Raw genomic sequence first — 57,671 nt, 5'->3', positions numbered from 1 at the left:
GGTGGGCATGGTACTGGCCGACAACGCGCTCGGTTTCTTGCTCTGCTACGAGCTGGTGACCCTCACCACCTACTGGCTGGTCAAGACCAACCCCGAGGCCACCAAACAGAGCCGACTTTACTTGGTGATGAACCATATCGGCATGGCGCTGGTGCTGATCGCCTTCTGGCTGCTCTGCCGCGAATCTGGCTCGCTGGAGTTCGCTGCGCTGCGCGAGCACCATCTGGCGGGCGCATTGGCTTCTCTGGTGTTCCTGCTCAGCTTCTGCGGTTTTGGCCTGCGCGCCGGTTTCGTGCCGCTGCACGGTTGGCTGCCGGTGGCCGAGCCCGTTGCGCCGTCCCATATCTCGGCGCTGATGTCCGGTGTGATGGTGAAGCTGGGTCTCTTTGGCATCTTGCGGGTCAGTATCGATTTTCTCGGCGCCAGCCAGCTCTGGTGGGGCTATGTGGTGCTGATCTTCGGTGCCTGTTCGGCAGTGCTCGGGGTGCTGTTTGCGCTGGCCGAGCATGACCTCAAGCGGCTGCTCGCCTACCACACGGTGGAGAACATCGGCATCATCCTGATGGGGATGGGCATCGGCATGATCGGCATCGCCAACCAGCAGCCGGCGCTGGTGGTGCTGGGGCTGCTCGGCGCCCTCTATCACCTGCTCAACCACGCCATCTTCAAGAGCCTGCTCTTTATGGGCACCGGCTCCGTGATGTTCCGCCTGCACACCCGCGACATGGACAAGATGGGGGGGCTGGCCAAGCTGATGCCCTGGACTGCGCTGACGTTCCTGATCGGTTCCATGGCCATCTCGGCGCTGCCGCCGCTCAACGGCTTTGTCAGCGAGTGGTTTATCTATCAATCCCTGCTCTCCATGACCAAACTCGGCACCTCTGTCGTTGCGCCGCTCGCGGTAGTGATGCTGGCGGTGACCGGCGCCATGGCGGTGATGTGTTTCGTCAAGGTGTACGGCATCTGCTTCTGCGGCGCCCCGCGCAGCGAGAAAGCGAGCCACGCCCGCGAAGTGCCGGGCGCCATGGTGGCAGGCACCCTGCTGCTGGCCGCCGTCTGTCTGGTGCTGGGTCTGGGCGCCCCCTGGATTGCCCCCCATATCGCCAGCTATGGCCAAGCATTGGTAAACGGCCAACTGAACGTGGCCACTGGCGCCACCCTGCTGCCACTCGATAGCAGCCAGGCGATCCTCTCCCCACCCGTTATCGCCATCACCTTGCTGGGGCTGTTCCTCATTCCGCTGCTGGTACTGGCCATCTTCAAGGGGCCCAAGCTGGGTCGTCGTCACGCTGGCACCCCGTGGGCCTGTGGTTACGCCTATGAGGAGCGCATGAGCCTCACCTCTGGCGGTGTCACCCACACCTTGCGCCAACTCTGCACGCCGCTCTATCGCAAGCAGCCGCAGCTCGATCTGGCCAGCGCCCTGCACGGGGTGAGCGATACCAGCGGGACAACCGGCTGGCTGCTGCACGGCGTTGTGCTGGCGCTCTTTATCCTGATGGCTGTAGGAGTCTGATATGCCTGTTCTTGAAATGCCGAGCTGGGGCATGGTTGCCCTCGCCCTGACCCAGGCCATCGCCATGCTGGCGCTGGCGCCGCTCGCCACCGGTTTCAACCGGGTGCTGCGGGCCAAGATGCACTCCCGTCAGGGGCCGGGCCTGCTGCAGGATTACCGGGATATCGCCAAGCTCCTGCGCCGTCAGGAGGTGACCCCCGAGCCTGCCGGCATCATCTTCAACCTGATGCCTGCGCTGCTCATCGCCGCCCTCTTGCTGGTGGGGATGGCGCTGCCGACCCTGACTCATGAGTCCCCCTTCCCCATCGCCGGGGATCTCATCACCGACATCTATCTGTTCGCCATCTTCCGCTTCTTCTTCTCCCTCTCCGGGCTCGACAGCGGCAGCATGTTTGCCGGGATCGGCGCCCGCCGCGAACTGACCCTCGGCATTCTGGTGGAGCCCATTCTGGTGCTCGCCTGCTTCATCATGGCGATGATGGTGGGCAGCTCGGATCTGGGCAATATCAGCAACTATGTGGCGACCCAGCCACTGGCCGCGCCGGTTGCCACCCTGCTGGCCGGTGCCGCCTGCGCCTTCGCGGTGTTTGTCGAGATGGGCAAGCTGCCCTTTGACTGCGCCGAAGCCGAGCAGGAGCTGCAGGAGGGGCCGCTCACCGAGTATTCCGGTGCGGGCCTGGCCCTGCTCAAGCTCTCCATCGGCCTCAAGCAGTTGGTGGTGGTGCAGCTCTTCTTGGTGATTTTCCTCCCCTTCGGCAAGGCGGCCAACTGGAGTCTGCCGGCGCTCATCGGCGCGGCGCTGATCCTCGCCTGCAAGCTGCTGGTGGCCTTTTTGCTGGCCGGCATCATCGAAAACGCCATGGCCCGCACCCAGTTCGTGCGCACCCACAAGCTCACCCGCTACGGGTTGGGGCTAGCCCTGCTGGCGCTGCTCGCCTATCTGGTCGGGATCTGAATCATGCCCGCCAGCACAGCAACTTTTTCCGATTTCATCATTTGTGAATGCTCATTCCCGAACATTAAAGTGAGAACTGCATGACCATCGCCATTTCGGATCGCATCGGCTGCGACTACATCCAGCAGGTGCGAGCACAACTGCCCCACGCCATCGTCGACGAGGAGTGGCAAACCGCCGATCAGGCCACCATTACCGTCAAGCCCACCAGTCTGGTCGAGACCGCCAGCCTGATCTTCCATCAGCTGGGGGGCTGGCTTCCGCTCTCCTTTGCCAATGACGAGCGCAGCCTCAACGGCCACTTCGCCGTCTACCACGTCTTCTCCATGGAGGGCGACACCAAGTGCTGGATCACCGTCAAGGTGCTGGTAGATGCCGATACCCAGGAGTACCCCTCCATCACCCCGACCATTCCGGCGGCGGTGTGGGGCGAGCGGGAGATCCGCGACATGTACGGCCTGCGCGCCATCGGTCTGCCAGACGAACGTCGTCTGGTGCTGCCTGACGACTGGCCGGAGGATATCCATCCCCTGCGCAAGGACGCCATGGATTATCGCCAGCGCCCGATGCCCACCACCGACACCGAGACCTACCCCTTCGTCAACGAGCTCGGCAGTGATGCCAACCGCATCGTGCCGGTCGGTCCGCTGCACATCACCTCCGACGAACCGGGCCACTTTCGTCTGTTCGTCGATGGGGAAGACATCATCGATGCCGACTACCGCCTCTTCTATGTCCATCGCGGCATGGAGAAGCTGGCGGAGACCCGCATGGGCTACAACGAAGTGGCGTTTCTGACCGACCGGGTCTGCGGCATCTGCGGCTTTACCCACAGTGTCGCCTACACCACCTCGGTGGAGAACGCCATGGGTATTCCGGTGCCGGAGCGGGCCAAGATGATCCGCGCCGTGCTGCTGGAGGTGGAGCGTCTGCACAGCCATATCCTCAACATCGGCCTGTCGAGCCACTTCACCGGTTTCGACACCGGTTTCATGCAGTTCTTCCGGGTGCGGGAGAAATCCATGACCCTGGCCGAGCTGCTCACCGGCGCCCGCAAGACCTACGGCCTCAACCTGATTGGCGGGGTACGCCGCGACATCTTCAAGGAAGATCGCATCAAGGGTGCCCAGCTGGTACGGGAGCTCCGTGATGAGCTCAAACCCCTGGTGGCCATGCTGCTGGATACCGCCAACATCTCCTCCCGCCTCATCGGTATCGGCAAGCTCGACCCGCAGATTGCCCGCGATTTCAGCTGCGTCGGCCCCATGGTGCGGGCGAGCGGCTTCAAGCGTGACGTGCGCCGGGTCCACGACTTTGCCGGTTACCGCGAGCTGCCGATGGAGATCCAGACCAAGGCGGGTTGCGATGTGCAATCCCGGGTGCTGGTACGGATCCACGAGCTCTACGACTCCCTCGACATGATTGAGTTCGGCCTTGAGCACCTGCCGGAAGGGCCGCTTTTGACCGAAGGCTTCACCTACCAGCCGGGCAAGTTTGCGCTGGGCTTTACCGAGGCGCCCCGCGGCGAGAACGTCCACTGGAGCATGACCGGAGACAACCAGAAGCTGTTCCGCTGGCGCTGCCGCGCCGCCACCTACGCCAACTGGCCCGCCCTGCGCTACATGCTGCGCGGCAATACCGTGGCGGATGCGCCGCTCATCATCGGCAGTCTGGATCCCTGCTACTCCTGTACCGACCGGGTCACCCTGGTCGACCCCAGGAAGGGCAAATCCACCGTGGTCTCCTACAAGGAGATCGAGCGCTACGGCATCGATCGCAAAAACTCTCCGCTGAAATAAGGGGTCATCATGATCAAGCTGTTCAAGACCATCCTCAAGGCTGGCACCCCGACCGCCAAGTACCCCTTCGCCCCTTACGAGGTGAACCGGGATTTTCGCGGCAAACCGAAATATCAGGCGGATCAGTGCATCGCCTGCGCCGCCTGCACCAAGGCCTGCCCGGCCAATGCGCTGGTGATGGAAGTGGACATGGAGACCGGCGAACGGCGCTGGGAGATCTCCATGGCGCGCTGCATCTTCTGCGGCCGCTGCGAGGAGGTCTGCCCGACCCGCGCCATCGCCCTCTCCCCCGAGTTCGAGCTGGCGGTGACCAACAAGGCGGATCTCTATGAGGAGGCCCGCTTCGCGCTGGCCCCCTGCACCCTGTGCGGCACCTACTTTGCCCCGAGCAAGCTGGTGGCACTGGTGGAGGACACCCTCAAGCAGGCGGGCACACCACTCGCGACCCCGGAGCGGCTGCATCACTGCCCCGACTGCAAACGAAAACAGAGCATGCTGAGCCAGCCTGACTCGGCCCTGATCACACCGATAGCCACACCGATGGCCGCACAAAAGGAGTGGATGTGATGAGCAAGATCAAAGGCATAGAACCGGTTGTCGGCCATGCCCATACCCGCGCCGTGCCGCTGGCACAGGATCCCGAGATCACCAAACTCAAGAAGACCCTGCTCAAGGACATTCGCCGCTCGGCCTATGTCTACCGGGTCGATTGCGGCGGCTGCAACGCCTGCGAGATCGAGATCTTCGCCACCATCACCCCGCTGTTCGATGCCGAGCGTTTCGGCATCAAGGTGGTTGCCTCTCCCCGTCACGCCGACATCTTGCTCTTTACCGGCGCGGTGACCCGGGCGATGCGGGTACCGGCACTGCGCGCCTACGAGGCGGCGCCCGATCCCAAGATCTGCATCGCCTACGGCGCCTGCGGCTGTGACGGCGGCATCTTCCACGACCTCTACTGCGTCTGGGGCGGCACCGACAAAATCGTGCCGGTGGATGTCTATATCCCGGGCTGCCCTCCGACACCGGCGGCTACCATTTATGGCTTTGCCGTGGCGCTCGGTCTGCTGGAACAGAAACTCAAAGCCACCAGCCACGAGGTGCAACCGGGTGAGCGGGTCGAGCTGCGCCACACCGGCATCCCCAATGAAATCCGGGTGATGATCGAGCGCGAAGCGCGCCGCATGGCCGGTTATCGGCAGGGGCGGATCATCGCCGACGAGTTTATGGCCCTGCTCGAAGGGGCGACCCAGCAGGATGTGGATCTGCGCATCCAGAGCTACCTCGATCAGCACGACGATCCGCGCCTCTCGGAGATCATCAACAACCTCGCAAACGCCTGCCTCAACCGGGCGGCCGGCAAGGGAGAGGCGGTGCATGGCTAACGAGGTTTTCTTCTATCGCCTCTCGCGCAAGTTCGTCGACGAGCAGTTCGACGTGCCGGAAGAGGCCAGGGAGGTGATGTACTACAGCCTCGCCATCGGCCACCACCTCGGCATCGTCGATTGCCTGCGAGCAGACCTGGTCTGCTCGCTGACCGGTTATCGCGACTGGGTGGCCAAGCTGCCAGAGGGGAGTGAAGCGCGCCGCAAGATGGAGGGATTTCTCACCTTTGGCGAAATCACCATCTATCGCGAGCACTGCCATATGCTGGCCTGCGCCTTCGACCGACTGCGCAAAGCCGACAATCTACTCGATGAACAGGAGCTGGGCTGGACCAACACCTTTATGGATCAGCTGACCGCCCTCTTTAACGACCCCCATATGTACCTGATGGTAAGGAGCCGCTGATGGGCTGCAATCTCGTGTTGACCGTGGGCAATGCCATGATGGGGGACGACGGTGCCGGCCCCTATCTCGCCGACAAGCTGCAAGCTGCCCCCCTGCCCGGCTGGATCCATATCGACGGCGGCATCGCGCCGGAAAATGTGGTCTACAAGGTGCGGGAGCTGCAACCGGAGCGGGTGGTGCTGGTGGATGCCGCCGAGATCGGCGAGAAGGCGGGAACCCTGCAGGTGATCCCCCCCGAGACCATCGCCGAGATGTTTATCTTCTCGACCCACAATATGCCGCTCAATTTCCTGATCGACGAGCTCAAGACCTTTGTCCCCGAGGTGATCTTTGTCGGGGTACAACCGGCCATCGTGGCGTTCTCCTTCCCGATGACCGAGATGGTGAGCGAGGCGATGGATTATCTTTATCAGCATCTTGATGCCGCTAAGGATACCGACTTGTTAATAGAGAAACTGGACAGCTGGAATATTGCCAACGCCAAGCGGTGATTATTTATCGAGTTGTTAACGACCGTTATTGATCAACGATTTCGGCAATGTGATCGAGGCCCGATGTTAAATTAAAAACATCGGGCTAATTGTGCTGAACTTGATATAAAACAAGGTTCTTTTATTTTTTCAAAAAATCGCTAACCCTCGCTTTTTTATGACAAAAAAAGCGTTGCCAGTCACAGAAATTTGCCACAAAATGACGACCGTTACGGAAGTTGATGGGGTCTGGTGGCCTCCTCGGTCTTCAAAACCGATGTGAGCCGAGAAGGCTTTGGCAGGTTCGATTCCTGCCTCTTCCGCCAAATTTATCTATTGAACAAATACTCTCTCGCTGAGTTTGTCGGCCTGAACGTTATTTCCATCACTTGTTCAATATGTTTGAAGTAATACCTTAGCAAAAGGTGCTTGCCGCTTGCCAATATAATCCGAAGTCAGGTTATCTCGCTGGCCAAAAATTAATTTATCAGCATCGATGCAGCATTAATTTATACCCGCATCATTGATGCCCCCAGTTTGCACTCATCCGCAAATCGCCAGCAGTGCCATAACCCGTCAGCTCGGCCTCTCTATCGGCAAACCGGTGCGCATCCCGAACCCACGCACTGCACTGGTAATCCCATGCCGAACTCGTCTCACGCGCCAGCCATCTCCCACCGCCAGCCCGCATCAGGTACGGCTGCCGACGATTCACCGCCAGATTCACAGCCACAGCCCAGCCAGCAACCAACGCGCCGTTTGCCACAAGTGGAACAGCTGCTGCAGCAACCCTTTCTCGCCGGTTTTATCGAGGCGCTGAGCCGCCCGCTGGTGACCCAGGCGGTGCGCGACACCCTTAGCGAGCTGCGCCAGAGCGAATATTTTCGCCAGCATGGCATCGCCCCCGAGCAGATCGAGGCGCTGATTGCCAAACGCTGCCGACAGCAGTTGCGCCAGCGTCAGACCCGGGTGATCAACGCCACCGGCACCCTGGTGCACACCAATCTGGGGCGCTCGCCGTTAAGTGCCGATCTGTGGGACGAGGTGCGTGACCTCAACACCGGCTACAACAATCTGGAGCTGGATCTCGCCACCGGCAAACGCGGCGGGCGCAAGGGGCTGATCGCCCCCCTGCTCCGTTGCCTCACTCAGGCTGAGGATTCGCTGGTGGTGAACAACAACGCCGCCTCGCTCTTCTTGCTGCTGCAGGAGGTGGCCAAGGGGCGCGAGGTGATCGTCTCGCGCGGCGAGCAGATCCAGATTGGTGGCGGCTTTCGCATTCCCGATATTCTGGCGCTCTCCGGTGCCAAACTGGTGGAGGTGGGCACTACCAATATCACTACCGCCAAAGATTACCTCGATGCCATCACCGATCAGACCGCGCTGGTGCTGATGGTGCACAGATCCAATTTCGCCATTCGCGGCTTTACTGAATCCCCCGATATCGGCGAGGTGGCCCGCGCCCTGCCCGAGCATGTGGTGCTGGCGGTGGATCAGGGGTCGGGCTTGACCACCGAAGAGTTTGCACCGGATGAAACCTCGGTGCGCCAGTACATCAAGGCGGGGGCGGATCTGGTCTGCTATTCCGGCGACAAGCTGCTTGGTGGCCCGCAATCGGGCATCATCAGCGGCCGCAGCGACCTTATCAAGCGGCTGGAAAAACACCCCATGATGCGCACCTTCCGCCCGAGCCGCATCGTCTACTCCCTGCTCGAACGTCTGCTCATCCACAAGCTCAACAAATCTCCCGTCGGCGAGGGTATCGCCCAGCGTACCTTGAGCAACCCGGCTGCCATGGAGGCGAGAGCCTCCCAGCTGATGGCCGCCCTGCCTGGCTCCTTTGTGCCGGTTCCCGCCCAGCTGGTGGTGGGCGGCGGCACCTTGCCGGACGAGTTCTACCCGGCCCCTGCGCTCGAATGCACCGACCCACGTCCGGCCCAGCAGTTGCTCGACGCCCTGCGCGAACTGCCGGTGCCGGTCATCGCCACGGTGCGCCAGCAGAAGGTGCTGCTCAATATGGCGACCCTGCTGCCGACCGAGATGGAACTGCTGATCGCCCAACTCAGGGAGTTGCTGCTCCCCGCCCCGTTCAATGCAACAAATGCGACCGAGGAGCCCTGATCCCATGACCCCCTATCGCGCCGTTATCGGTCTTGCCGGCCACGTGGATCACGGCAAGACCCTGCTGATCAAGGCCCTCACCGGCATCACCACCGCCCGCGCCCACGAGCAGGCCATCGGCATGACCCAGGATCTCGGCTTTGCCCACTTCGACGACGGTCAGGGCAACACCATAGGCGTCATCGACGTGCCCGGCCACGAGCGCTATATCCGCAATATGGTGGCGGGGCTCTGGAGTCTGGATCTGGTGCTGCTGGTCATTGCCGCCGACGAGGGGTGGATGCCGATGACCGGCGATCACCTGCGCCTGCTCAAGGCGATGGGGGTACCGCGCCTCTTGGTCTGCATCAACAAGTGCGATCTGGTCTCCCCCAACGAGCTTTTGCTTTTGGAAGAGAGCCTGCTGGAGCGGGTGATGGACGAGAGCGGCATGGTGCCCGATATCGTCAGCGTCAGCGCCAAAACCGGCGCCAATATGGCAGCCCTGCACACCGCCATCGTCTGCCAGCTAGGAGATATGGCTGAGCATCATGCTCCCCTCGAACAGGCCGCCCCGCGACTGTATGTAGACAGGGTCTTTACCGCCAACGGCACCGGCACAGTGCTTACCGGCACCTTGCAGCAGGGCAGCCTCAAGGTGGGGGACAAGCTGCGCCTCTACCCCGCCGATCGGGAGGTGCAGGTGCGCTCCCTGCAGGCCTATCACCAGAGCGTCGACGAGATCGGCGCCGTCTGCCGGGTGGCGGTGGGCCTGAAAAAAGTGCCCCACAAGGAGGTGGCTCGCGGCCACTGCCTGACCAGCGCAGCTGGCCAGTGCGAGGCGGCAACCCACCTTATTGTGCGGCTCAACACCGAGAGCCTGAGCGGCAAGGCACTACGCCCCTCTCTGCACAACAAGGAGGTCGAAGTAGCCCTCGGCAGCTGGCATGGCCGGGCCCGTTTCGTGCCGATCAAGGACTCCCGGCTGGCGCGGCTGATCTTTGCCAGCCCCATCCCCTGCTTCTTTGGCCAGCCGCTCGCCATCATTCGCCACGGCAGCAGCGAATTGCTGCACGGCGCCCGCATCGTCTGGTGCGGCGACATCCATCCCGCCAGACGCAAGGCGCTGCACACCCTGCTCGGTGAGCTGCCTGATGAGCTCGAGCACTACAACCCGGCCACCCTGCAGCTTGGCCTCAATGGCTATGTGCTGGCCAGCCGCTTTGACCAGCGGCCCGAGCAGGTCACCCCCCTCGGTGAGTGGCTGCTGGATAACTGCTGGCTGGCCCAGAGCCGCGACCAGCTGCTCGGCACGCTGGCCAGCGAACCGCTGAGTGCCGCCGAGCTGGCAACCCGCTTCGGCATCGCCCTGCCGGTCACTCAGGCCCTGCTCCAGCAGCTCAAGAGCGAGCAGCTGATACGCCTGCACCATGACAAGTGGCAGCAAGGCAGCGGCGAGTCAGAAGATGATTTGGGGGAAGAAGCACAGCTGGTGCTCAAGGTGGTGCGAGATCAAGGCAAGGAGGGTTACGAGCCCGGTAAACTGGGCCCCGGCGGCGTGGAGCTGGATCCCTTTATCACCCGCAAGCTGCCCGCCGCCCTGCAGCAGGGCTTGCAGCAAAAAGGCGCGTTGCAAAAGCAACTGCGCAATCTGGCGCGACTCAAGTATCTGGTGCAGCTCGATGGCCCCATCTACTACGACGCCGAACTTTACAACCAGATGGTCGCCGAAGTGCTGGCGGGCCAGCAGGTGGGAGATCTGATCGACATGGCATCCCTCAAGGAGATCACCGGTTTGTCGCGCAAATACGCCATTCCGTTCTGCCTGCGCATGGAGATGGATGGCTGGGTGCGGCGCGAGGAGAACGAGCGCCGGGTGCTGCGTTTGCCGCAGACTCAAGATGAGATGGAGCCGGCATGAGCACCACCATCGCCCCCTCTGTCTCTGCCAATCCGGTCGCCAACCGGCTGCGCCGCGAATTTCATATCGACGGCATAGTACAGGGGGTCGGCTTTCGCCCCTTCGTCTATGGGCTGGCGCTGCGCCACGGCCTTGCCGGTTATGTCTTGAACGATGCCAACGGCGTCACCATCGGTGCCGAAGGATCGCCTGAGCAGCTGGCCGCCTTTGCCCGCGAACTGCGGGAATTGGCGCCGCCGCTGAGCCGTATCGATCATTTCAGCGAGCGGGAACTGCCCCTTGCTCATGATCCCGACTTCGATGACCAATTTCATGGCCAGTTTCGAATTAAAGCGAGCCAGCAGCAGAGCGCGGCCACGGTCGCCATCTCGCCAGATCAGGGGATGTGCGAGGCATGCGCCCGGGATGTGGCCAACCCCGCGGATCGCCACCATCGCTACCCCTTTACCAACTGCACCCACTGCGGCCCGCGCTACACCATTATCCGCCGCCTCCCCTACGACCGCCCCCACACCGCCATGGCGGGCTTTGCCATGTGCCCGCGCTGCGCGGCGGCCTATGAAAACCCGCTGGACAGACGCTACCACGCCCAGCCGGTGAGCTGCCCCGAGTGCGGGCCCCATCTCAGCTGGCGAAATGGCTATGGCGATACGCTGGCCGAGCGCGAGGATGCCCTGCAAGAAGCTGCAAGCGCCCTGCAAGCAGGCAAGCTTATCGCGGTCAAGGGGATGGGGGGCTATCACCTGATGTGTGATGCCCGCAATGAACAGAGTGTTGCCAGATTACGAATGCTCAAACGGCGCGAACGCAAGCCGCTGGCGGTGATGATGGGCTCCCTTGCCGAGGCCAAATTGCATGTCACCGGCAGCGAAGACGAGTGGAAGCTGCTCGCCTCTCAGGCCAGACCCATCACCTTGCTGCGCAAGCGCAAAAATGATGATCGGCTCTCAGAATCCCGACACTCGGCCATACCGCTGGCCGAGGGGATCGCCCCCAGCATCCCCTACCTTGGCATCATGCTCCCCTATACCCCGCTCCATCAGCTGCTGCTGGACGCCTGTGCCATGCCGCTGGTGGCCACCAGCGCCAATGGTCGCGGCAGCCCGATCCTGATCGACTGTGAGGCGGTGGTCAGGGAACTCGGCAGCGAGATTGACGGCATCCTGGATCACAATCGCCCCATCCTGCACCCGTGCGACGACAGTCTGGTGCAGTGGGCAGGCGGGCGGCGCCAGACGTTGCGCCTCGCCCGGGGCTATGCCCCCTGCACCCCCAGCCTGCAAGAGGCGGTCAAGGCGCCGCTGCTGGCGGTCGGGGCGCAGCAGAAGAACCAGCTGGCGCTCGCCTTCGGCCGCCAGCGCATCTACAGCCCCTATATCGGCGATCTGCACAGCCTGCCAATGCAGGAGCACTTCGAGCAGACCCTGGCCACCTTTCGCGAACTCTACGATCTCAAGCCAGAACTGCTGGTGTCGGATCGCCACCCGGGCTATCTCAGCCACCAGTGGGCCAAATACTATTGCCAGGCTCAGGGTGCCACCCATCTCGAGGTGCAACACCATCACGCCCACCTGCTGGGGGTGATGGCCGAGCACAACATCACGGGCCCGGTGCTGGGTGTTGCCTTCGATGGCACCGGCCTTGGGGATGACGGCACCCTCTGGGGGGGCGAGCTGCTGATCGCAGACGTTCAGAGCTTTACTCGCGTTGCCCACCTCAAACCCTTCAAGCTGATCGGCGGCGAGGCGGCCATCCGCGAGCCGGTACGTCAGTTGCTGGGGCTACTGTTTGAATCGCACACTCCTGAGCAGATCAGCGCCCTCGATATTCCGTTGATCAAGCAACTGCCTATAGAGCGGATCCGCAACCTGCACCAGCTCTGGCAGCTGGGTCGCAACGCCCCCTACACCAGCGCCATCGGCCGGCTGTTCGATGCGGTAGCGGCACTCTTGGGGGTGATCAACACCCCGGATTACGAGGGCGAAGCGGGACTCCTGCTGGAGGCGGCCGCCTTGCAGCTGGCCCCCGATGAACAGCCCTTATCCCTTGCCTTTGATCTCAGCCAATCAGCGGAAGGGCCGCTGCAGATCCAATGGGCAGAGCTCATCAATACCCTTGTCAGCGAGCGGCATAAAGGCACCTCCACCGCCAGCCTGGCCGCCGGTTTTATCCGCGCCATCAGCGCTCTGGTCATCGCCCTTGCCGAGCGCTTCCCCGGCTATCCGGTGGTACTCGGGGGCGGCGTCTTTCAAAACCGGGTGCTGATGGACCAGCTGGTGCCCGCGCTCGAAGCAGCCGATCGGCAGGTATTGACCAGCGAAACCCTGCCACTCAATGACGGTGGCATCGCCGCCGGTCAGCTCTGGTTTGCCATCCACCATCTTGCCACGCACCAGCCTGTCACAACCGGTTGTGCCACCTTGTCGGAGTCCTGAAATCCATGTGTCTATCCATCCCCTCTCAGGTGGTGCAACTGCACCCCGAAGATAACTGCGTCACCGTCGACACCCTGGGGGTGCAGCGGCGCGTCAGTTGCATGCTGCTCGAAGAGCCTCTCCAGGAGGGCGACTATGTGCTGCTCCACATCGGCTTTGTGATGAGCAAGATTGACGAAGAGGAGGCGCAGGCCAGCCTCGAGAGCTTCCGCCAGATGGTGGCCCTGATGCCCAAACAGGATATCTTGCCATGCTAACCCTCAATGATCTCTTTCAGGGCTTTCGTCAGCCCGACGTCATCCGCGCCCTCGCAACCCAGATCACCGAGCTGGCCAAAGATCTGCCCGAACCGCTGCGGGTGATGGAGGTGTGCGGCGGCCATACCCACACAATCATGAAGTACGGCCTGCACCAGCTGCTGCCGGCCAGCATCGAGTTTGTCCACGGCCCCGGCTGCCCGGTCTGCATCATGCCCAAAGAGCGCATCGATCAGGCTATCGAGCTGGCTCGCCAACCGAACGTCATTCTGGTCACCCTGGGGGACATGATCCGGGTGCCTGGATCCAAAGGCACGCTGGCCCAGCAGCGAGCCAAGGGGAGCGATATCCGCCCCGTCTATGACCCCCTCGATGCCCTGCGTATCGCCAAAGAGAACCCGGAAAAGACCGTGGTCTTCTTCGCCATCGGTTTCGAGACCTCTACCCCCATGACCGCCGCCTTGCTGGCTGCCGTTGAAGAGCAAGGGATTGAGAACCTCTTGTTTCATATCAACCATGTGCTGGTGCCGCCCGCCATTCATGCGGTGATGGCCGACGGGGTGGCCAAGGTGAACGCCTTTATCGGCCCTTCCCACGTCAGCGTCATCACCGGCGCCGATATCTACCTGCCCATCGTCGATCGTTATCAGGTGCCGGTGGTGGTGAGCGGCTTCGAGCCGGTGGACGTGATGGAGGCGCTCTTGATGATGGTGCGCCAGAAGGTGGAGGGTCGCTACGCGCTGGAGGTGCAGTACAGCCGCGCCGTCACCGCCAGCGGCAATAAAGCCGCCCAGCGGCTGGTCGAGCGCTTTTTCGAGACCCGCGAGCACTTTCGCTGGCGGGGTCTGGGGGATATCAACGCCTCCGCCCTGCGCCTGCGGGATGCGTTTGCCAAGCGCGATGCGGAGCGTCACTTCCAGCTTGATCAAACCCCCATCGATGACCACAAGGCGTGCCAGTGCGCCGACATTCTGCGCGGCCTGGCCAAGCCGAACCAGTGCAAAGTCTTTGGCCGGGGCTGCACCCCGACCCAGCCCATGGGCAGCTGTATGGTTAGCTCCGAAGGGGCCTGCAATGCCTACTACCGATATATGGGGATCCAATGAGAGAAATTCAGTTAAGCCACGGCGGTCGGGTGACGGGTGGAGATGAACCAGCCTGTTTCTGCAATCTTGTGGAGAACCAGACCCGATGAGAGAAATCCAGTTAAGCCACGGTGGCGGCGGTGTGGAGATGAACCAGCTGATCAACCAGCTCTTCTTTCGCCACTTTGGCAACGAGATCCTGCTGCGCGGTGAAGATGCCGCCCTGCTGCCGGTGAGCGGCCCCGTCGCCTTCACCACCGACAGCTTTACCGTCTCGCCGCTCTTCTTCGAGGGAGGAGATATCGGCAAGCTGGCCATTGCCGGCACGGTCAATGATCTCGCCATGATGGGGGCCAAACCGGAATACCTCAGTTGCAGCTTTATCATCGAAGAGGGTTTCCCCTACGCCGATCTCGCCCGCATCGTCGAGTCGATGGCATCAGAGCTTGCCAAGAGCGGCGCCCGCATCGTCTGCGGCGACACCAAGGTGGTGCCCAAGGGGGCGGCCGACAAGATCTTTATCAACACCAGCGGAGTCGGCACTTTCCCGCGGCCCGAACAGAGCCGAAGCATCTCGGTGCGGAGCCTCAAAGCCGGTGACGCCATTCTGGTGTCGCGGGATATCGGCAGCCACGGCGCCTGCATCCTGATGGCCCGCGACGCCCTGCAACTGGGATCTGATCTCAAGAGCGACTGCACCACCCTCTGGCCGCAGGTAGAAGCGCTGCTAAAAGCTGGCATTGCCCCTCACGCCCTGCGCGATGCCACCCGCGGTGGCCTTGCCGCCGTGCTCAACGAGTGGAGCAGCGCCTCCGGCGTTGCCATCGAGCTGGAGGAGTCCGCCATTCCGGTCTGCGATCCGGTGCGCGGCCTGTGCGAGCTCTACGGTTTCGAGCCCCATGATCTCGCCAACGAGGGGACCATGGTGCTGGCCCTGCCTGCCGAACAGGCACAGGACGCGCTGGGCATCTTGCGACAATTCAACCCCACCGCCAGCCAGATCGGCGTGGTACAGGCAAGCGATCGCCACAAGGTGATCCTCAATAACCCCTGGGGCAGCCGCCGCTATCTGGAGCTGCCGCAGGGGGAACTGCTGCCGCGGATCTGCTGAGCGGCCATGTCGTTCAGCCAATTACAGGGGGGAGTCACTCCTCCCCATAACGGTTAAGGAGCCACCATGCACGAAATGTCTCTGGCCATGGCCGCCATCGATCTGGCGGCCGAACAGGCCACCCAGCGGGGCTTTACCAAGGTGACCGCCCTCTGGCTCGAGGTCGGCAGCTTCTCCTGCGTCGACCCGGACACCATTGCCTTCTGTTTCGAGGCCGCCGCCAAGGGCACCGCCGTCGAAGGGGCCCAGCTTCACTTTCAGCACCAGGCGGCAGAGGCCTGGTGTTACGACTGCAACCAGACGGTCACCCTCACCGAGCGTGGGCAGGCCTGCCCTGGGTGTGGTGGATACAAATTACGAGTCGCGCAGGGTGATAGCCTGCGCATCACCGACATCGAGGTAAGTTGATATGTGTAGCGTATGCGGATGCGGCCAGGCGCGGATCGCCGGCCATGAGCACGATCATGAGCACGATCATGAGCATCATCACGAACATGCTCATGAACATCACCATGAACATGGTCATGAGCACGACCATCATCATGCTCATGACGCCCATCACCATCATGATCACAAGCAGAGTGCGCCGCGCACCCTGATCATTCACCACCACTATCACCATCAGGGGGATGTCCATCACCACTACCACGGGGTGCGGGCTCCCATAAGCCATGAGGGTCATGATCAGCCGCATGAGCACCATCACGATCACCCCCACGACCATCATCATGAACATGCCCACTCTCATGACCACGGCCATTCCCACGCGCATCCCCATGATCACAGCCATGACCATGACCATGACCATGACCATGACCATGACCATCAGCAGGGTGATCTGCACTATGGCAAAGGGGAAGCGGGATTGTCGGTGCCCGGCATGGGGCAGCGCCAGCTGATTGCCATCGAGATGGATGTGCTGGCCAAGAACAACAAGCTGGCGGCTCACAACCGCAAACACTTCGACGAAGCGGCCCAGCTGGTGCTCAACCTGGTGTCGAGCCCGGGTTCAGGCAAGACCACCCTGCTGTGCGAAACCCTGCGCCAGCTGGCCGACAAACGCCCCTGCGCGGTGATCGAAGGGGATCAGCAGACCAGCGCCGATGCGGATCGCATTCGTGCCACCGGCGTCCCTGCCGTGCAGATCAACACCGGCAAGGGCTGCCATCTGGACGCCAAGATGGTTCACGACGCCTGCCACCAGCTGCCCGCCAATGAAGGGGGCATCCTCTTTATCGAGAACGTGGGCAATCTGGTCTGCCCCGCCAGCTTCGATCTCGGCGAGAAGTACAAGGTGGCGATCCTCTCCGTCACCGAGGGGGAAGAGAAGCCGCTGAAATACCCGGACATGTTTGCCGCCGCCCAGCTGATGGTGATCAACAAGATCGATCTGCTGCCCTACGTCAGCTTTGACGTGACCCGCTGCATCGAGAACGCCAAACGGGTCAACCCCTATATTCAGGTGATCCAGGTCAGCGCCACTACCGGTGAAGGGATGGATGCCTGGCTTAACTGGCTGGCCAGTGCTTGAAATCAACCGGTTAAACGCCGCTGATAACGGTAGATAAAGAGAGGGAGGCTGATGCCTCCCTCTCTTTATCTGCGCACTTTGCCAACGGTTCTCTCTGTACAGAATGGCCAGCGTTTCATACTCGCGCCCCCTCACCCTGGCCCTCTCCCCAGGGAGAGGGAACCGGTTTGTGAATGCCGACAGCATGCAGCAACTATACGACTCCCTCAAACGCCTCAAGGGGCACTTCGAGCATAACAACCAGCCATATTTTCAAACCCCGAGATTTTCCAAACCCTAAACCCCGAGCCTGGCGAAATGGCACCTTCTGCTCCCTTCTCCCCTTGCGGGAGAAGGGCTGGGGATGAGGGGGAAGCCAATCCTCAGGCCACGCTTTCGGCCAATACACCCGTCGCAAGAGGCGCCTCACCAAAGCGCAACACCCGATGGCAGATCTGGCGCAGCAGCGCCTGTTGGTGACTAAAAATCAGGATGCCAAGCCCACGCTGTTCGCACTCAATCATCAACTCCTGCCAGAGCTGGCGCTGGATTTGCGGATCCAGTTGGGCAGTCACCTCGTCGGCAATCAGCAGTCGAGTACGGGGATCGAGGGCGCGCAGCAGCGCGATGCGGGCCAGCTCGCCACCGGAGAGCTGACCGGGTTTACGGCCAAGCCATTCGGGCTTGACCATAAAGCGGGCCAGTATGGCGTCATCGGGGCGCCATACATCCCACAACGCCTGCCCGGTGGTGCGATAGGGATTGAAGGTGAGTTCCGGGTGCTGGGGCACCAGCTGGATGGGGTTATAACCTTTTACCTGTTCAGGTACTGGCTGCCCATCCAGCAGGATCTGCCCGCCGGCCCCAACCGGTTGCCAACCCGCCAATACCCGCCCCAGCGTGGTCTTGCCATAACCGCTCGGGGCGGAGATACCGAGCCGTTCGCCCGCTTTCACCGTCAGCGACAATCCCTGCCAAAGGGGGCGTTCCCCATGGGCGATAGTGAGATTTCGTACTTCCAACATCAGGAAACCTCCGGCACAGAGAAGATCGCGTTGAATTCCGGCAGTGCCTGCCACTGAACACCCGCAACCAGACAGACGATCCATTCCTGCAACTCAATCATCAGGAGATCTCCGACGTAGCAGCAAAGAGCGCATTGAACTCCGGCAGCGCCTGCCAGTGGGCACGGAGCATCTCGCTCCCCTGCCCCTGGCGCAGATGGTGGCAGCTCAAGGTATCGCTCACCTGCCCCTGATGCAGCGCCACAATGCGATCGGCAAAGCGAGCCGCCAGCGCCAGATCGTGGGTCACCCAGAGGATACCGCTGCCCTGATTGGCCAATTCACGCAACTGGCCGAGCAGCAGACAGGCCAGCCCCTCTTCGAGCCAGGCAGTGATCTCGTCTGCCAGAATGAAGCGGGCACCGCCGAGCGCCGCAGTGCAGGCCAGAATGCGCTTGGCCATGCCCCCGGAGAGCTGACGCGGATAGCGGTCCAGAGTGGCAGCGGGCAGCTGGTAGCGCAGCAGTTGCTCGCCGAGCCGCTCGCGAGAACCGCTCTGGCCGCAGAGGCGTGCCGCACGTCCCAGCTGACGCTCCACCGTCAGCAATGGATTGAGGGCGCTTACCCCCTGCGGCACATAGCAGAGGGTGTGCCCGCGCAAACGGGCCCGGCTGGCATCGCACAGAGGAGTGCCATCAAGAGAGATGGCGCCGCGCATCCGCAGATTGTCCGGCAGCAATGTCAGGGCGCTTTGCAGCAGCAGGCTCTTGCCCTCACCGCTCCCCCCCACCAGCGCCACTATCTCCCCCGGCGCCAGTTGCAGGCTGATATCGGTCAGCAAAGGCTGCCAGCTGCGCCGCCCCAGCCAGGAGTAGTGGGCCGCCTCTATGGTCACCTGATCAAAGCTCAGCATGGTTCACTCCTGTGCCACAACAGCTGTTGCAAGGCGCGGGTAGCCTGATCAAACAGCAGAACCAGCAGCAGCAACATCAGGCCGGGGAAGAGCGCCAGCCACCAACCGCCACCGGCCAGATAACGCAGGGCATCGGCCAGCAGCAGGCCCAGCGAGGCCTCGTGGGCCGCCAGCCCAAAACCGAGAAAGCTCAAGGCCGCGCTGTGCAGCACCGCATGGGGAAACATCAGCAAGGTGCCGATAAACCACTGGGGCAACAGCCCCGGCAGCAGGTGGATGCGCCAGCGACGCAGCGCCCCCATCCCCTGACAGCGGGCCAGCACCACGTAGTCGCTGCAGGCGATCCGCCGCGCCTCGGCGCAGAGAATGAGCGCCAGCTTGGGCCAGTGGGTGAGCGCCACCGCCAGGATCACCCCGCGCATGCCGCCCCCCACGGTAAAGCAGATCAGGATCAGCAGCAGCATATGGGGCAGCGCCAGCATGGCATCGATCAGCAGCCGCACCGCCACATCGCATCTGGGATGAATGAGCGACACGCTTGCCGCCACCATGGCGAGCAGCCCGCTGCACAGCGCCGTGCTGATACCCAGCTCCAGACTGGTGAGGGTGCCCTGAAATGCACGCAACCAGAGATCCCGCCCCATCTGGTCGGTGCCGAACCAGTGGGCCAGCGAGGGGGGCTGCTGGCGCGTCAGCAGATCCATCGGCACATCCTGATGAGATAGGCTCCAGCCGTAAGTGGCCAGCAGCGCCAATCCGAGCAGGGCAAAACCCAGCCGCAGTATGGAGGGAAGCGGATTAAACAGCATGCTCACCCTCCCAGCCCCGATTGATGCGGGCCAGCAGCAAACTGGCCACCGTGTTGCCAATAAAGACCAGCAGGGTGCAGAAGAGCACGATTCCCATCAGCAGGGGGATATCGCCCCTGAGCCCCGCATCCACGGTGGCCTGGCCGAGCCCCGGGTAGGAGAAGACCTTCTCTGCCAAGAGCGATCCGCCAATCAGCTCGCCAAGGGAGGCAAACTGCAGGCAGAGCGCCGGGGTCAGGGCGTGGCGCAGCACGTGAAAACGCAGCATGGGCCAGCCGCCATCCCCCTGAGCGCGGGCGTAGCGGATAAAGTCGCTCTCCAGCACCTCGGCCACCCGCCCCCGGGTATGCAGGGCAATGTTGCCCACCCCGAGCAGCGCCAGGGTCGTCACCGGCAGCAATAGATGACGCAGCCGCATGGCCCAGTCCACCTCATCGGCAGCAAGCCCCGGCGTCCAGGCGCAGCAGACCGGCAGTAGCGGCCAGTGCACCGCAAACAGGGCGAGCAGCAACAGGCCGACCCAGAAGGTGGGCAGGGAGGCGAGCAGGTAGGCAAAGCGGCAAATCAGGCGATCGGGCCAGCGGTTGAGATAGCGACCAGCGCAGAGGCCCAGCAAAATCCCGAAAAAGCCGGAGAGCAGCCAGGCGCCCGCCAGCAGCAGGAAGGAGGCAGCAAAACGCTGGCCAATGACCTCACCCACAGGCGCGTTGTAGAGCATGGAGTAACCGAGATCCCCCTGCAGCACTTGGGTAAACCAGTGCCAGTAGCGCAGCCAGAGCGGTTGATCCAGCCCCCAGCGGGCTGCGATGCGGGCGTACTGCTCCGGCGGCACATGGAGCAGATCGTTGCCGATATAGGCCTTGATGGGGTCGATGGGGGAGTAACTCAGCAGCACAAAGGTGGCGACCGAGACCAGACATAACAGCCCTGCCAGACGCAGCAGGGCTTTTAGCAACAGATAACCTGAATGATTCAAGGGCGAACTTAACGGCACGTCCACCGCCAATCCTGCAGGTTGTTGAGCAGGGACCAGCTACCGTGGATTTCCGGCGCCCCCTTGCCAAGATCGATGCAACGATTGGCGAGATAGGTGTGCTGCACATTGAGCAGCCAGGCCCAGGCGGCATCTCCCTGCACTCCGGCGCCGGTCTTGCCATCCCACTCCACCTGCTGCCAGAACGGCACGGCAGCCTGCCAGTTCGGGGCATCCAGCGCCTGCTTGAGGTGGCCATCCACCACAGGGTTGCTGTAGTAGCCCGGGTTGTAGAACTCCACGCCACCGGAGCCGCTCTGGTAGTGGTGATAGAGCTCCATGGGATCCAGACTCCCCCACCCCATCAGCACCGGATTGGCGTGCATCTCCCGCTCCACCTGCTCCCAGCTGCCGGACTTGAGGCTCACCTCCAGGCCAATGGGTTTGAGCATGGCTCGCACCGCTTCCGCCAGATCCCGGCGAGTGCTGTCACCGCTGGTGTACCAGAGGGTAAAGGCGGCGCGCAGGTCGCCCTTGTGGCGAATGCCGTCACTGCCCATCTTCCAGCCCGCCTCGTCGAGCAGGGCGTTGGCGCGGGAAGCATCGCCATCCTTGAAGGCGGTGGCCTTGTTCAGCCAGGGCAAGCCTTCCACCGCGCTGTAGGCGGGGATGGCGTGCCCCTCCAGCAGTTGATCGGCCAAAAGCTTGCGATCGATGGCGTAGTTGATGGCGCGGCGCACCGCCACATCCGAGGTCACATCGTTGCCAATGGGATAGCCCTTGGCATCCTTGCCGCCCGCAGGCGGAATGGGGAAGACGATGCCGCGGTTCTCGACACTCGGCCGCACCCAGAGCTTGAGGGAAGCAGGCACGGTTGGCGCAAGCGACGGGGCGATGCGCACCACATCAAGCTGGCTGCTCTGGGCGGCGGCATAGGCGCTCTCTTCGTCGATAAAGACAAACACCAGCCGTTTGAAATCATTGTTGCCGCCAGCGTAATAGGGGTTCGCCTCTACCACCAGTTGCTGGCCGGGCAGGAAGCTCACCAGCCGGTAGGGGCCGGCACCGACCGGCTTTTGGGCATACGCTTTTGCGTCGTAATCCTTCTTCGACACTATCCCCAAAGATCCCAGCACGTTGACAAAGGTGCTCTGGGGGGCGCTAAGAGTGATGGCAACCTCGGTAGGCGAGAGCACCTTGGCCGAGACAAAGTTGCCCATGTCGATCTTGCCGCCGCCCTGGGCTGCGCTGTTGTAGGTAAAGGCCACATCCTCTGCGGTGAGCGGCGCGCCGTTGGAGAATTTCAGGTCAGGCTTGAGGGTAATGAGCCACCCCTTGCCATCCTTGCTCGGGGTCACCGATTGGGTGAGCACATTCTGCCAGCTGAGGTCGGCACTATCGCCAGCAATCTGTTTGAGCAGCGGGCTGTGCAGCAGCATGTAGCTGCCATGACTCCAGCCAAGCAGAGGGTCAAACCCTTCGGTGGGTTCGGCTCCGATGGCGAGCTTGAGCTCGGCAGGCACAGGTTGGACAGCGGCCAGCGCCGCGTGAGAGGCAGTGCCCAGCAGCAGAGTCAACAGGGCGGTAGCGCTGGATCTAGCGTAATGGCGAAGGGAATTGCGTGGAACAGTCATGGGGATCCTTCTTGTTTTGTACCACTCACGGATCATCACTCAAAAAAGAGGCGGAATGCGTGATTTAACATGGGAGTGAGGGGCCAAAATGGCCCCCTATTCTAAACTTGATTTCGCGTGAAACCTAGCGACTATGCCGGTTAACCGCGCCGGGCACCGAATAGCCGTCTGCGGCCCAGATCCACGCTGCCAGCCCCTTGCTGCACCGGCAAGGAGAGCAGCATCTTGAGGGAGCTGCTCACCAGCGCCCGCCCCTCCCCGGCCCCGAGATGGGGATCGAGCGGCGACATCAGGGAGCAAGCCAGCAGCTGTCCCGTCTCGGGCAATTCACCCACCATAAAGGTCATATTGCCGCAGGGGAGCTGCAGGGCGAGTCGATCGCTGCTGCTTCGCACCGGCCAAAGCTGATCCGGCCCCGGCAGCACCACCACGCTCAGCATCCAGGGGGTGAGCACGCAGCCAAGCCACTGGTCTTCAAACAACACGCACTCCGCAACGATTGGCATGGTGGCGTGATAGAAGGGCAGCGCCTGCATCTCTTCGCGAGCGATCCGCTCGTACTGGGCTACCAGCAAGGGTGCTGGATTGGTGGCAAAACCGGCAAACTCCTGCGCTGTCTCCGGTACTCTCTCCAGCACTCTCTCAGCCTCGCTTAAATGGGACTGCGCCATAGGCCCTCCCGCGCTTGTTCAGTTTTCTCCTGCTCAGAGAGCGCAATGGCGGGCGCACCAACGGCAGCGAGCAGGGTCAAAATCCGATCCGTCGCCTCCCCCATGGCGGCTGCCACCACTGGGGTGAGGCCGATGCGGGGTTCGAGGGATTCAGGCTCGACCCCGATCAGGGTGAGCCGCTTGGGCGACTCCCCCGTCATGTGCAGCGCCGAGAGCACATCCGCCAGTCCCAGCTGATGGGGGGATATCTTGCGGCCAAACAGGGTCGGGATCTCCTCATCCTTCAGAGTCACCACTGTGCCCGGCAGATTACCGCTGCGCACCGCATCCACCAGAATGATGTGATCGCGACTGGCCATCGCTTCGAGCAGCTCCATACCGGCGGTACCGCCATCGAGCAGCTCGATGCCGGGGGCGAAACAGTAGTTGCGCCCCAACCCCTCAACGATGCGCACGCCGACGGCCTCGTCGCTCAACAGCAGGTTGCCCACGCCCAGGATCAGGATGTTCATCACAACACCTTCACCTGGGTCGTTTCGCCATTCTGGGTATCCACCACATGCACCGCACAGGACATGCAGGGGTCGAACGAGTGGATGGTGCGCACCACTTCCAGCGGCTTGGCGGGATCGGCTACCGGGGTGCCCACTAGCGCCTGCTCGTAGGGGCCGGGCTCATCATTGAAGTTGCGCGGGCCCGAGTTCCAGGTCGACGGCACCACCGCCTGATAGTTCTCGATCTTGCCGCCCTTGATGACGATCCAGTGGGAAAGCATGCCGCGCGGCGCCTCTTCAAAGCCCACCCCGCGAAACTCCTTGTCCGCCGGGATCTCGGCCTTGATATAGGCGGTGGTATCCCCCTTGCCGATGTTGTCCACCAGCGCCTTCCACTGGTGCGACAGGGTGTCTTTGAGCACACAGCAGCGCACCGCGCGACCGATGATGCGACCCATGGTGGAGTGCAGCAGTTCGGTCTTGATGGCCGAGCCGGTGAGCGCCTTGTAGATGCCGTTCAGCTGCTCGAAATGCGCTACCGTCTCCGGGTGCTTGGCGGCCAGTTTCACCAGCAAGTCTGCGAGCGGTCCCACCTCCACCACCTTGCCGTAGAAGGTGGGGGATTTGACCCAGGAGTATTTGCCGTCATCCTGCCAGCCGGTGTAATCGGGCTCGGTCTTGCCCTCCCAGGGTTTGAGCGGCTCGTCATCCTTGTACCAGGCGTGCTTGTTGCTCTCGGCGATGCCCTCCATCAGCCAGGCATCCTGATGACTCTCGATGGGGCGATAACCCGCCAGATTGCCATTCTCGATATAGCCGCCCGGCATCAGGAAGCTGCCGCCGTTACCGTCGGTGGGGAGCTCCGGCACGCTCAGGTAGTGCTTGGCACCCTGCCCCAGGTTCAGCCACTCGGGGTAGTGTGCGGCGATGATGGCAGCATCCACCTTGTAGACCTGCTCGATAAACTCGCCAAGCCGGTCGATAAAGCTCTTCACATAGAGCAGCCGCTCCAGGTTGAGCACGCTCGGTGCATCCAGATTGATGGGATTGGCCACGCCGCCCACCGCCAGATTCTGGATGTGCGGGCTCTTGCCACCGAGGATGGCGACAATACGGTTGGCATCGCGCTGACACTCCAGTGCCTGCAGGTAGTGGGCCACGGCGATGAGGTTTACCTCCGGGCTCAGCTTCATCTCCTTGTGACCCCAGTAACCGTTGGCAAAGATGCCAAGCTGGCCGCTCGCCACCAGCACGCGGATCTTGTCCTGCACCTTGGTCAACTCGTCGGCACTGTTGAGAGACCAGGTCGATACCCCCTTGAGCATGTCCGCCGCTTTTTGCGGATTGGCTTCAAGGGCCGCGGTGATGTCCACCCAGTCCAGCGCGGAGAGCTGATAGAAGTGGACGATGTGATCGTGGATGTTGTGGGCCGCGATGATGAGGTTGCGGATAAACTGGGCGTTGACCGGCACCTTGGCGCCAATGGCGTTCTCCACCGCCCGCACCGAGGCGATGGCGTGAATGGAGGTACATACCCCGCAGATGCGCTGCACAATCATCCAGGCATCGCGCGGGTCGTTGCCCTTGACGATCTCCTCCATCCCGCGCCACATGGTGCCGGACGACCAGGCTTTGGTCACTTTACCGCCTTCGATTTCGCAGTCGATACGCAGGTGCCCCTCAATGCGGGTGATGGGGTCTATGGTGATACGTTGGCTCATACGTTGGCTTTCCCTCGGGCCTGATAATCTTGGTGAACACGTTCAAGTGATGGCAGTACCGGCAAGAGCCGGATCAACAGCAAATAGGCACACACCTCGATGGCAACAAAGCCCAGGGAGATCAGCACCTCCTCCGCGGAGGGGAAGTAGTGGTAGCCATTGCCGGGGTTGAAGGCGAGCAGGGAGTAATCCAGTCGCCAGAGGGCTGCGCCCAGCAGCATGCTGAGGGCCCCCAGGAACAACATGCGCGAATCCCGGCGGCTCTTGTCCCAGTGGAACACCAGCAGCGGGAAGATCATCAGCGCAATCTCGCTCCAGAACATGATGGAGAAGCGATTGAACTCGGAGAGATACTCCGACTTGTCGTGGATGACGATCTCGGCAAAGCGCAGCGCCACAAACAGGATCAGGAAGATATCGATCACCTGGGTCAGTTTGTAGAAGAGCGACTTCTCGTTGGGGCCCCGCCCCGCCAGTCCCGCCTGCACCAGAGAGCCCTCAAATACCACGATGGAAAAACCCATGATGAAGGCGGTCAGCAGCGAAAAGACCGGCAGCAACTCGTAGCTTTGCCAGAGCGGATGGATCTTCTCCCCCGCGACGATCATCAACGAGCCCATGGAGGATTGGTGCATGGTGGGCAACAGAGCCCCCAGTGCCAGCACGAAGAACATGATCTTGTTGAGGCGAATGAGCGACGCCTTCCAGCCGAACTTCTCCAGCAGCACGGGCGCAAACTCCAGCGCCATCACCCCGATATAGATGGTCATGCAGACCGCCGTCTCGAACAGCACCGAGGAGGTGTTGAAGTGACCGGGCAGGTAGAAGTACGGCAGGTTCCAGTAACGCCCCACGTCGATGGTGATGGAGAGACCTCCGAGCGAGTAGCCAAACAGGCTCGCCAACAGGGCCGGTCGCACCAGCGGGTGATACTCGCCCCGGTTGAACACATAGACAGCCCAGGCCAGCGCCCAGCCGCCACAGGCGAAACCGGTACCGATCAAGAGATCGAACGAGATCCAGAGCCCCCAGGGGTAGCCGCCATTCAGATCGGTGACCGAACCCAGCCCGAAGACGAGGCGTTTTAAAATCAACATGCCGCACAACACGGCAAAGGGGGCCAGCACCAGCACAGGCCAGCTGACCAGCTTGCCGCCGAGGGGATGTGCCTTGTGATTACTCATGATCCTTGCCTCCCTTTGTGGTGCCCTGATCCTTGATCTGCGTACTCCCCTGATCATGGCCATCATCGTGATGGTGATCGTGACCATTCTTGGTGTTGCGGCGAATGAGCACCGAAAGGCCGGTCAGCACCACCATGGGCAGCACCATCCCCTTGTAGAGGGTGTGCTGGATATGCTCGGAGCGGGCACCGGAGGAGAGCTCCGGCAGATCGGGCATGTCGAGCTTGGTATAGGGCACCCCGGCCAGCACCAGCACCTGGGTGCCGCCCCCCTCCTTCTCGCCATAGACGTAAGGCTGGTAGTTGGGCACTTCGTGCAGGTAAGGGTCGTTGGCAGAGAGGGTCTGGCGCGGATAGGCATATTCGCTGCCCGGAGTCGCCAGCAGACGACGCTTGGCTTCAGCCATCAGCTCCTCGCGGGTGCCGAAGATCACGGCGCCGGTGGGGCACACCTCGACACACCCAGGCAACTTGCCCTGATCGATCCGCTCAAGCCCCTTCTGGTTGCAGAGCTCGCACTTGTGGATCGCCCCCAGCGGGTTGTCATAGTCATATTTGGGCACATCGAACGGGCAACCCACCATGCAGTAGCGACAGCCGGTGCAGACGCTCGGGTCGTAGTGAACGATGCCGGTCTTGGGATCTTTTTTAAGAGCCTGCACCGGACAGACAGAGACGCAGTTGGGATCGACACAGTGCATGCACTGCTTCTTGATGTAGGCGTAGCCATCCACCAGCTGATCCTTGTGCTCGCCAGTGCCGCTCTTCCACACCTGAATGATGTTGTTGGTGTAGGGGGTCAGCTTGTCGTTGTTGGACCAGGTTTGCGCCCCGGCTGGATTGGCCGGATTGCCGTTGAGGCGCTGACACTCCGCCACACAGGCCTGACAGCCGACGCAGAGGGTGGAGTCATACAACATGCCGAGCGCGCCGGGAATGGGCGGCTTGTTCTTGGCCGCCGCCAGTGCGGTGCCGGGTACGGCTGTGCCCGCCGCCAGCGCGCCGACGGAGGCAAATTTGAGGAAGTTGCGTCTGTTCACGGTTACTCCTCCCGTGATGGGGACTGCCCGGCTTCGTGGCGTTTCTGCTGGCGACCGAGTTCACGCACCGTCATCAGACTCACCCCTACCAGCACCCCGAGGGCGCCACCGATAAGGCCGGTCGCGGTGGGCGAGGTATAGCCCCCCTCCTGGATCTTCACATCCGGTTTATCCACCCTCGGAGTCGGGTTCTCTACCTTGGCAAGCTGGAAGATCCCCTTGCTAAAACCGACCCCCTGCTCGTTGCAGCCATAACAGGGGTGACCGATGCCTACCGGCCAGATGCCGCCGCCCACATCGCAGAACTCCAGAGTTGAACAGTTGCCATAGGTCTCCGGTCCTTTGCAGCCCAGATGGTAGAGACACCAACCCTGACGGTGACCCTCATCACCAAACTCCTTGGCAAAACGCCCTGCGTCAAAGTGCGGACGGCGCTCGCAGTTCTCGTGGATCAGCCGCTCATAGGCAAACAGCGGACGCTTCTTGCTATCCAGCGCCGGCAGCTTGCCGTAGGTGATGTAGTAGGCAACCGTGGTGAGGAAGTTGTGGGGATTGGGCGGGCATCCCGGGATATTGATGATCGGGGTGTCGATATTGCCGAGGGCCTCTTCCAGGCTGACCGCACCGGTCGGGTTGCCGCCGCTGGCAGGCACACCGCCCCAGGCAGCACAGGAGCCGATGGCGATCACCGCAGCCGCGTCGGCGGCAGCACGGCGAATATGGTCGACGATAGGCTCACTGGCCACCATGCAGTAGACGCCACCATCTTTGAGCGGAATGGAGCCATCCACTACCAGCACATACTTGCCTTTATAGCGCTTGATGGCGTTGTGCTTGTTCTCTTCCGCCTGATGACCAAAGGCCGCCGAGAGTACCTCGTGGTACTCCAGCGAAATGGTGTTGAGGATCAGGTTTTCGATGGTGGGGTGCGTGGCGCGCAGCAGCGATTCGGTACAACCAGTGCACTCCTGCGCCCCAATCCAGATCACCGGCGGCCGTTCGGGGCTGGTGAGCGCAGTGGCCATCTTGGCGACGGCATGCTGACTTAATCCCAGGGTTGCGGCCATCCCGGCACACAATTTCATAAAATCACGGCGATTAATCCCATGAGCCGATAAAAAATTATCCTCGACCATTCTAGTTATTCCCGTAGTGAGCACTTGTTTGGTAAATGCTTAATAGGAGAAATGCTAAGGACTCACCCACATCACAGTATTGATCTCTATCAACTTCGACCGGCTTCCCCCTATTTACATAGCGAGCCACATCACAAACAGAATTAATTACCCCCAAAGAGATATTTAGCAACTCCGTAAATTTTATGAACTTAATTGGATATTAAATAATTAATCGCCGCATATCCTCTCTTTCACTGCGAGCCAAATTAACATGATTGAAATCTTGGCTATACCGCTTATTTAACAATACTGATGCCCACCAATAAATGATCCATTGAATATATCTTTACTCATCTCATTGCATATTCCATACAGTCATCCACGGAACAACCTCCTGACTTGCCTCCCCATACCAGAACTGTCTCACGGCCAGCTACCACCGGTAGCAAGCACGGCCTGCACGGCACGGTTTACCTGCATGTCGCTTGGTTTCAGTTTGCATTTTACCTGCGCTTCAGTGCGACACGTTCTACTGCAAGCCCACACAGCACAACCCCGCTTGGCCTCCCTGCCCGTTTAACACAGCTTAATGAAAAGATGCCGCCGAGGTATGCATATCAATACGCTCCCCCCACTCTTTATTGTCTTGGATGCTGGTGAGTAAAATATCGCACTCACGGATATGTTTACGCATCATCGTGAATCTGCATTCAAATTAATGGTAAGAGAAAAGGCAAGGTGGAAGGCTGCCTGCAACATAGTGATCATATTTAACTCGTGATGCATTCGCTCATCCGGTTACAGATGTTACCGCCCACCTTCACACTATTTACCTTCACGTCACCCTGCGTAATTAACCAGAGCGTAAATATCCATATCTATCGATATAGATGATAATTGTTCTTGTTCAATGGCAACCCTAAAAAATGAGTTGGGATGACAATGAACATGACAAGCGATAAGGGTGTTAACCATCACCCAAGCAGTGGTGCCAGCAACTGCAGCGCCTTATCGAACTCGAACTCGTTGACCGCCCGGCTCACCTCTTGAAATGCAGCACGCAGCGGCAATGCACTGCCAGCCAGATCAGCCTCAATCTGCTGACAAAGCGCCAACGCCTGGGCATCGCTCTGTGCCAGTAAGGCCCCCAACTGCTGGAGTTGCGCCGCCAGCATCCCGGCATCGATGCCTCGGGAAGCGCCCATCGTCACAGGGGACACTGCCAGCGCGGCTTCCAGCCCAGACAGCAGGGGCTTCAGCTCGGCCATCAGGGATGGCAAGCGGGTTGCGACCCCTGCATCATCCCCCTCTTCACCGGCTTGCTCGAGCAGCGCCGCCTGCTCCGCCACACCGGTCGACCCTATGGTGCTGGCACTGCCCTTGAGAGTGTGAACCAGACGCTGGGCCGTGACTTTGTCATCCGAGGCCCACGCCGAGTGGAAACTGGCTTCAAACCCCTGCTGCCCGTTACAAAAGCGCTGCAACATATTGCGGTAGAGCACACTGTCGCCCCCCATCACGGCCATGCCCCGCTGCGCGTCAAGGCCGGGCACGCCTTGCCAAGGGGTCGCATCGTCAGTCACCTGCAACTTGCTGGCGGCAGCCAGAGGTCTGGCAGGTGTGATCCAGTGCGAGAGGGTCGCCAGCAACAGCGGCATATTCAAGGGTTTGGCGATATGGTCATTCATGCCTGCCGCCAGCGCCTTCTCTTTATCCCCGACCATGGTGCTGGCTGTCATGGCGATAATGGGGATCCGGGCCAGCGTCGGATCGGCGCGGATCAACCGGGTCGCGGTGTACCCGTCCATCACCGGCATCTGGCAATCCATCAGGATACCGTCAAACCCGCGATCTTGCGCCAGCAGGGCGAGCGCCTGTGCCCCATCGCAAGCACAGACCAGGGAGATCTGCTCCTTGCCCAGCAGGGCCAGCGCCACCTCCCGGTTCATGTCGTTATCATCCACCAACAGCAGACGAGCCCCCGCCAGCCCATGAGCGGGCAGCGCAACCTGATGATAGGGGCTTGCATCCGATAACGCCTCTCGTCCCACGGCATCGCCCCCCTGCGCCTTACACAATGCCTGACACAGTGCCTGCGGGGTAAACGGATGGGCCAGCACATCACACGGCGCCAACCCCAGCGCAGCAACATAGCTGGCAAGCGGTGCGGGATCGCCCGAGGTGATCAGCAAGATCGCGGGCGGCGCTGCCAGCGTGCCAACCTCCTGCAGCACCTCTGACAACCAGCTCTCCCCCTCCAGCCAGCCCAGCACAACTCGATCACAGGGTTTGCCCGCCGCGATGCCTTGATGCAGCAGTGCCAGCACTGCGGCGGGCTCGTCCGCGCAGACAAGCTCAACAGGCAGCGCCGCCAGCTGGTGGAGAATGGCCGCTCGCGAAGCAGGACACGACTCCAGCAACAGCAGACGCTGCGGCGCCAGCGGCATGGCCACACGTTGCTCTTTCTCCTTACCCTGATCCGCCAGGGTGGCGAGACAGATACGGAAGTGGAACTCGCTGCCCTGCCCCGGGGCGCTCTCCACCCGGATCTCACCGTCCATCAGTTGCACCAGATTGTTCGTGATGGCCAAACCAAGACCGGTGCCACCATATTTGCGGGTGGTCGAGCTGTCAGCCTGTTCAAAGGAGTGGAAGAGACGCTGGCACTGCTCGGCTGTCATGCCGATACCGCTATCCTGCACACTGCCCTGCAGCCAGATCTTGCCATCTCGCTCGTTACTGCGTGCCAGCCGGACAATCACCTCTCCCTGCTCGGTGAACTTGATGGCATTGCTGGTCAGGTTGAGCAGGATCTGGCCAAGCCGCAGGGGATCGCCGCACAAACGGTCAGGCAGATCAGCGGCCAGATCGAACAGCAGCGCCAGCCCCTTTTCCCGCGCCCGAAACGCCGTAAGATCCGCCAGCCACTCGAACACCTCGTTGAGCTGGAAATCCACCTTCTCCAGTTGCAACTTGCCCGCCTCCATCTTGGAAAAGTCAAGGATGTCGTTGAGGATCCCGAGCAGGTTGTTCGCCGCTCTGTCTATCTTGCTCACATAGTTGTGCTGCTCGGGGGAGAGGTTGGTTTGCAGCACCAGATGGGCCATACCGATGATGGCATTCATTGGCGTGCGGATCTCATGGCTCATGTTGGCCAAAAATTCGCTCTTGGTTCGGGTGGCATCTTCGGCGATCTGCCTAGCTTCTAGCATGGCGGCCTCAGCCTGCTTGCGGTCGCTGAAATCGAAGATGATCCCGTCCAGATAGATGGCCTTACCCTCGGCATCATAGGTGGCGAGTCCGATGGAGTAGACCCAGCGGAGCTGACCCCAGCGATCGAAGATGCGGTACTCGTTGATGTATTGCCGGTGTTCGGCAATGGCCTCGATGGTGTTGCGGTTGCTCAGTTCGAGGTCATCGGGATGGATCAAGTCACCAAAATCGCGGCTGTTATCGACAAAATCGCTGGCGGGATAGCCGGTTAATTTTTCCGCCTCGTCGCTGACGAACAACATGGTCCAGGGATGATGAGGCAAGCAGCGATAGACCATACCCGGTACGTTGCGCACCATGGACTGGATCCGCTGCTCGCTCTCGTGCAGCCGCTGGCGATCTGCCGCTATCCGGTCATGAGCCTCCCGCATGGCCTGCTCGGCGGCACGGATCGGGGTGATGTCGACCAAGCTGCCGACCGCACCGCTTCGCTCGCTCTCGGCAAGCTCGATCCCCGAGAGAAAATAGAGCATGTCCAGAGGACGGCCATCCGGCGAAAACAGGCGCACCTCATGCTGCGTTCTGGCCTGACTGCCCGCCACCCTTTGCAAGGTGTTACCCTCATCCACCGCATCCAGTCCGGCCAGTTGCGGCAACTCCGCCAGCCGCTTGCCTTCGACCGGCCGGGCGCCACCAAATGCGCTGGTAAAGGCGCGATTCACCCCCAGCAGGCGCCCCTGATTGTCGGTATAGAAGAGAGGATGTGGCAGGGTATCGATCAACGCCTGCTGGAAGGCAAACTGCTCGTTGCGCTCGCGAATGCTGCGGCGACGCAACATCCGCCCCTGCCAGAGCAGGGCCGAGCTCAGACATATCAACAGGGCGGTGCCGAACAAGGCCACTCGCCGCCATCCTGACACGGCCTGTTCCACATTGCCCAACAGCAGCAGCGTCCACAGCCCTTTGGCATCGTGCCACTCGATATGCATGCGGCTCACCAGATAGCTATCTTTCCCTATCCGAACTTCACTGCCATCGAGTGCAGGCAGGATCACCGGTTTGCGATCCGGGGCAAAGTAGTGTCCATATAGGCGAGAGGCAAAGAGCTGCTGTTGCCTGGCGGCAGAGTTCGGTCCCACCACCGCCATTTGCCAATCGCTCTTGTTGCTGGCCATCACCACTCCATCTGGCGAGACCAGCAAACCGATGGTATCGCCCCACCCGGCCAGAAAGGTATCGAGCAGCGCCATCTCGTAACGCGCCACCACCACCCCAGTAATGTCGCTTCCTTGCGCCCGATCGTGAGAGACTGGCGCCGCCACATAGATCATCCGCTTGCCGGTATTGAGGCTAACCCCGGCATCTACTGTTTCCAGCCCCTTGAGCCCTTGCCTGAAGTAGGAGCGAAACGACACATCCTGCCCGACGACATGGCGGCCAAGCGCATCCCAATCACGGACAATCACCCCTGCTTTATTGGTAACAAAGGCATGATTGGCCTTCACCCCCTGCGCCAACACCTGCAGAGCTTCGCTCGGGCTCAGCTCCCCCCGCTCGAGCAGTGACGATTGCTGGATCTCGCGGTTGAGGCGGCCAGCCAGTTGCACCGCCCCCATCCCCTTGCTTGAGAGGGTCAGTTGCTGCAGATTGTCGCCCTCGCGCTGAATGCGGGTATCCAGCGACTGGCGATACTCCTGCCGCTCCAGCTCCAGATAGAAGGCATCGACCAGCGTGGCCAACATCAGGGAGAGCAACAGCACGGCAGTAATGTGCCAGAGACGCGATTTCATGGTTGACAGCATGCTCCATCGTTCTGCCTGACCATCATCAGCACCGCCTCACAGGAGAAGACGTGCAATAAAAGGCACTCACCGAGCAGCGTATTCATCAAATTGTGGCAGCCACTCTTATCATCAACCAGCAGCACCATAGGATGAGCCGCGCTCGGGGCAAGATGTTCCATATCTCGTGATTCTCCCTGCCAAGATGGAGGATGGCGACCCCTGCCAACCTTTCTCACACCATAACGGATCCCCCGACAGGCAGCCATGACAACCCGGTTGAAATGTGCGCACAACCCGACAGGAGCCAGCAACTCACAAGGGATAAATCGGATACAAGAAAAAAGTGGATATGGGGTAATGGCGGTTGTACACCATCAGAAGATGGGTCAGCACCAACGGTATGATGATATCGGATTGCTCTCTTTATCACGTTGGGTGATGAGCCCGCTTGCAGATTTATATTTCCAGCGCAAGGTAGCAGAGGTATCGGTTGACCAGGGTCATGCACCCTATATTATCATGCTCAAAATGAGCTGGCAGGATACAGCGACAGATGGGCACATCAGATAGCCATATGGACATAGCAAAAATAATTTCCGGGCCCACGCTGGTACTGGAAAAAGATAATGTGCACAGCGATGCGCTATGCAATCAGTTACGAGCCATTGGCATAAGCCAGATTACGGTGGTGGAGAGTGTCGAGGCGCTGGAACGTTGCTTGTCTGATGGCCCTGCCGCCATGATCATCTGCAATATCGATCTCGATTCGGCAAACTTGCTCACGCTGCTGAAAAATATTCGCAGTAGGGCACCTCATCACACACTGCCATTTTTGACCCTGACCTCAGGGACAGATCGCCCATTGATCGAACAATTTGTCCAGGCGAAAGTCTCTGACATTATCTTGACCCCGCTCAAGCCCGATACCCTTAAAACCAGGATCACTCGGCTGCTGTTGGCAACCAGCCAATCGCAACCCCCACTCTCGCAATTCGAATTCGGTCGTTTGCACCGTTTTTCCAACAGCGATCTGGTCGCCAGCAATCAGGACAGCCCCACCATTCTGGTGGTTGACGATGTTCCCGATAATTTGATGCTGATCACCTCGGTATTTCGCAAAGAGTTTCATCTCAAGTTGGTCAAGGATGGCGAAAAAGCGATCAGGATCTGCCAATCGGATAATCCACCCGATCTGGTGCTGCTCGATATCATGATGCCCAACCTGAACGGATTCGATGTCGCCAGAATTTTGCGTGAACATCCCCACTCAGAGCACATCCCCATCGTCTTTATGACGGCACTGGATGATATCTATTCCCGTAAACGGGCGATGAAACTGGGAGCCGTCGATTTTATCACCAAGCCGATCGACATCGAGATGCTGCGTTTTCGCATTGCCAATCTGATGCGGCTGGTGCATGCCAGAAGAGATCTGCAAAAAGAGTTCGATCAGATGCTTGAGCTCAATACGCTCAAAGAGAGCCTCGAGTTCAATATCCGCTATGAAATTCGGGAGCCCCTGCTCAACGCGCTACACCTGCTGGAAGAGCTGGCGGCCGACTCATCGCTCAACATGCTCCAAAAAACCCAGCTATCCATCACCAGAAAATCTGTAGGCGATGCACTGGCATTGACCCGGCTGGCCAGCGAGATTTACCAGATTGAAACCGGCACCTTTGTTTTGAAAGCGGGTAAAGTCCAGCTCTTTAATATTTTCAACCGGCTTTCGGTGCAATTCAAAAATCTCTATGCCGAGAAAAAGCTCGATATCAAGCTGACCAAACCCAAAAATTACCTCTATGACGAGCTATTCATCGCAGGTGACGAATTTCTCTGTTATTCCGCGTTTCAAATATTGACACGGCTCGCTTGTGAGCATGCGGCGCCCTCCTCCTGCGTGGAAATTGTCTGTCTGAAATACCCCGACAGCATTATTTTAAATATTGATAGCTCGACCTTGCTGGATATCAACAATGTCCTCTCTCTGTTCGACAGATTCCCATCCTATAATAACAACAAAGAAGCACACAGTCACAATGGCTATCATGGCAAAATCATGCTGGAAGCCCATGGCGCCACCGTTACTGTGTCGCTGGATGAAGAAACCAGGCTGCTGAATATCTCGGCGCACTTCCCGCAAAAAGAGGGTTTCAATCCATATCCAGAGTGAAAAGAATCACGATCACAGAACTCTGCGGTAACATCGCCGTGGATCATTTTTGGCTACTACGATGGGTGAATAAAAAAAGGATTTATCACCCCTTTCCATTTATCGTCATCTGGTGGTTTACGCAACGGGGTCTCTTTAATTCAAGCAGCAAGGGCGAACACCATGAAGCTACCCATTATCCTGTTGGGTTATCTCATTTATACCCCACTCAACAAACCCATCCATTTAAGGAGATAACATGAGTCTCATTCGCCGCGTTATCCCCTTGTATGTTCATATTGCCCATCTGTTTCTGGGTTTATTGCTGGTGTTTGCCTTGATCACTCTTGGTCACCAATATCGGCAAACCAAAACCATGCTGATGAAAGAGGCTGAAGACAGATTCACCCTGATTGGCCAAATCACCACTCAGGCTTTAGAAGGGCTGTTCAGCACCTCAGCTTTAAGCGTCAATCTGCTCGCCCAACAGCGCCTGACCGAAGCCAAGACCCTGTCAGAGCGAATGGCCAGCCTTCCCTACATGACAACCCTGCTCAAAGGACAACCTTCTGCCAACGCGGTGTATGCCGGTTACAACAACGGCGATCTATTCTGGCTCATGCGCTGGCCTGCCGACACCGAGGTACAACACCTAACGCCGCCCGCCAATACCCGCTGGATCGTGAAGAGCATCCGGCATCAAGAGGCAACCACTCTTACGGAGACCTTCGCGCTGGCCGACAATCTCACCATCATTGAACGGCAAGAGGAATCAGGACAATTTTTTGATCCAATAGAGCATCCATGGTTTATTCAGGCCAAGCAGAGTGGACAGTTGGTGCAATCTCCTCTCTATATCTCGCACGATACTCAGGAGATGTACCTGAGTTTTGCCGAACCAATGCAAAATGGGGCTGGCGTCATAGGGATGAGCCTGAACCTCCGAGCTATCGAGCGCCTGCTCAAATCCGCCAAGATAACCCCCAATATGCGTCTAGCCATCGTCAATGAGCAGGGCGAGCTAATGACAAGTCATAAAGGTGGGATGCTGATTCATGAACATGGCGCTTATCGACTTGCAAGAGTGACCGAAGCCGACCTGCCTATGATCCAACACTTGATGAATGCCAGTCAGAATCAGAAGGCAGATAGTCTTTCCTTTGAGTCAGAGGGCAATGATTGGCAAGGAATGCGTATCACTTTACCGGAAGCCGATGGGTCAAAATTAACCCTCTGGATTGCAGCACCTGTCGATGAGTTGCTGGCCACCGCCTTCACCATTCGCAATCAGACCTTCCTTCTGTCGGGCATCTTCCTGATCTTTGCCCTGTTCGCGGCCATCAAGCTGGCCAGAACCGCCGCCAGGCCCCTTGATGCCCTGACGCAAGAGACGGAGAAAATTGCCAGCTTCGACTTCAACGACCCGGTCAGGGTCAACACCTATATTGCCGAAATCATCGATCTCTCCCGAGCCATGGGCGACATGAAATCGACCATCCAGCGCTTTTTGCAGCTTTCCACCTCCCTCTCCAGCGAGACCAGTTTCCCCCGCTTGCTGGTGCGGCTGCTCACCGAAATGCAGCAACTGACCGGTGCAACAGGCTGCATGCTCTACCTCTCCGATAGCGGCAACAAGACGCTGGATCTGGCAGGGTTGTGCTGGAATGGCGAGGTGCAGGAGCAAACGCCGATCCACAGTATCGGAACGCTCAATCAGCCAAAACATCCACTGTTCCAGAGCTTGCAAGGAGTAGAACTGGAACCCGTTGCGTTGGTCACCAGCGAATTGCAGATCCTGTTTCCCTACATTGAGGAGAGCGACACGCCGCTGACCTTCTGGCCGATTGCCCTGAAAAACCGTGATGGCCAACTGCTCGGCACCCTGGTTTTTCTGATCGATGAACGGAAGAAGTCCCTGACCCCGCAGCGGATGGCATTTGTCAACGCGCTCTCTTCCACCGCCGCCGTGGCACTCACCACCCAGCGGCTGCTGGAGGAGCAGCGCAATCTGCTGGAGGCCTTTATCCAGCTCATCGCAGGGGCCATCGATGCCAAGAGCCCCTATACCGGTGGCCACTGTCAGCGAGTTCCCGAACTGACCAAGATGCTGGCAGAAGCGGCATGTGAGGCCAAGGAGGGCCCCTTCCAACACTTTTCGCTCGATGAAAAACAGTGGGAAGCAATACATATCGCGGCTTGGCTGCACGATTGCGGCAAAGTCACCACTCCGGAGTTTGTGGTCGACAAGGCCACCAAGCTGGAAACCCTGTGCGATCGCATTCACGAGGTCAGGATGCGCTTTGAAGTGCTGAAACGGGATGCCGAGATTGCCTACTGGCAGGCACGTCTCCATGGGGGTGATGAGGCCACGTTACAGGCCACGCTGCAACAGCAGTGGCAACAGCTGGATGAGGAGTTTGCCTTTATCGCCCGTTGCAACGAAGGGGGCGAATTTATGGCCACAGAGGATATTGCAAGGCTGCTGCAGATCGCGGGCCGCACCTGGCAGCGCACGCTCTCCGATCGGATTGGGATCTCTCAGGATGAACTGGCGCGCAAACAGCGGGCCGCGGAGTCACCGCTGCCGGTCACCGAACCCTTGTTGGCCGATCGCCCGGATCACCTCTTCACCCGCAGCAACCGCGACCGCCTTGCCCCTGACAACCCTTGGGGATTTCAGGTCAACACCCCTGAATACCTCTATAACCGCGGCGAGCTCTACAACCTCGCCATCCGCCGGGGCACCCTCACAGATGAGGAGCGCTACAAGATCAACGAGCACATGATCCAGACCATCATCATGCTCGAAAAACTCCCCTTCCCCGCCAACCTGAAACAGGTGCCGGAAATCGCAGGGGGACACCATGAGAAGATGGATGGCACTGGTTATCCCAAGCGGCTGAAACGGGACGAGATGAGCATCCCTGCCCGGATGATGGCCATCGCCGATATCTTCGAGGCGCTGACCGCCGGCGATCGCCCCTACAAGAAAGCCAAATCTCTCTCGGAGGCCATCCGCATCATGGGATTCATGCAACAGGATCACCATATCGACCCCGAGCTGTTTGCGCTCTTTCTCCGCTCTGGCGTCTTCCTGCGCTATGCCAAGCGTTACATGAGCCCGGAGCTCATTGACGAGGTGGATATCAGCCCCTATCTCGCCAGCCATTGATCGCCGCGAGGCACTCTGGGTTACCTGATGCCTGCAGTCTGGGGATCTGCATGCAGACCCGCCGTCTTGTCACCGGTGGTCACCCCGATGCGTAATAGAGATGGGGAGGATATGCACCGGACAGCCATGCTAATCCTCTCCATGGCACCTTGTTCTGACTGACCTTACGGACACTTGCCAATAACGGTGATCGAACAAAAAAACGAGAAAAATCAAGATAGATAGCCAATTAAAATGACATAATTGACTATAGTTCAATCGAACGTTTGAAAAACGTGACCACTTCACATGGGCCCAGCGCAATGACCACTGAACGGGAACAGTTGATCCGCTCACTGTTTGATGAGTACATCGAGATGTATTCATCACGGGATGATCGGCTCACCACGCGGTTTAGCGACAATTTCAGCGGTTTTGCCGGCAGCAGTGATGTTCTGGTTACCGATAGGGATGAGTGGATCCGGATAACCCGCCGCGATTTTGCCCAGATCCCGAACGAGATCCGCCTGGAAACACTCGATGTAACCCTGCAAGATCTGGCCGCTGATGTGGTAGCAGTCACCGCCTTCTTTCATATCCATCTACCGAAATCAGAACCTATCCTCTCCCGCAGAACCGCCAGACTGGTATTGATTTTTCGACACGAAGCCATGGCGTGGAAAATTGCGCACAGCAGTATCTCCATCCCTTACAGTGCGGCTCGGGAAAGCGAAATTTACCCGATGACCAGTCTGGAGGAGCGCCAACATGAGCTGGAGCTCATTATCGAGCTCAGAACCAAGGAGCTGGCGGAAGCGAACCGGAAACTGGAAGCGCTCAGCAATACCGACGGGCTAACCAATATCGGCAACCGTCGTCTGTTCGACAACTCATTGAACCAGGCCTGGAAGCGCTGCATTCAGACAGAGATGCCGATTGCGCTCATCATGCTCGACATCGATCATTTCAAGCAGTTCAACGACCTCTATGGCCACGTTGCCGGTGACGAGTGCCTTCGATTGCTGGCCCATACCCTGGCGCAATCCGGGCGCCGCTCGGAGGAGTTGGTGGCCCGCTACGGCGGAGAGGAATTTGTCATCCTGCTGCCACATGTCGAGCGTCAATCCGCCTATGAAATTGCCCAACATATCCAGCGGCTGATTTTTGCACTGGCGCAGCCACACGCACAAAATGCCAACGGTCTGGTGACAGTTAGCATGGGTGTTGCCTGCCTCAGACCATCGAGTCACTGGCAGCCATCTGAACTGGTCAAACTGGCTGATGCTGCGCTCTACACCGCCAAATCATCCGGCCGTAACTGCATCAGAGTGGCGGAGTCACCCAGCCTCCCGCAACCAGTCTGACCATAAGTCCCTCATACGCCACCATCCTTCCCGTGGGGAATCACTGCGCGCTAACCATGCACGGCAAGGCTCAACGCATCCCATCGCAACATGCCTTCCCACTGATCCAGTGTGCTTTGATAGGTATCTGCCGCGTTGTAATGGACCATGGCATGCAGGCGGGCATGATGGCCAAGTCGCTTGACCACGTCGGGCATGGTGTTGAGGCTGGCCAGCACCTGCGCCAGATCGCCGGGATCGTTTGGCTGATATTTGCGGCAATTCACGTCATCGGTGAGGTGTCGATCCCACCAGGCCCCATCGGCCGGGATCACTACGCATAATCCTGCCGCCATGGCCTCCAGAATGGAGAGGCCAAAGGGCTCCTGATGACTGGTGGAGACAAAAATGCCGCATTGAGCTCGGATCTCGTCAAGATTGGCGGGGTTGGCATACCAATAGGTGTCTGGCAGTTGTGGCTGGGGCTGGCTGCAGGGTTGCAGTGTGCCCTTGGGCTGCAGATAGCACACCATCAGCTCGGGGCGAGCGTCAGGGATCAGTTGATGGGCGGCCAGCATGGTCTCCAGTCCCTTCCAGCGCAGCAACGAGGCCGCCCACAAAATACGAGGCCCCCCCAGAGTCGCTTTGGGCCAATCAATCTCGCTCAAACCATTGGTAAATGGCTGCCAGTGTGACGGGAACTCGGTCTCGCCAAGCCGGGCCAGCAATGCCGCCAGGGAGCTGCGGGTTGATTCCAGATAAAACACAAAACTCGCCCGTTGCAATGCTCTGGCAGAGAGCCCCGAGCACCCCACAGGGCCATGGATCAGCTGAACCACCCGGCACCGCAACCAGCGGGCCGCCCAGTAACAACAGAGATCCACCCCAGGCCCTGACGCCGCCACCAGGCACTTCACCTCCCCCAGACGCAACACCAGCCAGAGGATCAGCAAGGTTTGCCACCCCTGTTTGAGCAGATAGCCGATGCCGGACTCCCGCCCCTTCAATATGTGGGGCAGCCAAAGGGAATGATGCTCACAGCGGGGCCAGGAGTCGGGATCCTGGGTCAACACATGGCATGTGAGCCCGGGCATCCGCTTGGCCAACTCATCGAGCAGCACTTCGGTCGCAACCTTGGAGCCACCGCGAAACGGGATGGGATCCACGACGATGATCTTTCCAAACACCGGCTCAGTTTGCATGCTCATCTTGCTGCTCCCTTACTCTGGCACCTTGCGGCGACCAAACCCCAGTTGCACTCTTTGCGCCACTTTTGCCATCCCACTCGCCAGCATATTGCGACCTCTGGCAAGGAGTCGTTGCCCCGCCCAGTGAATGAGCGGTCGGAAGGGTGTGGGGGCCGTGGCGTGCCAACGACCAGCCAGCGCGGCGTCCCACACCGCCGTGACCCCGTCAACGTAGCGCGCCACCGTGAACAACTGTGCGGCATGCAGCTGAGCTGCCCGCCCCATCGCACATCGGGGTTGAGGATTACTCAATTGCCGCCAGTGATCAGCCATCTCGGCCCAATCCCCCGGGGTTGCCAGCAAGCCGGTCACCCCCTCCTCCACTACTTCGGGGATACCGCCCACTCGGTAGGCACTGACCGGGAGCCCCAACATGCCCGCCTCCGCCAACGTCAGACCAAACACCTCCTCACGGGCTCCGGAGACCAGCAGATCCACCCCGCCCCGCAAGATAGCGGCACTGTCTGGTCGCTCGCCGAGAAAGTGGACCCGCTCGGCCACCCCGAGCTCGACAGCCAACGCCATCAATGCTTCCCGCTCCGGACCGCTGCCAATAATCAGCAACTGAGCCTCCTCCCCCGATGCCATCAGGGCAGCCAGCGAGCGGATCAGCAGATCAATCCCCTTGCGTTTGATCAATGAGCCGACGGTTGCGATGATCATATCCCCCGGTGGCAAGCCCAGCATGCCGACGACCGGCCAGTGAGCACCGCCATTCAGGCGAGCGGCATCCACCCCGTTGGGTACCCGGATCAACCGCTCGGCCGCGCAGCCATCCTGGCGCCAGCCGGTCAATACCGGCTCGCTCACCCCGATCAGCACGCTTGCCTGATGAACCCGCAGGCTGAACCTGTCTCTGGGCTGGTAACGGGCATGGAGGTGGCACACCAGCGGTACCTGCAACACTCGACAGACCCCCACCAGCCACTGACAAGGGGCCGCGCTGTTGGCATGCACCAGCTCAATCTGCCGCTCGGTGATGAGCTCTCTGGCTCGCCGGGAGAGGCGCCGATGGGCCGCAAGATCAAAACGTGGCGCCTGCCATCCCAGCAGCAGGCTGAACGGCTCGACCATGGTTTCTACCCCGAGGGTGGCCGCCTCTGCTGCCAGCGTCGGGCTATTGCACCAGAGCAACGGCGTAAAGCGGCTGCGATCGAGGTGGGCCAGCAGATCCAGCAGACAGCGTTCGCTGCCGCGGATCCAGTCCTCTCCGTAGTGAACCAGCAAAACAGGGGTTGCGTTCATCCTCTTGCTCCCTTTGGTGGCACTGCCGGCAACCGGGTTGCCTCCTGATGATCCTCAGCGGTGGCCTGCACCTCTGTGGCCGCCTGCTGCACGTACTTGATGGCGGCGACGGCCAGCGCCAATTCCAGATAGATGGGCCAGGTAAACCCTTGGGTCAGGAAGGATCCCGAAATCACAAACCCCACCATGCTGGCCATCACCCCCTGCATCGCCGTGATCACTGCAGGAGGCATGCCAGCAAGCTGGCAACGCCAGCAACTACGCAGGGTCACCGTCACCATGCCGATAAACAGCGCCAGCCCGACAAAGCCGGTTTCAGCCAGCACCCCGAACCAGGTGGAGTGCACCGCATGATTGAGTCCATCCCAATGGGGGCTGTAGAAGAAGTAGTTGTAATAGAAATTGGACAAGCCCACCCCCACCAGCGGATGGCCCAGCGCCATGCCCCAGGCCGCTTGCCAGGCGTAGATCCGCCCCATGGCCGAGGCATCGACCCCACTCTCGGCGGCGCCGCCAGATGCCCGGTCGCTGATCCCGGCGGCGGCAAACAGCACCGCCAGCGCGACCATCCCCATCGAGATCAACAGGGTTTTCGACTTCACCCGCTGCCAGGCAAACAGGCCGCTGACCGCACACACGCCAAGCAAACCACCGCGGCTCTGAGTGGCAATAATGGCGGCCGCAGTCAGCGCAAAGCCGAGCCCCCCCAGTAAACGCCCCCCCACCCCATTGCCATGATTGAGCAGCAAGCTCAGCGAAAAACCGGCAGGAAAGAGCAGCACCAGCGCCAGATCGTTGGGATCCCCCAGCACAGAGCCCAGCTCGCGCCCTATGGTTACCCGGGTCCCCTCCACCAGCCCGATCCCGCTCGCCTTGTTGTAGAGGGCCACCAGCGCCACCAGACAGCCCGCCACCACAAAGGTGCGCACCGCCAGCGCAAAATCCCCCGGAGTGCGCACCAGCCAGGCGGTGGCCAGGGTCATCAGATAGATCTTGCTATAGCTGCCAGTCCAAGTGGCGATCGCCTCGCCCCGGTTGCTGGCAAACAGCACACCGATGGAGACCATCACAAAGAAGGCCGTCAGCCAGCTCAGGGCAGGACTCCAGTAGGGCTTGATCCGGCCGGTCAGCAAAATGTGCCAGACCAGTGCACCGATGGCGGCCAGCGAGAAGAGCAGCGGGATCTTGAGGGGATAGAGCTGGGGGAACACTTCATGCAGCCGAAAGAAGGAGAAAGTGACAAACCCCAGCACCATCAAGAAGGGCCAGCGCAGGGCAAACCAGATGGCGGGAATGGCAAGGCCGAGCACCGGTAGCAGCAAGGGATGGGGCAGCCGCCACCAGAGCAGGGCCAGCACCAGACAGATGGCGCTTGCCCAGATCGCTGGCGTTAGACGAGCCATGATCCTGCCCACCATTGGCCGAGCCAGACCATCGCCAGCGCCCCGAGCGAACTGGCCCAGAGGGTCGAGAGGCGATACGGCAGCGGCAGCAACCGCTGGCTCACCAGATAAAAGGCGAGCGCCCGCACCAGATAGACCAGCAGCAGGGTCCAGATCACCCCGGCAACCCCGAAGGGGGGGATGGCGAGCAGAAAGCCTGCGACCCCAAGGGCGCTGCAGCCCAGATTGATCACCATCTGGGCATTGCTCTTCTCGCCGCTAAAGCAGCCGACATTGAGCAAGTCCGAAACATTGCGCACCGCCATACCCAGCACCAGCAGCGGAATATAGGCGATCGCCCCGTGATAGCTCTCCGGGGTCAGCCAGCGAATGAGCAAGGGGGCGGTGAGCCCGACAATCCCCGCGGTGACAAACCCCAGCACCGACCCCATCACGCTGTAGTGGGCATTGAGTCGCAGTCCATCCGGCTCGCGCAACAGCATGAAACGGCGGGGATACCACCAGAGAGCAAAGGGTTGCAGCAACAACCCCACCGCCAGCGCCAGCTTGCCCGCCACCGCGTAGTAGGCGAGCAGCGCCTCCCCCACCACATCGGCCAGCAGCCAGCGATCCAGTCCGCTCAGGGCAAAGCCTGCCAGCCCGCTCACCACCAGGGGCAATCCATAGCGCAGCAGCGGCCGATAGTGCTCCCAGTCAAAGCGGATCCCGCTATCTCGCCACTGCCAGAGGCTCAGCAGCAGCGCCAGAGCGATGCAGGTCAGGGTGCCGGAAGCCAGCACCCCGCTCACGCCCCAACCGAGCCAGAGCCACCAGCCGGTCAGCACCGACTGGATCACCGCCTTGCCTGCGGTCGCCACGAAAAAGAGCCGCGCCTGATTGCGCATCCGCAGCCATGCCAGCGGAACGCCGATCACCCCTTCAAACGGCAGGGCGCAAAGCACCCAGCGCACATCCGCAAGACGGGTTTCCACCGGCAGCCAGGCTTGTACCACAGGTGCCAGCAGCCAGAGCAGCACCAGACTGGCCAAGGCGATCAGCCAGACCAGCCCAAACATGCGGGCCACCACCTGCTGGCGCTCCTGCTCATCTTTCGCCAGTCCGGCAAAGCGGTAGAGGGCATCCACCAGCCCGAAGCCAAGGATCAGGGAGCCCAGATTGATGAGGGTCAGCAGCACCTCCAGCTGGCCGTATTCACGAGGCAGCAGCTGATGGGTCAGCACCGGCAGCATCAGCAGGGAGATCCCCTTCATCAAGAGCAAGCCACCGGCGTAATAAAGTATGGCAATCTGGTTCACACCAAGTTTCATAGGGCCTCCCAGCCACCCGAAGCATCCCGCTCCGGGTCAGCTACCGCTAATGCAAAACCCACGCCACTCACCCCCGCCCTTAAGCGATAGCCCCTCTGTGCGGCTTAACCGTCCAAAACAGGCCCAGAATGAGACTGGCATTTGCGTTTTGCACAACGCGGGCTGCAAATTGCACCGACCGGCGCAATCTGCCCCTCCTCTTAGCCCCATTTGGCCCGATCACACTGGGGTCGTCCTGTTGGCCCGATCCCTGCTTTCTGCTTAGCGAGCAACGGACTGCACCAGAGGGAGAGGTCGCCATGAACACCATCAACCTGCACCGCATGAAAAGCTGGGCAAAACAGGGGGAGACGCCACTGGCTCGCCGGGTATGGCGACTGGCTAAAAGTGCCCGCCACTGGTCATTCCCAGTGATCCCACCCCTGCATCGGCTGCTTTATCGGCTCTATCTGCTGGGCAGCAACGCGCTGGCGACCCTGACCCGCACCCTCTGGTGGACCCCCTTGTTTCAATCTCGCCTCACGGCCCCCGCTCCGCGTCTCTATCTCTATGGCGGCATCCCCTATATCAGCGGTCCGGTCACCATCGAAATTGGTGCCGACTGCCGCCTCAGCGCCGCCATGACCATCAGCGGCCGGGCATCGAGCCAGACACCAAGGCTGGTCATTGGCCGCAATGTCGGCATTGGCTGGCAGACCACCCTGGCGGTGGGCAGCAAGATAGTGCTGGGGGATAACGTCAGGATTGCTGGCCGTGCCTTCCTGGCGGGCTACCCGGGGCACCCGGTCAACGCCCGCGATCGTGCCCTTGGCAAACCGGATCGCGATGAACAGGTGGGGGCCATTGTGCTGGAGCAGGATGTCTGGCTTGGCACCGGGGTGATGGTGATGGCCGGCGTCACCATAGGCGCCGGAACCATTGTCGCCGCAGGCAGCGTCGTCACCCGGGATCTGCCTGCAGGTGTGCTGGCAGCGGGTGTACCGGCCACCGTACTGCGCCCGTTGCAGCCACAAGATCACAGCGACCTCGCACACGCTTCGGAGACCTTTGCATGAAACCACACTCATTGCCGCAACTGGTGGTATTGGGAGAGGATTGGGGCCAGCACCCCTCCAGCACCCAACACCTGATCAAGCGTCTGTTGCCCGATTATCAAGTGCTCTGGGTCAACTCCATCGGCATGCGCTGTCCCCGCTTTACCCTTCATGATCTCACCCGTATCGTCCGCAAACTGGGGGCGGTGCTGCGCGGTGCGCGCCATGCTGGCGGCCAGTCGGTTGCGCCATCAGAGGTCAGCAGCCCCCGGGTTCTGCCGCCGCTCGCCTTGCCACTGCCGGGTAGTCGGCTGGCGGGCAAAATCAATGGCCACTGGCTGGCGGCGCAGATCCGGCGCCAGTTGCCCGAGCTGGATCGCCCCCTGCTCTGGATCTCCCTGCCCAGCGCCGTCGACCTGATTGGCAAGCTCGAAGAGCGGGCGGTGATCTACTACTGCGGCGATGACTTCTCGGCGCTGGCGGGGGTGGATCATCAGGCCATCGCTCACTGCGAAGCCAGACTGGTGGAAAAAGCCGATCTCATTCTGGCCGCCAGCCCCGCGCTGGCTAGCCGCTTTCCCCCCCATAAAACCCGGCTCCTCAGCCACGGCGTGGATCTCGAGCTGTTTATGCCCCCCAGAGAGCGCCCGGCGGATCTCCCCTCCGGCCGCCCCATTGCCGGATTTTACGGCAGCCTGAGCGACTGGATTGATATCCCCCTGCTTGCAGAGACGGCTGCCGCCCTGCCTCACTGGGATCTGGTGCTGATTGGCCCGGTCCAGACCGATATCTCCCCCCTCAAGGGGCTCCCCAATATCCATCTGCTGGGGCCCCGTCCCCATCACACGCTGGCGGCCTATGCCCAGCACTGGCAGGTGAGTCTGCTGCCTTTTGTCGACAACGCCCAGATCCGTGCCTGCAATCCATTGAAATTGCGCGAATATCTGGCCGCAGGGCGACCCATCGTCAGCACCGATTTTCCGGCCCTCGATGGCTATCGGGATCAGATCCAGCTCCCCCACGATGGGGAGAGCCTGGCCCAGGCCATCAATAGGGCCGCCTTTGATCAATCCAATCCGGGCTGGTTTCAGGAGAGTGGCTGGGAGGGGCTCACCCGCAGCGAAGGGCGCCACACGCGCCAACAGCAGGTGGCCCTGCAAAGCTGGGATCACAAGGCTGCCGAGCTGAACAACTGGTTGAAGGGGCTGCCCGGATGAGCAAAGGGCTCTGGCTGATTATCCTGCTCTGCGCCAATGCAGCAATGGCCACTACCCGGCTGGAGGGGCAGACCCCGCTGCCCCTGACAGACAACCAGACACCCCAGCGGCTCGATCTGAGCACCCACAACTGGCCAATAGGCAGCGATGATGAACTGGTGATCGAGGGCCATAACCCCAGCGCCCGCCCGCAAACCCTGATCCTGCGTATCGACGATAACGCCTCGGTCAACTACCGCAACCGGGTCAATCTGGAGCGGATTGTCGCACCCGGCCCCTTCACCCAGCGCTTTGCCTTGAGCGAGTGGCGCACCAGCCAGCCCAGAGCGCTGGCGCTGGACAAACTCACCAAGCTCTATCTCTTTATGGCCGATAACGCCCCCTCAATGACCATTCACCGCTGGTACTGGGAGCCCGGTCTGACTCTGCCTGAGGGCACCATTGCGCTGGATCTGGGGGCGGCGGCTGCGCCACGCTTTACCGGCTTTGAAGCCCTGAGCCCGGGGGATCCCCGGCTGATTGGCCATCCCACCCCCATCTTGCGTCCCTCCGGCGATGCCCTGGTGCGCGATGGGCTGCGCAATCTCGACGGAGTGCGACTGGACCTGGCCAAGGGGCGCTACCAGCTCACCCTCTGGCTCGATGACCCCGGCGAGTGGGAGTACCTGCCCCACCCCTTCGAGCGCAGCGTGCTGGTCAATGGCGAGCCCATCTGGGCCGAGCAGTGGCAACCGCAGGAGTGGCTAACGCAGCGCTATCTGGCGGGACAATCTCGCGAGGCACTGCCAAATCCGGATCCCTGGCAGCTGTTCGGGGCACGACAGGGCGGCCCGGTCCATGTCACCCTGAACCACCCCGGCGGCCCGATCACTATCACATTGGTAGGTCACTCACCGGATGCCAAATACCTGGCGGGGCTGCTGCTTGCCCCCTATCCGGCCCCCACTAGCAAAGAGGCTCTCCCGAATAGTGGAAAAGCTCTCGCCGTATTGGCCGACGCTACCGCAAGCGTGCTGACCAAGCAGCGCCAGCTGTTTTTGGAAAAGTGGACTCTGGCCCCCTATTCCCCAACCCCAGCCCCAGCTTCGCAGCAACTGAGCCTCACGCCGATTACGGATGCCGCCCCAACCCTGCAGATCGCCCCGCTATCTGCGGCCGATGCGTTGCAGCAGGCTTCACAACCCGTGCTGGCCGCCCGTGGCAGCCAGCTGTTGCTGGAGTTTGCCATCCACGCCGCCACCGACGATCCGGCACCCTTGCTGGTGATCCAGCCCCCCGAGCAGGCAGGATCGCCGCTGACGCTGACCCCCTATTACGGCAAGTGGCATCTGGTTCGCCCGCAGGCGAGCGGCACCCTGCTGGCCCCCTCGGACCAAGAGCTGGTCGAGGGGATCGCCGGGCTCACCCTGCTGGCAGACGCACCTCGGCGTCTGGTGCTGCAGATCACCATCCCCCGCGATGCACCTGCCGGTCACTATCTGGGCAATATTCAGCTGCTCAGCCAACAGCAACTGGTGCAATTGCCACTGACTATCGAGGTGCTGCCACTGACTCTGCCCGCGGCCAGCAAGCCGGTCGGCATCTATGTTGAAGCGCCCCCCTATCTGAATTGGCTGAACCCCAACCCCGAGGCGTTAAAAGAGCAGATCGCCGAGGCCAGTCGCTGCGATCTGCAGCGGCTCGCCAAGCTCGGGATCAGCGGCCTCTCGCCTGCCCTGCCACAGGATGAAGCGGGGATGCGAGAGGTCATGGGAGAGGCGGTGGGGCTCGGCTTTGTGCCCCCCCTGCTGGCCTATACCCCGCTCAAACGCTGGGGGAGCGACCCTGCCAGCCAGCTTGATCAGTGGCAGGCGCGGCAACAGGGGCTGACCGCCAGCGGCTTGCCGCCGCTGGCATGGAGCCTGTTTGATGAGCCGGATCTTGCCACCCTGCCCGCCATTACCACCCTGGCGCGGGAGATGAAACGGAGGGATCCGGCGGTGATCCGCGCAGGCCACTTCAATCATCCGGGTCAGGCTGGTCTGCTGGCAGAGGTGGAGATTGCCCTGATCAACGCAGGCTTTGGCGCCGACAAGGCCGATGTGGCACGGGTGCGCCAGCACAAGGTCACCCCCTGGTTTTACAATCTGGGCACCCCGAGAGCCGCCGGTTTTTATCTGTGGCAGAGCGGCGCCGAGGGCTATTTGCAGTGGCATGGCCGCATGCCCACCGCCCTGCCCTACGACCCCACCGACGGGCGGGAGAGCGACTTTATGCTGCTCGGCCCGCAAGCCTGCGAGGCGCACCGCCTCTCCCACAATCTGTTGCTGTTGCAGCAAGCCATCGAGGATCTGCGCTGGCTCGCCTGGCTGGAGCAGGAGGCCCGCTATCAGGTGGAGGCCGCCCTGCTGCTGGAGCGCCTGCGCGATCAGCTGCCGACCCGCTGGCAGGTGGCAGAGCAACTGCCCTCTGCCGCCTGGATCCAGTGGCGCCGCGAGATTGAACAACTGGCCAAGGGATTGAAAACATTGCAAACTGGTGCCAACTCATCCTCCTGAAGTGACTGCGTATGGCCAACCAGACTCCCCGCTCCACAGCCAAAGACAGCGTCCTGCCCCGCCTGTTGCCCCTTATGCTGCCGCTGCTGATCCTCACCGGTTGCGCCCGTCAGGAGCCGGTCAATGAGACCCTGCCGATCCTCAACCAGTTGCGGGAACAACAGCTGGCCGAACAGCCCCAACTGCAACTGCAGTACCAGCAAGCGGAGACACAACTGCCAGCGGATCAGGAGCAGCAGCTGCATCAGTTTTTGGGACGCAAGGATCCGGCCCGGATTGCGCTGGTAAGCGGCCCCGGGCTGCAAACCGACATGCTGGAGAGTGCGCGAATGGCGAGCGTGCGGCTGACTGCCCTCACCCGCTTGCTGGGATCTCGCGCCATTGAACTGGAGCCCCGCTATGACCCCATGCTGGCCCCCAATACCTTGCTGATCCGCATTCTGCCAAACGGTGAACCGGGGTCGGTCACCCCAGCGGCGGCGCAATAAGGTCAATGCAAGAAGTCGGCAAGGCCACCCGATAGAGGGGATAAGGGGCCAGCCCCCACAATTTGCGCCAACCCTGGGTCAGACGGTACGAGAGCAGCGGCGGGCTCTGGTGCAGCTCGCCTAAAAACATCACCCCTTGGCTCATCCCTTCACCCGCCAGCGTCACTGACATCGCCTCGCTATCCGGCGCCACCAGCATGGCCAGCAGCAGACCGTCACAGCGGGGATGGGTCAGCTGATAGCTGACATAGGTGCCGCCCAATACCGGCGTAGCCACCCGCAAACGCCAGCCCAACTGGACCAGCTCCAGCAGCATGGGCTTGGCTCCCTCGTTAACTGCCCGGTTCTGATAACGCCAGCCCATGGCGGCAGCACTGAGCAGCGCCACCAGCAACAGCAACAGATATCCCCTAGATAGATGCATCACGGCGTCCCCGGATAAAGAGGATGGTCATCACCAACAACATGATGGCCCACTGGTAGAGCTGGGCCAGCGAGCCGGTATGCAGCCAGCCGTACCAGCGCAGATCCAGACTCATCAGCACCAACCGCAGCTGATTGGCCCCGATATAGAGCAGGCAAACCAGCAGCAACATGGGCCACTGCCGGTAGAGGGGCCGATCCGGCGCCAGCCAGCAGCAGGAGACCAGCCAGGAGAGCACCACCAGATAGAGTTGAGAAAACGAGGAGCACCCCTTGAGCACGATCAGCGCATGGCCTCCCAGCCGCTCGATGCGATTGCCATCAAGGCGAGTCTCCCAGCCCAGCAGTTGCAACCACTGGCCCACCCCCCAGGCGTCGAGCGCCAGCACAGGGCCGGATAGCAGGGCAAACACCTGCTGCCCCCACAACACCGCCACGGTAAAGGCGAGTACAATCTGCAACACCGCCCGCTCATCGCCACTCTGATGACGGCGCCATAGCGAGGCCACCAGCAGCAGACAGGCCAGCGCCTTGCAACTGGCGCTGGGGATCAAGATCAGCAGGATAAAGAGGGCGAGCGCCAGTGGATGCGGTCGCCAGCTCGGTGCAACCCGCGATGCAATTTGCCACCAGATAGCAATCAGCAACACCACCAGCAGGTTGAAGTGGCCCATATTGAGCCACACCATGCCCCACTGATTGGCCAAACCAAGTAGCAGCCAGTTGGGTGCCCACTGCCAGGGACGGATCTCCATCGCAACTCCTGCCGGTTATCAGCGCTTTTGACCGCTGTCGCAAGTTCCATGCCTGCCCGACCTCACCCGGATCAAGCCAAGTCAGAGGATTCGCCAAAGCTGGCACGCTTTATTCATTCCACCCTGCTGGCACTAGCGCCAGGGAGAAGGAGTGAGCAATGAAACTCAAACCGTTGGCAGGGCTGCTGGGGATGTTGTTGGTAACCTCCCCCGCATACGCCTTGACCGAAGTCGATACCGAACTGCAACTGCTGATGGATGTGTCGGGCAGTGTCAGTTCATCGGAATTCAATCTGCAATTACAGGGCTATGTGGACGCCTTTTACAGTCAGGATGTACAAAGCGCCATCCTCGATACCAGCGGCGGCAAGCTGGGGTCAATTGCGGTACAGATGATCATGTGGAGCGGCTCGACCCAGCAGAGCGTGATGACCGACTGGTTCCACCTCTACGACATGACCTCCATCAACAACTTCGCCGCCACCCTTGATGCCCTGGTGCGCCCCTATGCGGGGATGACGGCACCCGGTTCGGCCATGGCCTTTGGTGGCTTGCAGTTTGATACCAACGACTTCACCGCCGCCCGCCAGGTGATGGATGTGTCGGGTGACGGTATCCAGAACGCAGGGCTGGATACCGCCACCGTGCGTGATCAACTGCTCGCCTCCGGCATCGATACCATCAACGGCATCACCATAGGTCAGGACTATGCCGATGGGGTGTTGCAAGAGTGGTATGTGGAGAACGTGGCGGGCGGTCAGGATGCATTTGTCATCAATGCCACCACCTTCGCCGACTTTGGCAATGCCTTGCAGCTCAAACTGGCGGCCGAAATTGAAGGGGGCATTATTCCGGAAGGGGCACTGGCCGCTCCCATCGAGGAGATCCCGCTGGCCGCCCAGCTGCTGCTCGGTATGCCGCTACTGCTGGCCTGGCGCTATCAGCGCCGTAACCAAGGACGCCTGCAGCCCGCCAACGGGCAACTGGCACCCGCCATCGGCTGATTTATCACCCCGTGTGTCGCGATTAGGGAGCAATGGCTCCCTGATTTTTTGGCTTCGTCATAACATTAAGCAAGATATACACGGCAACTGTGTTCATTAGCATACTATTGGCCCATAGAGTGGTCGTAGCTGCCATACTTTACCAACTACCGTTTCCCAATAAAAAGCTGACAACACAAAGCGTTAAGCGTCGCCTTTGAACAATTTGTTATATTTTGGCTTTTCTAATGGCTAATTTCTCGTTATATAAATGAACTGCATAATCTGTCGTTTTAGACATAAAGTGATACCCCACCATTGCCACCACTTCATATTGATGGCTATTTTGTTCAATGCCGAACACTTTTAGTGCAGAGGGATGAATCAATTTTGAACTTAACTTATAGAAAAATTCATAGTCCTCTAGGTAGTCATGCACAACAGCCAAATTACGAATATTAAAAGGATGAGTTGTGACATTTTCAAAGATAGTAGGAATAGGCTCCTTCTGAAGCATACTATAACCACTTTCTGATAGTGGATAATCAGCATCTTTACACTTTTTTATAAATGCTGAGTTTAGAACATCTCTATCGCCTGCCAATTGCGCATAAAATCTGTACAGTGATTCTTCATTTGAATTGACCTCAAGCATGATTAAGTACAGTTCAAAGATGTTTCTGCTTGCGAGCGTGACCACTGAGTTGTTATTTATATTTAAAAGCCACATGTGGACTTCACTGTTAATAGCCTTGAAAATATAATAATTCAACAAAGACTCTTTATTGAGATAGTCCAATGTTCCCATCTCGCTGGCGATATATGCAAGATCCCTGTGGCAACAACCAAGCATATCAATAATTTTCTGCTGTCCGTTAAAATCCATATAGCAACCTATTTAAAACAACTAAAATATCCCACAACGATACATGACTGTAACTATATGTAAGGCTGGATTTATTTATAAATACATCCTTACATATAATTTCATTCTATCACAAATCACCACAACCGATTAAAAACACTTAAATAAAAAATAATTTTAAAAGTTAATTATAATTTAAGGGCTGTAGGTTCGATTAGCGAAGTGCAATCGGACGTTCGCGGCCATTATGTAATATGTTTCTTTAACTAGCCAAAATGCGCCCCTCTTACCTCTTCCCCGAACCACCGAAACTCGACAACCAAGGTCACCAGTCGGGATGTACTTACCACGCAACATTGGTAGCTAGTATTAACGTGATCGTCCGATTACTCCTACCGGCTAATCTAACCTACGAACTCTGTTATATTTTTTCTAACTATTACTGCCCAATAAAATTAATTTTCGATCTATTTAAATATCATGCAGTTTTGAATTACTGATTACATAATTTTATTAAACCTCATCATATGCCACCTTCAATTTCCCCGCCACATGTAATTCATGACATGCGTCAAGCGCTTCATTGAGGACTTTTTCATACTTCTGCTGTATATGGTTTAGCAACTCTAATGCTATTACAACGGTGTTTTCAATGTAACCTCTTAGCGCTTCCTCATTTCTTAGATAAGCACCAAAATGTACTTCATGCTTTGGATCATCTGGTTTGGTATAAGAGCCGAAAGTTCCAGAATAATTGGGGTGTGCATATTCACATAATATTTCATAGTGTGTTCTGAATTTTCCTTCCAGAGTTTTATCGACCGAATCAATGCACTTCAGTACATATATTTTTTCAGGGAAGTCATTATCATTAGACCATCCAAACAGTAAGCGATTGATAGTCGTCAAGAAATGAACTATATCTTTTGTTTTTTTAAATGTTCTAACTTAATATTTACAAACCACAACACCGCAAGAGTCTCATAAGCTGCTCTAGCTGTAGTAATTGCACCAATTAATACGTTGGACTTATAAAGCGCATATGTAGCTTCGGTCAGTTCTATAAATCGGTAGAAAGCTGCTTCCCTAAAAATATCGGTATCAAACGTAGGCTTATATGCAATACTTTTAGCTGGAGGCGCTATAACAATCGGTCTATTTCTTTTCCAAACCGAAAGTCCAAGCATCGCCTCCCCTATATTTCTATACACTTGACGCCCCTTAACATTCAACAGTAAAAAGATAAGATTCTTCTATGAAAACTAAAGCCACCCTTATAACTTCGCATTATCATACAGCACTTAATCTGAAAAATCATTTTGAAATCATCGTACAACCAATCTTATTTATATTTCTTATTAAGACTTTTGACATCCACCTTTAATTTTTACAAGGCCATAGTCAAAAAGTGACTATGGAAAGTCCAGCTCCGTCTCAACTTTGTGAACCAATCAAAACGCTAATCAACGCAGGTCATATAAGTGGACGTAGCTAAACAGAGTGCAAAGCGGCGATGGGAGGAATATCTATTTTTTATCCCACAGCCCTAGCCCCATAAAAGGCCTCATCACGATGCCTAATCAGAAATATTCAAATTCCGGCTGGTAGCCCGTTTTACCGCAATCACCCCGGCTCTGGTGACAAGGGCAACACCTGCCCATCCAACGCATGATCACTATTGGATGGATAGTCCGGCACTGGCTCGCAGTAGGGAATGCGGCTTAGCACCGGTGCATTGACCAGGGCGGCCAGCTGATCGGAGCGGCGCAGGCTGGCATCCGCCAGTTCGGCCACCAGCGCCAGACCGCAGCCCAGCCCCAGCCCGCCAACAATGCCCGCCAGCAAAAACAGCCAGAGCGGGTAGTTGCTCGGCTTGCTGGGGGCAAAGGGCTTGTCGATCACCTTGATCCGCTCCCCCTGCTCGAAGTTGCCCAGATCGCCGGTCACCTTGGCCTTCTCATAGCGCAGCAGCAAATCCTGATAGAGGGTGCGTTTGACCGCCAGATCCCGCTCCAGCTCGGCGAGCTGGCGCTCGGTATCCCCCTGGGAGTCGACCACCTTGTCCAGCCCATCCAGCTGGCTCTTCAAGCCGGCGGCGTTTTGCTCTGCCTCCGTCAGTTGCGTCTGGGCCAGCTGCCACTCGGGCCCGCGGGCCATATCCGGCTGGGATTTGAGCTGCTCGAACTCCTGCTGCAACTGATCAATCTGATAGCGCAGGCTCTGCACTTTGCTGTGCTCGTCGCTGTAGCGGGCCCGCAGCAACACCAGCTCGGTGCGCATCAGCTGCAGCTTCTCATCCAGCTGGCGGGCCAGCTGGCTCTCCTGCCCCAGCGATAGCTGATCGACCCGGGCCTTGGCCTGCTGCAAGGTGATCAGGCTCTCGGCATAGCGCTCCTGCAAACCATAAAGACGGGCGACGTTGGTACTCTGCTGCTGGGGCAAGGCGCTGGCATGCTCCCGTTTAAAATCGGCGAGCAGCTGCTCGGCCTCTTGCAGTTCGCTGCGGCGGCTGTCGAGCTGGCTTTGCAGGAAACGTTCGGACGATTCCGCCGACTGGCGCCCCTTGCTGAGCAGGTTGAAGAAAAAGCGCCGCGAAATGGCTTCGAGCAAACCGGCGCTGTTGGCCGCCGAATCCGCCTTGACCTTTATCTCGATCACCTCATCGCCAATCAGCCGCAGCGAGACGGCACTCGAGAGCCAGTCCATGATGGCATCGCGCTGGGCAGGCGGGGTCTCGTCATTGACCAGACCGCGATCCCGCGCCACCCCGTCCAGCACATAACGGCTGCGCAGCAGGGCTTCGAGCACCGCAAAGCGATCTTTCAGGCTCTCCTGAGTGATCAGATCCTTGAGGGTCGGGGTCTGGTTGGCATCTTGCGGCACCATAAAGGTGGTGCGGCTCTCATACTCCTTGGGGGTGAGCAGACCGACCGTCACGCCCACCAGCGGCATCACCAGTACCGGGATCACCAGCAGATAGCGACGGCGCCAGGCGGCAAAGAGAATGATGTAGAGGTTGTAATAGAACTGGACAGGCATGGCATCACTCCCTGAGAAAAGCCCTCCCCCGCACGATGCAAAGGCAGTGCCACCAGAGGAGCTGATCGCCTCTGTGGGCAGATCGCAAGAGTGGTACAAGATTCGCATTCTCCCGCTATCCGGGGTGTCACCCCTTCCCTTGCCGGAGCGCGAACCATGTTGTCATCAACCCCGTCGCACAGACCCCATCCCCGCAGGGGCTCCATCGTTCAAATCGTGCAGCACCTGCAGCCCGGCGGGCTGGAGACCATGGTGCTCAACCTCACGCAGGCGAGCCCTGCCGAGCAGCCGGTGCATATCATCTCCCTCGAAGGGCGCAAAGGGGATGTGCTAAGGGCATGGCCCGCTCTGCATCCCTTCGCAGGCAATATTCACTGTCTGGAAAAGCCCGCAGGCTGGTCGCTGGCGACCCTCTGGCGGCTCACCCGACTGCTGAGCCAACTCAAGCCCGTCGCAGTACATACCCACCATCTGGGGCCCATGCTCTATGGCGGCCTCGCCAGTCGGCTGGCCCGGGTGCCCACCCTGGTACACACAGAGCACGATGCCTGGTATCTCGATGATCCCCATCAGCGCACGCTGGCCCTGTGGGGACTGCGCGCCTTCAAACCCATTCTGGTGGCCGATGCCACGCCGGTGGCCAACCAGCTGCTGGCCAAGCTGGGCCAGCTGTCGCCAACCGTGATCCCCAACGGCATCGATGAGCAGCGTTTTGCCCCGGGCGCCGCCGCCCTCGCCCGTCAGGAGATGGGATTGCCGCAAGGGGTCAAACTGATTGGCTGCGCCGCACGCCTTGAATCGGTCAAGGGGCATAACTTGCTGCTGGAGGCGATCCGCACTCTGCCGGAGGAGGTGCATCTTGCGTTGGCAGGGGTCGGCAGTTTGCAAAATGCGTTGCAACAACAGTGTCAGCAACTGGGGATCGCCCATCGGGTCCATTTTCTGGGGCTGGTCGAAAACATGCCGCGCTTCTATCAGGGG

The 57,671-nt window shown here is 59.8% G+C and carries 47 protein-coding genes and 1 tRNA gene (2 of these 48 cut by a window edge); 25 read left to right on the top strand and 23 right to left on the bottom strand.

Annotated elements, in window-relative coordinates; translation table 11 throughout:
- From hyfB to hypA, 15 genes are all read left to right on the top strand, one after another.
- Nucleotides 1-1,516, top strand: the 3' portion of a protein-coding gene (gene hyfB / locus G5380_RS01675) for a hydrogenase 4 subunit B (RefSeq protein ID WP_421352273.1). 356 nt of this gene lie to the left of the window's left edge; 1,516 of the gene's 1,872 nt are visible here — the last part of the coding sequence; its start codon lies beyond the left edge, outside the window; it ends in the stop codon at nt 1,514-1,516.
- Nucleotide 1,517: 1 nt separating this feature from the next.
- Nucleotides 1,518-2,471: a respiratory chain complex I subunit 1 family protein gene (locus G5380_RS01670; protein ID WP_047435264.1), complete on the top strand. Its 954-nt coding sequence runs from the start codon at nt 1,518-1,520 to the stop codon at nt 2,469-2,471.
- 80 nt (nt 2,472-2,551) lie between these two features.
- A complete protein-coding gene (locus G5380_RS01665; RefSeq protein ID WP_043850918.1) occupies nt 2,552-4,270 on the top strand; it encodes an NADH-quinone oxidoreductase subunit C in 1,719 nt (572 codons plus the stop codon).
- A 9-nt stretch (nt 4,271-4,279) separates the two neighbouring features.
- Nucleotides 4,280-4,837 carry a formate hydrogenlyase complex iron-sulfur subunit gene (locus tag G5380_RS01660; protein ID WP_005345227.1) on the top strand — a complete coding sequence of 186 codons (558 nt, stop codon included), beginning with the start codon at nt 4,280-4,282 and terminating at the stop codon, nt 4,835-4,837.
- Nucleotides 4,837-5,652 carry an NADH-quinone oxidoreductase subunit B family protein gene (locus G5380_RS01655; protein WP_421352272.1) on the top strand — a complete coding sequence of 272 codons (816 nt, stop codon included), beginning with the start codon at nt 4,837-4,839 and terminating at the stop codon, nt 5,650-5,652. The genes G5380_RS01660 and G5380_RS01655 overlap by 1 nt, the downstream gene beginning before the upstream one ends.
- Nucleotides 5,645-6,058 carry a formate hydrogenlyase maturation HycH family protein gene (locus tag G5380_RS01650; protein ID WP_158109995.1) on the top strand — a complete coding sequence of 138 codons (414 nt, stop codon included), beginning with the start codon at nt 5,645-5,647 and terminating at the stop codon, nt 6,056-6,058. Before G5380_RS01655 ends, G5380_RS01650 begins: the two co-directional genes overlap by 8 nt.
- Nucleotides 6,058-6,549 (top strand): hydrogenase maturation peptidase HycI, encoded by a 492-nt coding sequence (gene hycI / locus G5380_RS01645; protein ID WP_421352271.1) that lies wholly within the window; start codon nt 6,058-6,060, stop codon nt 6,547-6,549. The genes G5380_RS01650 and hycI overlap by 1 nt, the downstream gene beginning before the upstream one ends.
- A gap of 213 nt (nt 6,550-6,762) precedes the next feature.
- Nucleotides 6,763-6,854, top strand: a tRNA-Sec gene (locus G5380_RS01640).
- Nucleotides 6,855-7,170: 316 nt separating this feature from the next.
- Nucleotides 7,171-8,649 (top strand): L-seryl-tRNA(Sec) selenium transferase, encoded by a 1,479-nt coding sequence (gene selA, locus G5380_RS01635; protein ID WP_263083738.1) that lies wholly within the window; start codon nt 7,171-7,173, stop codon nt 8,647-8,649.
- Between the two features lie 4 nt (nt 8,650-8,653).
- Complete coding sequence (selB, locus tag G5380_RS01630) at nt 8,654-10,549, top strand: selenocysteine-specific translation elongation factor (protein WP_263083739.1); 1,896 nt, start codon at nt 8,654-8,656, stop codon at nt 10,547-10,549.
- Nucleotides 10,546-12,984 carry a carbamoyltransferase HypF gene (gene hypF, locus G5380_RS01625; RefSeq protein ID WP_421352270.1) on the top strand — a complete coding sequence of 813 codons (2,439 nt, stop codon included), beginning with the start codon at nt 10,546-10,548 and terminating at the stop codon, nt 12,982-12,984. The genes selB and hypF overlap by 4 nt, the downstream gene beginning before the upstream one ends.
- Nucleotides 12,985-12,989: 5 nt before the next feature.
- Nucleotides 12,990-13,241 (top strand): HypC/HybG/HupF family hydrogenase formation chaperone, encoded by a 252-nt coding sequence (locus tag G5380_RS01620; RefSeq protein ID WP_216962483.1) that lies wholly within the window; start codon nt 12,990-12,992, stop codon nt 13,239-13,241.
- Entirely contained in the window at nt 13,235-14,347 is a 1,113-nt protein-coding gene (gene hypD / locus G5380_RS01615; RefSeq protein WP_421352269.1) for a hydrogenase formation protein HypD, read from the top strand. The genes G5380_RS01620 and hypD overlap by 7 nt, the downstream gene beginning before the upstream one ends.
- Nucleotides 14,348-14,432: 85 nt before the next feature.
- On the top strand, nt 14,433-15,437 hold the full coding sequence (hypE, locus tag G5380_RS01610) for a hydrogenase expression/formation protein HypE (protein WP_421352268.1): 1,005 nt from the start codon (nt 14,433-14,435) through the stop codon (nt 15,435-15,437).
- Nucleotides 15,438-15,503: 66 nt separating this feature from the next.
- Complete coding sequence (hypA, locus tag G5380_RS01605) at nt 15,504-15,845, top strand: hydrogenase maturation nickel metallochaperone HypA (RefSeq protein ID WP_010633719.1); 342 nt, start codon at nt 15,504-15,506, stop codon at nt 15,843-15,845.
- On the opposite strand, the gene G5380_RS01600 is transcribed toward hypA, so the two are convergent.
- The gene (locus G5380_RS01600; RefSeq protein WP_421352267.1) at nt 15,823-16,215 is read right to left on the bottom strand and encodes a hypothetical protein; all 393 of its coding nucleotides are present in this window, start codon (nt 16,213-16,215) and stop codon (nt 15,823-15,825) included. The genes hypA and G5380_RS01600 overlap by 23 nt on opposite strands.
- Here G5380_RS01600 and hypB point away from each other — a divergent pair.
- On the top strand, nt 16,102-16,968 hold the full coding sequence (gene hypB, locus G5380_RS01595; RefSeq protein WP_421352380.1) for a hydrogenase nickel incorporation protein HypB: 867 nt from the start codon (nt 16,102-16,104) through the stop codon (nt 16,966-16,968). The genes G5380_RS01600 and hypB overlap by 114 nt on opposite strands.
- A gap of 362 nt (nt 16,969-17,330) precedes the next feature.
- Here hypB and G5380_RS01590 read toward each other — a convergent pair whose 3' ends face one another.
- The 12 genes from G5380_RS01590 to G5380_RS01535 form a co-directional block, all read right to left on the bottom strand.
- Entirely contained in the window at nt 17,331-17,972 is a 642-nt protein-coding gene (locus G5380_RS01590) for an ATP-binding cassette domain-containing protein (protein ID WP_421352266.1), read from the bottom strand.
- A 100-nt stretch (nt 17,973-18,072) separates the two neighbouring features.
- Entirely contained in the window at nt 18,073-18,864 is a 792-nt protein-coding gene (locus G5380_RS01585; protein WP_227340653.1) for an ATP-binding cassette domain-containing protein, read from the bottom strand.
- A complete protein-coding gene (locus tag G5380_RS01580) occupies nt 18,858-19,673 on the bottom strand; it encodes an ABC transporter permease (protein ID WP_227340654.1) in 816 nt (271 codons plus the stop codon). Before G5380_RS01580 ends, G5380_RS01585 begins: the two co-directional genes overlap by 7 nt.
- The gene (locus G5380_RS01575; protein ID WP_421352265.1) at nt 19,663-20,673 is read right to left on the bottom strand and encodes an ABC transporter permease; all 1,011 of its coding nucleotides are present in this window, start codon (nt 20,671-20,673) and stop codon (nt 19,663-19,665) included. Before G5380_RS01575 ends, G5380_RS01580 begins: the two co-directional genes overlap by 11 nt.
- On the bottom strand, nt 20,658-22,280 hold the full coding sequence (locus tag G5380_RS01570) for an ABC transporter substrate-binding protein (RefSeq protein ID WP_247822879.1): 1,623 nt from the start codon (nt 22,278-22,280) through the stop codon (nt 20,658-20,660). Before G5380_RS01570 ends, G5380_RS01575 begins: the two co-directional genes overlap by 16 nt.
- A 140-nt stretch (nt 22,281-22,420) precedes the next feature.
- Nucleotides 22,421-22,951 carry a hydrogenase-2 assembly chaperone gene (hybE, locus tag G5380_RS01565; RefSeq protein WP_247822880.1) on the bottom strand — a complete coding sequence of 177 codons (531 nt, stop codon included), beginning with the start codon at nt 22,949-22,951 and terminating at the stop codon, nt 22,421-22,423.
- Complete coding sequence (locus G5380_RS01560; RefSeq protein WP_421352264.1) at nt 22,933-23,463, bottom strand: HyaD/HybD family hydrogenase maturation endopeptidase; 531 nt, start codon at nt 23,461-23,463, stop codon at nt 22,933-22,935. Before G5380_RS01560 ends, hybE begins: the two co-directional genes overlap by 19 nt.
- Entirely contained in the window at nt 23,463-25,166 is a 1,704-nt protein-coding gene (gene hybC / locus G5380_RS01555) for a hydrogenase 2 large subunit (RefSeq protein ID WP_421352263.1), read from the bottom strand. The genes G5380_RS01560 and hybC overlap by 1 nt, the downstream gene beginning before the upstream one ends.
- Complete coding sequence (hybB, locus tag G5380_RS01550) at nt 25,163-26,350, bottom strand: Ni/Fe-hydrogenase cytochrome b subunit (protein WP_005351459.1); 1,188 nt, start codon at nt 26,348-26,350, stop codon at nt 25,163-25,165. The genes hybC and hybB overlap by 4 nt, the downstream gene beginning before the upstream one ends.
- The gene (hybA, locus tag G5380_RS01545; RefSeq protein WP_118853773.1) at nt 26,343-27,389 is read right to left on the bottom strand and encodes a hydrogenase 2 operon protein HybA; all 1,047 of its coding nucleotides are present in this window, start codon (nt 27,387-27,389) and stop codon (nt 26,343-26,345) included. Before hybA ends, hybB begins: the two co-directional genes overlap by 8 nt.
- 2 nt (nt 27,390-27,391) lie before the next feature.
- Nucleotides 27,392-28,525 carry a hydrogenase 2 small subunit gene (gene hybO / locus G5380_RS01540; RefSeq protein WP_247822882.1) on the bottom strand — a complete coding sequence of 378 codons (1,134 nt, stop codon included), beginning with the start codon at nt 28,523-28,525 and terminating at the stop codon, nt 27,392-27,394.
- 956 nt (nt 28,526-29,481) lie between these two features.
- Nucleotides 29,482-33,510, bottom strand: coding sequence for an ATP-binding protein (locus G5380_RS01535; RefSeq protein ID WP_421352262.1), 4,029 nt, complete (start codon nt 33,508-33,510; stop codon nt 29,482-29,484).
- Nucleotides 33,511-34,057: 547 nt separating this feature from the next.
- On the opposite strand from G5380_RS01535, the gene G5380_RS01530 reads away from it, so the two are divergent.
- The 3 genes from G5380_RS01530 to G5380_RS01520 all read left to right on the top strand — a co-directional run bounded on the left by G5380_RS01530 (nt 34,058) and on the right by G5380_RS01520 (nt 40,168).
- The gene (locus G5380_RS01530; RefSeq protein ID WP_421352261.1) at nt 34,058-35,674 is read left to right on the top strand and encodes a response regulator; all 1,617 of its coding nucleotides are present in this window, start codon (nt 34,058-34,060) and stop codon (nt 35,672-35,674) included.
- A 238-nt stretch (nt 35,675-35,912) separates the two neighbouring features.
- Nucleotides 35,913-38,825 carry an HD domain-containing phosphohydrolase gene (locus G5380_RS01525; protein ID WP_421352260.1) on the top strand — a complete coding sequence of 971 codons (2,913 nt, stop codon included), beginning with the start codon at nt 35,913-35,915 and terminating at the stop codon, nt 38,823-38,825.
- A gap of 302 nt (nt 38,826-39,127) precedes the next feature.
- Complete coding sequence (locus G5380_RS01520) at nt 39,128-40,168, top strand: diguanylate cyclase domain-containing protein (RefSeq protein WP_421254754.1); 1,041 nt, start codon at nt 39,128-39,130, stop codon at nt 40,166-40,168.
- 50 nt (nt 40,169-40,218) lie between these two features.
- Here the strand turns inward: G5380_RS01520 and G5380_RS01515 are convergent, their stop codons facing one another.
- The 4 genes from G5380_RS01515 to G5380_RS01500 are packed head-to-tail and all read right to left on the bottom strand — an operon-like array spanning nt 40,219 to nt 45,349.
- On the bottom strand, nt 40,219-41,355 hold the full coding sequence (locus G5380_RS01515; protein WP_421235832.1) for a glycosyltransferase family 4 protein: 1,137 nt from the start codon (nt 41,353-41,355) through the stop codon (nt 40,219-40,221).
- A 12-nt stretch (nt 41,356-41,367) separates the two neighbouring features.
- On the bottom strand, nt 41,368-42,639 hold the full coding sequence (locus G5380_RS01510; protein ID WP_421254755.1) for a glycosyltransferase: 1,272 nt from the start codon (nt 42,637-42,639) through the stop codon (nt 41,368-41,370).
- The gene (locus G5380_RS01505) at nt 42,636-44,042 is read right to left on the bottom strand and encodes an O-antigen ligase family protein (protein ID WP_421352259.1); all 1,407 of its coding nucleotides are present in this window, start codon (nt 44,040-44,042) and stop codon (nt 42,636-42,638) included. The genes G5380_RS01510 and G5380_RS01505 overlap by 4 nt, the downstream gene beginning before the upstream one ends.
- Nucleotides 44,030-45,349 (bottom strand): lipopolysaccharide biosynthesis protein, encoded by a 1,320-nt coding sequence (locus tag G5380_RS01500; protein WP_421352258.1) that lies wholly within the window; start codon nt 45,347-45,349, stop codon nt 44,030-44,032. The genes G5380_RS01505 and G5380_RS01500 overlap by 13 nt, the downstream gene beginning before the upstream one ends.
- Nucleotides 45,350-45,648: 299 nt before the next feature.
- On the opposite strand from G5380_RS01500, the gene G5380_RS01495 reads away from it, so the two are divergent.
- Genes G5380_RS01495 through G5380_RS01480 form a run of 4 tightly spaced genes read left to right on the top strand, consistent with a single transcriptional unit; the run spans nt 45,649 to nt 50,625 of the window.
- A complete protein-coding gene (locus G5380_RS01495) occupies nt 45,649-46,404 on the top strand; it encodes an acyltransferase (RefSeq protein WP_159163480.1) in 756 nt (251 codons plus the stop codon).
- Nucleotides 46,401-47,600, top strand: a complete 1,200-nt coding sequence (locus G5380_RS01490) for a glycosyltransferase (protein WP_123172959.1) — start codon at nt 46,401-46,403, stop codon at nt 47,598-47,600. Before G5380_RS01495 ends, G5380_RS01490 begins: the two co-directional genes overlap by 4 nt.
- Nucleotides 47,597-50,137, top strand: coding sequence for a hypothetical protein (locus G5380_RS01485; RefSeq protein ID WP_421352257.1), 2,541 nt, complete (start codon nt 47,597-47,599; stop codon nt 50,135-50,137). The genes G5380_RS01490 and G5380_RS01485 overlap by 4 nt, the downstream gene beginning before the upstream one ends.
- Nucleotides 50,138-50,148: 11 nt before the next feature.
- Nucleotides 50,149-50,625 carry a hypothetical protein gene (locus G5380_RS01480; RefSeq protein ID WP_421352256.1) on the top strand — a complete coding sequence of 159 codons (477 nt, stop codon included), beginning with the start codon at nt 50,149-50,151 and terminating at the stop codon, nt 50,623-50,625.
- On the opposite strand, the gene G5380_RS01475 is transcribed toward G5380_RS01480, so the two are convergent.
- Together G5380_RS01475 and G5380_RS01470 are read right to left on the bottom strand one after the other, a co-directional pair.
- A complete protein-coding gene (locus G5380_RS01475; RefSeq protein ID WP_421352255.1) occupies nt 50,603-51,049 on the bottom strand; it encodes a hypothetical protein in 447 nt (148 codons plus the stop codon). The two genes, G5380_RS01480 and G5380_RS01475, sit on opposite strands and share 23 nt — an antisense overlap.
- Entirely contained in the window at nt 51,036-51,803 is a 768-nt protein-coding gene (locus tag G5380_RS01470; RefSeq protein ID WP_100645977.1) for a hypothetical protein, read from the bottom strand. The genes G5380_RS01475 and G5380_RS01470 overlap by 14 nt, the downstream gene beginning before the upstream one ends.
- A 158-nt stretch (nt 51,804-51,961) precedes the next feature.
- Between G5380_RS01470 and G5380_RS01465 the strand changes: the two genes are divergently transcribed.
- The gene (locus G5380_RS01465; RefSeq protein ID WP_088869111.1) at nt 51,962-52,807 is read left to right on the top strand and encodes a DUF1194 domain-containing protein; all 846 of its coding nucleotides are present in this window, start codon (nt 51,962-51,964) and stop codon (nt 52,805-52,807) included.
- Nucleotides 52,808-53,015: 208 nt separating this feature from the next.
- On the opposite strand, the gene G5380_RS01460 is transcribed toward G5380_RS01465, so the two are convergent.
- The 4 genes from G5380_RS01460 to G5380_RS01445 all read right to left on the bottom strand — a co-directional run bounded on the left by G5380_RS01460 (nt 53,016) and on the right by G5380_RS01445 (nt 56,690).
- Entirely contained in the window at nt 53,016-53,672 is a 657-nt protein-coding gene (locus G5380_RS01460; protein WP_421352254.1) for a hypothetical protein, read from the bottom strand.
- A 492-nt stretch (nt 53,673-54,164) separates the two neighbouring features.
- A complete protein-coding gene (locus G5380_RS01455; RefSeq protein ID WP_421352253.1) occupies nt 54,165-54,560 on the bottom strand; it encodes a hypothetical protein in 396 nt (131 codons plus the stop codon).
- A gap of 8 nt (nt 54,561-54,568) precedes the next feature.
- On the bottom strand, nt 54,569-54,862 hold the full coding sequence (locus tag G5380_RS01450; RefSeq protein ID WP_421352252.1) for a hypothetical protein: 294 nt from the start codon (nt 54,860-54,862) through the stop codon (nt 54,569-54,571).
- 412 nt (nt 54,863-55,274) lie between these two features.
- Complete coding sequence (locus G5380_RS01445) at nt 55,275-56,690, bottom strand: GumC family protein (RefSeq protein ID WP_421352251.1); 1,416 nt, start codon at nt 56,688-56,690, stop codon at nt 55,275-55,277.
- Between the two features lie 156 nt (nt 56,691-56,846).
- Between G5380_RS01445 and G5380_RS01440 the strand changes: the two genes are divergently transcribed.
- On the top strand, nt 56,847-57,671 hold the 5' portion of the coding sequence (locus G5380_RS01440; RefSeq protein WP_421352250.1) for a glycosyltransferase. 291 nt of this gene lie beyond the right edge of the window; 825 of the gene's 1,116 nt are visible here — the first part of the coding sequence; the start codon lies at nt 56,847-56,849; its stop codon lies beyond the right edge, outside the window.

Origin of the sequence: Aeromonas sp. 604443 (genome assembly GCF_049170315.1) — a bacterium.
In the GTDB taxonomy this organism is placed as follows: Bacteria; Pseudomonadota; Gammaproteobacteria; order Enterobacterales; family Aeromonadaceae; genus Aeromonas; species Aeromonas veronii_A.
The sequence above is the reverse complement of the archived record's forward strand: the minus strand, read 5'-3'. Positions and strand labels throughout refer to the sequence as shown.

What these genes read in the sequence shown, in the direction of transcription:
- selA (WP_263083738.1), top strand. Translation starts at nt 7,171, where the DNA reads ATGCCGAACTCGTCTCACGCGCCAGCCATCTCCCACCGCCAGCCCGCA.
- G5380_RS01650 (WP_158109995.1), top strand. Translation starts at nt 5,645, where the DNA reads ATGGCTAACGAGGTTTTCTTCTATCGCCTCTCGCGCAAGTTCGTCGAC.
- hybC (WP_421352263.1), bottom strand. Translation starts at nt 25,166, where the DNA reads ATGAGCCAACGTATCACCATAGACCCCATCACCCGCATTGAGGGGCAC.
- hybB (WP_005351459.1), bottom strand. Translation starts at nt 26,350, where the DNA reads ATGAGTAATCACAAGGCACATCCCCTCGGCGGCAAGCTGGTCAGCTGG.
- G5380_RS01665 (WP_043850918.1), top strand. Translation starts at nt 2,552, where the DNA reads ATGACCATCGCCATTTCGGATCGCATCGGCTGCGACTACATCCAGCAG.
- G5380_RS01445 (WP_421352251.1), bottom strand. Translation starts at nt 56,690, where the DNA reads ATGCCTGTCCAGTTCTATTACAACCTCTACATCATTCTCTTTGCCGCC.
- G5380_RS01620 (WP_216962483.1), top strand. Translation starts at nt 12,990, where the DNA reads ATGTGTCTATCCATCCCCTCTCAGGTGGTGCAACTGCACCCCGAAGAT.
- G5380_RS01570 (WP_247822879.1), bottom strand. Translation starts at nt 22,280, where the DNA reads ATGACTGTTCCACGCAATTCCCTTCGCCATTACGCTAGATCCAGCGCT.
- G5380_RS01505 (WP_421352259.1), bottom strand. Translation starts at nt 44,042, where the DNA reads ATGGCTCGTCTAACGCCAGCGATCTGGGCAAGCGCCATCTGTCTGGTG.
- G5380_RS01670 (WP_047435264.1), top strand. Translation starts at nt 1,518, where the DNA reads ATGCCTGTTCTTGAAATGCCGAGCTGGGGCATGGTTGCCCTCGCCCTG.
- G5380_RS01585 (WP_227340653.1), bottom strand. Translation starts at nt 18,864, where the DNA reads ATGCTGAGCTTTGATCAGGTGACCATAGAGGCGGCCCACTACTCCTGG.
- G5380_RS01470 (WP_100645977.1), bottom strand. Translation starts at nt 51,803, where the DNA reads ATGGAGATCCGTCCCTGGCAGTGGGCACCCAACTGGCTGCTACTTGGT.
- hybO (WP_247822882.1), bottom strand. Translation starts at nt 28,525, where the DNA reads ATGGTCGAGGATAATTTTTTATCGGCTCATGGGATTAATCGCCGTGAT.
- G5380_RS01530 (WP_421352261.1), top strand. Translation starts at nt 34,058, where the DNA reads ATGGGCACATCAGATAGCCATATGGACATAGCAAAAATAATTTCCGGG.
- G5380_RS01490 (WP_123172959.1), top strand. Translation starts at nt 46,401, where the DNA reads ATGAAACCACACTCATTGCCGCAACTGGTGGTATTGGGAGAGGATTGG.
- hypA (WP_010633719.1), top strand. Translation starts at nt 15,504, where the DNA reads ATGCACGAAATGTCTCTGGCCATGGCCGCCATCGATCTGGCGGCCGAA.
- G5380_RS01600 (WP_421352267.1), bottom strand. Translation starts at nt 16,215, where the DNA reads ATGGGGATGCGCGTGGGAATGGCCGTGGTCATGAGAGTGGGCATGTTC.
- G5380_RS01655 (WP_421352272.1), top strand. Translation starts at nt 4,837, where the DNA reads ATGAGCAAGATCAAAGGCATAGAACCGGTTGTCGGCCATGCCCATACC.
- G5380_RS01465 (WP_088869111.1), top strand. Translation starts at nt 51,962, where the DNA reads ATGAAACTCAAACCGTTGGCAGGGCTGCTGGGGATGTTGTTGGTAACC.
- hypD (WP_421352269.1), top strand. Translation starts at nt 13,235, where the DNA reads ATGCTAACCCTCAATGATCTCTTTCAGGGCTTTCGTCAGCCCGACGTC.
- G5380_RS01495 (WP_159163480.1), top strand. Translation starts at nt 45,649, where the DNA reads ATGAACACCATCAACCTGCACCGCATGAAAAGCTGGGCAAAACAGGGG.
- G5380_RS01475 (WP_421352255.1), bottom strand. Translation starts at nt 51,049, where the DNA reads ATGCATCTATCTAGGGGATATCTGTTGCTGTTGCTGGTGGCGCTGCTC.
- hybE (WP_247822880.1), bottom strand. Translation starts at nt 22,951, where the DNA reads ATGGCGCAGTCCCATTTAAGCGAGGCTGAGAGAGTGCTGGAGAGAGTA.
- G5380_RS01485 (WP_421352257.1), top strand. Translation starts at nt 47,597, where the DNA reads ATGAGCAAAGGGCTCTGGCTGATTATCCTGCTCTGCGCCAATGCAGCA.
- G5380_RS01525 (WP_421352260.1), top strand. Translation starts at nt 35,913, where the DNA reads ATGAGTCTCATTCGCCGCGTTATCCCCTTGTATGTTCATATTGCCCAT.
- G5380_RS01515 (WP_421235832.1), bottom strand. Translation starts at nt 41,355, where the DNA reads ATGAGCATGCAAACTGAGCCGGTGTTTGGAAAGATCATCGTCGTGGAT.
- G5380_RS01510 (WP_421254755.1), bottom strand. Translation starts at nt 42,639, where the DNA reads ATGAACGCAACCCCTGTTTTGCTGGTTCACTACGGAGAGGACTGGATC.
- selB (WP_263083739.1), top strand. Translation starts at nt 8,654, where the DNA reads ATGACCCCCTATCGCGCCGTTATCGGTCTTGCCGGCCACGTGGATCAC.
- hypF (WP_421352270.1), top strand. Translation starts at nt 10,546, where the DNA reads ATGAGCACCACCATCGCCCCCTCTGTCTCTGCCAATCCGGTCGCCAAC.
- hypE (WP_421352268.1), top strand. Translation starts at nt 14,433, where the DNA reads ATGAGAGAAATCCAGTTAAGCCACGGTGGCGGCGGTGTGGAGATGAAC.
- G5380_RS01460 (WP_421352254.1), bottom strand. Translation starts at nt 53,672, where the DNA reads ATGGATTTTAACGGACAGCAGAAAATTATTGATATGCTTGGTTGTTGC.
- hycI (WP_421352271.1), top strand. Translation starts at nt 6,058, where the DNA reads ATGGGCTGCAATCTCGTGTTGACCGTGGGCAATGCCATGATGGGGGAC.
- G5380_RS01660 (WP_005345227.1), top strand. Translation starts at nt 4,280, where the DNA reads ATGATCAAGCTGTTCAAGACCATCCTCAAGGCTGGCACCCCGACCGCC.
- G5380_RS01535 (WP_421352262.1), bottom strand. Translation starts at nt 33,510, where the DNA reads ATGAAATCGCGTCTCTGGCACATTACTGCCGTGCTGTTGCTCTCCCTG.
- G5380_RS01560 (WP_421352264.1), bottom strand. Translation starts at nt 23,463, where the DNA reads ATGAACATCCTGATCCTGGGCGTGGGCAACCTGCTGTTGAGCGACGAG.
- G5380_RS01500 (WP_421352258.1), bottom strand. Translation starts at nt 45,349, where the DNA reads ATGAAACTTGGTGTGAACCAGATTGCCATACTTTATTACGCCGGTGGC.
- G5380_RS01580 (WP_227340654.1), bottom strand. Translation starts at nt 19,673, where the DNA reads ATGCTGTTTAATCCGCTTCCCTCCATACTGCGGCTGGGTTTTGCCCTG.
- G5380_RS01480 (WP_421352256.1), top strand. Translation starts at nt 50,149, where the DNA reads ATGGCCAACCAGACTCCCCGCTCCACAGCCAAAGACAGCGTCCTGCCC.
- G5380_RS01590 (WP_421352266.1), bottom strand. Translation starts at nt 17,972, where the DNA reads ATGTTGGAAGTACGAAATCTCACTATCGCCCATGGGGAACGCCCCCTT.
- G5380_RS01520 (WP_421254754.1), top strand. Translation starts at nt 39,128, where the DNA reads ATGACCACTGAACGGGAACAGTTGATCCGCTCACTGTTTGATGAGTAC.